Origin of the sequence: Malikia sp., from assembly GCF_028687635.1 — a bacterium.
Lineage (GTDB): Bacteria > Pseudomonadota > Gammaproteobacteria > Burkholderiales > Burkholderiaceae_C > Malikia.
In genome coordinates, this window is record NZ_JAQTZS010000005.1 from 1 (window position 1) to 57,213 (window position 57,213).

Consider the following 57,213-nt stretch of genomic DNA (forward strand, 5'->3'; position numbering starts at 1 on the left):
GAGTCGCTTGCCCATCCGTTTCCCTCGTACTCATGACGCGGCACCTGCCGCACTGGGCAGGATTAGAACCGATGGCGGGCCAAAACAGGGACATGGATCGAAAAATTTCTCAGGACTAACTTATGTGCCGTCCGGATCTGGTGGCGCGGTTCAATCGGGGCAAGCCAAATCACCGAGCGGGATCAACATGGGCGTGGTTCTGTCGCTGCTTGTGACGGCATTGGATTACACGCTGTTTGTCGAGAGTGGCAATTAGAGGAAAATTTGGAGGGAGTATGGGGAAACTGGCAGAAGCCGCCAAGGCCGCACCACCGATTGGCGTCTCGGGCCTCGATCTGGTGGGGATTCCATTGTCGGAGTGGGTGCTGATTCTGACGTCGGCTTACACGGCGTTGCTGATCGTGCACAAGGGCATCGAGGTGCTGCGCTCGATCCGTCGGCCGCCGGGGTGCTCGCCCCACTGTCAGCGCCGGCGGGTGGGGGATGTGCCATGAACGCGCGACTGCTGATTCTGTGGCCGTTGATCTGGTGGCGGCTGCTGTGGCCGCTATGAACCGAGTCAGGCCAGCAGGCGCTGCTGGGTCGGCGGTGTGAGAACGGACGGCAGCAGTTTCGGGCCGCTGGACTTGTCGCGAGGGCGGCCACGCGAGGTCTTGCGCTCGGGGTTGAAAGGGTCGACGCCATGGCGGCGCGCGCGCAGACCATCGATCACGGCCCGGGCTACCGCCTCGGCAAAACCCATTTCCTCGCCAGCGCCACGGTTGCTCCATTGAGTGCTGCCGCTGGTCGGAAGCTGCCATTCGTCGCCAAAGGCAAAGCGAATCGCGTTGTAGGCCTCGTGCTCATCGTGCGCGGCCAGCTCGGCTACTTCTCGGAAGAAGGCCTCGCCGCGCTCCAGGCCTTCGTGCCACAGGCGGCAGCGCGGCTCGACCGACCAGTTGACCCGTCGGCCCTGTGCGTCGCGGCGGGTGAAGCTGAGGTCGTCGCAGCTGAGTTTGGGCGGGCGGGCCAGGGCGGGCGCTGGTGCGCTCGCGGCCGGCTGCGGCATGAAGTGCCGGAACAGCACGCCGAAGCATTCCTTCTGGTACTGGATCAGGCGGGGCTTGATTTCCTCGCGCACCCGGTTGACATCGACGCCGAACAGCCAGCCGTTGAGCATGTCGAGCGGGAGGCAGACGGTTTCCTGATCGCCGCCCTTGGAAGGTGTTCGTGTGACACGAATACCTTCTTTCATGACAGGGTTGCGGTTGATGCGCTCGAACTGGCCGTTCCACTGCAGGCCGATGTTCTCGCAGATCGGCTTCATGGCGACGTAGGGCTGACCGTCGATCAGGACGGCGACGAGGGATTGGCCGTGGAATTCCACGTTGACGAGGGTGTGCGACATGGCGCGTGCTCCAGTTTCGGATTGCAACGCTGCCTTCCCGCTCTCACACAGGAGGCAGCCCGAACGGGGTTGAGAGACCGATGGAGCACCGGCGAGCCTTGCGGCTCCCCCGCCCGGACCGCCAAACTGCCGGCACGCGCCGTGCATGGGCGTGCGGATGTCTCGGGTTCGGACGAAAAAAAACCGCTGTCACTCGTTGCAAGTGTGCGGCTCGTCGCCGCTCCATTCGGGCTCTCACCCCCGGTCAGCCTCTTGCGGGGGCTGACGGAGCGGAGTGTACCCCAGAAGCTTGGCGCTCATCAACCAGAAAGTCCGAAGAAGTGTGTTGCCTGGCCTGGTCAAGCGCCGGCAGGCCGAGGTTCAGTTGTGCCTGGGGGCGGATGAGGGCGAGCGCTAGGCTGGCTGGACCAGGCCGAGTCGGGCGAGCCAGGGCCAGCCGGCGTATTTGTCGCCGTCCTGGTGCAGGTGGCTGTAGCGCTTGAGGGAGGTCCAGGTGCGGTGGCCGCTGACGCTGGCGGCCTGGGGGATGGTCCAGCCCAGCTCGAACAGGCGGCTGATGGCTTCGTGGCGCAGGTCGTGGAAGTGCAGGTCGTCGATGCCGAGCAGGTCGCAGGCGCGGGTGAAGGAGGCGCTGACGCTGCGGGGGTTGACGGGGAAGATGCGGCCTTGGGCGCCGGGCTGGAAGCGCCGGCGGACCAGTGCCAGGGCGTGATCGGGCAGGACGACGCGCGCGTCGTTGCCGATTTTCTCGCCGGGGTGTTTCATGTCGCGCACGATGATCTGGCCCAATTTATCGTTGAAGTCTTCCCAGGTGAGGCTGGCAATTTCTTCCTGGCGGCGGGAGGAGAAGAGGGCGAACACGACCAGGTCGACCATGGGCAGCGGGCGCTTGCCGGGGGAGCGGGCGCGGCGGTATTCGTAGTCGGTGAAGTAGGTGAGCAGGCGGTCGAGTTCGTCGAGGGTGGGGCGGCGTTCGCGCTGGCGGGATTTGCCGATCAGGCCCAGGCGTTCGGCGGCGACGCGGGCTTCCTGCATGACGCTGGAGCTGATGGGGTAGCGCCAGACGGGCTGGGCCAGTGCGACGACGGCGGACAGGTGGGACAGGTAGTTTTGCCGGGTGGCGGGTTGGCAGTTGAGGGTCTGCAGCCACTGGACGACGGCGGCGCTGTCGACCTGGGAGCATTGGTGCTGGGCGAAGTCGCTGTTCTGGATGGTCTGCAGGACTTGGGTCTTGGTGCGGCCGATGTCGCGTTGGGATTCGGCGATGTACTGGCCGATGAGGTGGGCGACGCTGGGGTCGTCGGCCTTGAGGCGGTCGAGCGCGCCGGGGACGGCGAGTTCGGTCTCGCGCTTCTGGATCCAGGCCTTGGCGGCTTGCTGGCGGTCGAAGGTCTGGGTTTCGGCGTGGATGACGGCGCCGGCCTGCTTGAGGCGCACGCGCGCCAGGTAGCCGGTCGAGCCGTCCTTGCGCTTGCGTGGTGTAATTGTGCCCATGGCGGGTTTCCTGGTGGTACACGGTGGATTTGTGGCTCGAAATGTACCACCGAGGGGTACAAAACCCACAAGAATCCACAACCAACCACAACAATCCACAAGGAAAAAGGTACACGCAAGCCAATGAATTTAGAAGAGAAACTAGAGTTTTCAAGAGGTTGGCGCATGTCCGTCGCGCCGATGCTCGATTGGACGGATAAACATTGCCGCTACCTGCATCGCCTGATCACGCGGCACACGCGGCTCTACACCGAGATGGTGACGACGGGCGCGCTGATGCATGGCGAAGCGCGCCGGCATCTGCGCTTTGACGAGACCGAGCACCCGATCGCGCTGCAGCTCGGCGGTAGCGACTCGGCGGACCTGGCCCACTGCGCCAAGCTCGGTCAGGACTGGGGCTATGACGAGATCAACCTCAACTGCGGCTGTCCGAGCGACCGCGTGCAGCGCGGCGCCTTCGGTGCCTGCCTGATGAACGAGCCCGCTCTGGTGGCCGATGGCGTCAAGGCCATGCGCGACAGGGTGGACATTCCCGTCACGGTCAAGCACCGCATCGGCATCGACAAGATAGAGAGCTACGACTTCGTCGCCGACTTTGTCGGTCGGGTCAGCGAAGCCGGCTGCGGGGTCTTCATCGTGCATGCGCGCAATGCCTGGCTGCAGGGCCTGAGCCCGAAGGAAAACCGCGAGATCCCGCCCTTGCGCTATGACCTGGCCTGGCGCCTCAAGCGGGACTTTCCGCAGCTCACCATCGCGGTCAACGGCGGCATCAAGACGAATGAGCAGATCGCCGAGCAGCTGCAGCAGGTCGACGGCGTGATGGTCGGGCGCGAGGCCTACTACAACCCCTGGATCATGCAGGACTGGGATCAGCGCTACTACGGTGGCGAGGCTTGCGCGCTGAGTCAGGACGAGATCGAACTGGCGATGGTGGCCTACATGGAGCGCGAGGCGGCCGAGGACGGCACTCCCTGGTACCCGATCGCGCGCCACATGCTGGGCATGCGCCACGGCCAGCGCGGCGCCCGGCGCTGGCGCCAGGTCTGGAGCAACCACAAGCTCAAGCCCTTGTCCGCGCGCGAGGTCTGGGCCATGGCGCAGGCGGTGCTGCTGGAGGATCAGCTCAAGGCGGGCGAAGCGCAGTCCTCGTGAAACATCCAGCGGTTCTTGCCGCTGCGCTTGGCCAGGTACATCGCCTGGTCGGCGCGTTCGATCAGCTTTTCGCCACTGTCGGCATGGTCGGGGTAGAGCGCGATGCCGATGCTCATGCCGACTTGCAACCGCTCGGATCCGTACGCCACGGGCTGGCTCACCGCCTGCAGCAGGCGGTCCAGTATTTCCTCGATCTGGGTCACATGGTCGAAGTCGGGCAGCAGCAGCACGAATTCGTCGCCGCCGAGCCGGGCCACCGTGTCGACCTGGCGCACGCCGTTCGATAACAGGCGGGCGATTTCGATCAACAGATGGTCGCCCGCCTCGTGGCCATGCTGGTCGTTGACCGGCTTGAAGCCGTCGAGATCGATGAAGCACAGCGCCAGTCGGTGGCCGTGGCGTTGGGCCGATGCCAGCGACTGGCGCAGCCTGTCCATCAGCAGATGGCGATTGGGCAGCCGGGTCAGGCCGTCATGGTAGGCGACTCTCTCCAGCACCTGCTGGGTCTTGAGCAGACCGGCCTCGCGCTGCTGGAACAGGTCGTGGGTCTTGCGCAGCACCAGGACCAGCACGGTGATCAGCACCAGGCCCGAGACCAGCGACAGCATCAGCAACTGATGCTGCAACTGGCGCAAGGCGGCATCACTCTGGGTGGCCTTGAGTTCGATGCGCAACCAGCCCATGGGCATGACGCTGCCTACCCGTATCCACAATCTGAGCTGTTCGCCCTCCAGCTCGAACAGTGGCGTGCGCGGCGGCGGGCTGACCGACATCGGACGGAACTGGGGCTCGGCCGGCTCGCCGGCCGAGCGGCGCCTGACATGGGACAGCAGCTGTCCCTGGTTGTCGGCCAGCAGCACCGAGACCACCTGCTCGTCGGACGTGGTCTGGATCAGCCGTGCTTCCAGGGCGGCGAAGTCGCGCGTGATCAGGTCGTTTTCAACCGCATGGGCCAGGCCCTCGGCCAGCAACGAGGCGGCACGCTGTTGCCCCTCGCGCCGCAGCACGTGTGACTGACGCTCGAACCAGAACGCGCCCAGCAGCGTGAACAGCACGATCACGACCCCGGTCGATAGCAGACCCGTATAGAACAATTGGGGCGAGTCGAAGCCGCTGCGGCGCGGGGGCCGGCACTCAGGGTTTTTCACTTTGGGCCAAGAATTTCTCGATCTGCAGTGATTCCAGCGGCGCATAGTCGCGCGCGTAGTGGGCGCGCACCGGACTGGGGATCTGGATGCCGTCGAGCAGCTTGCGTCCTGACTCCATCTCGCCGAGCTTGAGGAAGGCGGCGATCACGGCCTCGCGCAGGTCCGATGCCACACGGGGGTGGGCGACAAAGGGGTGCGGTGCGTAGCCTGGCGTCTCATGCAGGATGCGCAGCTGCTCGCGCACGCTGGGGCTTTCCCGTTCCAGGGTGTTGTTGACGCCGCCGCCAGCCAGCACGTCGCCGATGATCACGGCCCGGTAGACGTTGGCATGGGTCTTGACATACTTGGGCTGGATCCGGATGCCCTGCTGCGCCAGCCGCGAGCGTATCAGCAGCGAGGCCGCGAAGGCGTTGGGGGCCGGAAAGGCGATCGGTTGGCCATCGAGCTCCTTGAGCGACTGGATCGGACTGTCGGCCCGCACCAGCAGGATGCCACTGAGCTTTTCCTTGCTATCGACCACCAGCGGCAGGTAGCCCTGCGCTTTCCTGGCCATGACTTCGTGATAGGGATTGACGAAGGCAAAGTCGGGTTGTCCCGCGAGCAAGGCTGTTTCGAAATCCGGAATGCTCGGCGCGATGTGCAACTCGAAGCAGAGTCCGGTCTGACGGCCCAGCTGTTCGAGCAGCGGCGCCCATTTGCCTAGCAACACGCTCGGAGTCAGCTGCGGCACCACATGCACCTGCTGCACCTGGTCGGCCTTGGGGTCCCCCAGGCAGTTTGCTCGTGCCATGCCGACCGTCAGCCAGCCGAGCAGGAGCGCGAACAGGCATTTCGCGGTCGAAAGTTTCATGGTGGAATAGACAGGACGATGAACAACATTGTCGCCGTTCAAAGCGTGAAATTTCCGATCTGGCAAACTTTTCGCGCGTGATATTTCTGCTGGCGGCTCAGCCCGCGGCTGCCTGCAGTCCCGAGGCGAAATGATCGCGCACGCGCCGCGCCGCCAAGGCTTCGTCGCGCGCCAGCAGCGCATCCAGGATGGCCCGGTGCTCGGCCAGCGATTCCTCGATCCGTCCCGCCTTGAACAGCGAGCCCTGGCGATTGAGCTTCATCACCTTGCGCAGGTCGGCCACGATCTGGACCCGCCAGCGGTTCTGCGCCAGTTCGAGCATGTGGCGGTGGAACTGCTCGTTGAGTTCGAAGAACCGGTCGCGCGAGCCCGTTACGGGCCTGGCGGCCTGTTCGAGCTGGCCATGCAAGGCTTCGAGCTCGGCCAGATCGGCGTCGTCGGCCAAGCGGCACAGGGCGGCGGCGGCATCGGATTCGAGCAGCGACAGCAGTTCGTAAACTTCACGCAAGTCTTGTTCGGATACTTCGGTCACGTAGGCGCCGCGCCTGACCTTCATCGTGACCAGGCCTTCGGTCGCCAGCACCTTGAGCGCCTCGCGCAGCGGGGTGCGGCTGATGCCGAGCTCCTCGGCGATGCGTAGCTCGTCGATCCAGCTGCCCGGCGCCAGCTCGCGGTTGTAGATGCGCTGGCGCAGCAGCTCGGCCACTTCTACATACAGTGCGCGGGGAGACAGGGAGAGGGCGGCCATGGTGTGCATTCCTTACTGGGCTCGACATTTTACCGGATCAAAAATTTTGTATCAATAATTATGAATGACGTAGAATAAGGCAGTCTTGCTCACTAAGGTGTCCTTTTTATGTCGTCCGAATTCAAACCCGCCACCCTGGCTGATTGGGAAAAAGCCGCTCAGAAGTCCGTCAAGGACGGCTCGCTCGACAAGCTGAACTGGCTCACGCCCGACGGCATCACGGTCAAGCCGCTCTATACCGCAGAGGACGTGAAGGCGCTGCCCTTCACCAACACGCTGCCCGGCTTCGAGCCCTTCATCCGTGGCCCGCAGGCCACGATGTACGCCGTGCGCCCCTGGACCATCCGCCAGTACGCGGGTTTCTCGACCGCCGAGGAATCGAACGCCTTCTACCGCAAGGCGCTGGCCGCCGGCGGCCAGGGCGTCTCGGTCGCGTTCGACCTCGCAACGCACCGCGGCTATGACTCGGACCATCCGCGCGTGACCGGTGACGTCGGCAAGGCCGGCGTGGCGATCGACTCGGTCGAGGACATGAAGATCCTGTTCGACGGCATTCCGCTCGACAAGGTGTCGGTCTCGATGACCATGAACGGCGCGGTGCTGCCGGTGCTGGCTGGCTATGTGGTGGCCGCCGAGGAGCAGGGCGTCAGCCAGGACCAGCTGGCCGGAACGATTCAGAACGACATTCTGAAGGAGTTCATGGTCCGCAACACCTACATCTACCCGCCCGAGCCGTCGATGAAGATCATCGGCGACATCATCGAGTACACGGCGCAGAAGATGCCCAAGTTCAACTCGATCTCGATCTCGGGCTACCACATGCAGGAAGCCGGTGCCAACCAGGTGCTCGAGATGGCCTTCACGCTGGCCGACGGCAAGGAATACGTCAAGACCGCGATCGCCAAGGGCATGGATGTGGACGCGTTCGCGGGCCGGCTGTCCTTCTTCTGGGCGGTCGGCATGAACTTCTACCTCGAGATCGCCAAGATGCGCGCGGCCCGCCTGCTGTGGGCCCGCATCATGAAGGGTTTCGACGCCAAGAACCCCAAGAGCCTGATGCTGCGCACGCACAGCCAGACCTCGGGCTGGTCGCTGACCGAGCAGGACCCGTACAACAACGTGGTGCGCACCACCATCGAGGCCATGGCGGCGGTGTTCGGTGGCACCCAGTCGCTGCACACCAACTCGCTCGACGAGGCGATCGCGCTGCCGACCGAGTTCAGCTCGCGCATCGCGCGCAACACCCAGCTCATCATCCAGGAAGAGACCCATATCACCAACGTGGTCGATCCCTGGGCCGGCTCCTACCTGATGGAGTCGCTGACGCAGGAGATGGCCGACAAGGCCTGGGCCATCATCGAGGAGGTCGATGCCATGGGCGGCATGACCAAGGCGGTCGGTTCGGGCTGGGCCAAGCTCAAGATCGAGGCGGCAGCCGCCGAGAAGCAGGCCCGCATCGATTCGGGCAAGGACGTGATCGTCGGCGTCAACAAGTACAAGCTGGCCAAGGAAGACCCGATCGACACCCTCGATGTCGACAACGTCCGGGTGCGCGACGGCCAGATCGCCCGCCTGCAGGCGATCAAGGCCAGCCGCGACAGCGCGGCCGTGGCCGCCGCGCTCGATGCGCTGACCGCCGCCGCCGAATCCGGATCGGGCAACCTGCTGGACTTGGCGATCCAGGCGGTCCGCCTGCGCGCCACCGTCGGCGAGGTCTCCGACGCGCTGGAAAAGGTCTACGGCCGCCACCGCGCCGACACGCAGAAGGTGACCGGCGTCTACGCCGCCGCCTACGACTCGGCCGAGGGCTGGGACAAGCTCAAGGCCGAGATCGCCGATTTCGCCACCGCGCAGGGCCGTCGCCCGCGCGTGATGATCGCCAAGCTGGGCCAGGACGGCCACGACCGGGGCGCCAAGGTGGTGGCCACGGCCTTCGCCGACCTCGGCTTCGACGTCGACATGGGCCCGCTGTTCCAGACCCCCGAGGAATGCGCGCGCCAGGCGATCGAGAACGACGTGCACGCGGTCGGCGTCTCGACCCTGGCCGCCGGCCACAAGACCCTGGTGCCGGCCATCATCGCCGAGCTCAAGAAGCAGGGCGCCGATGACATCATCGTCTTCGTCGGCGGCGTGATTCCGCGCCAGGACTACGAGATGCTGTACGAGGCCGGCGTCAAGGGCGTCTACGGCCCGGGCACCCCGATCCCGGCCAGCGCCAAGGACGTGCTGGAGCAGATCAAGAAGGCGATCGCCTGATCCGCCATGCCCGCCATGCTGTTGCCAGGCATCACCGAGGGTAATCCGACCGTGCAGCGGCGTGCCATGGCCAAGGCCATCACGCTGCTGGAGTCGACTCGCGCCGACCACCGGCTGCAGGCCGACGAATTGCTGACCGCCTTGCTGCCGCACACCGGACGCGCGCTGCGGCTCGGCATCAGCGGCGTGCCGGGAGTCGGCAAGTCGACCTTCATCGAGGCGCTCGGACTGTATCTGATCGAGCAGGGGCATCGCGTCGCGGTGCTGGCGATCGACCCGTCGTCGAGCGTCTCGGGCGGCTCCATCCTGGGTGACAAGACCCGCATGGAGCGGCTCTCGGTGCACCAGCGCGCCTACATCCGGCCCAGCCCGAGCAGCGGCACGCTGGGCGGCGTGGCCGAGAAGACGCGCGAGGCGATGCTGGTCTGCGAGGCCGCCGGCTACGACATCGTGATCGTCGAGACGGTCGGCGTCGGCCAGTCCGAGACCGCGGTCGCCAACATGACCGACATCTTCTGCCTGCTGCAGCTGCCCAACGCGGGCGACGAGCTGCAGGCGATCAAGAAGGGCGTGATGGAGCTGGCCGACCTGGTCGTGATCAACAAGGCCGACCTCGACCCGCTCGCCGCCACGCGCGCCCAGCTCCAGATCCAGTCCTCGCTGCGCCTGTTGGGCCACCACGGCAACCCCGAGCATGACCCCCATGACGACAGCCAGTGGCAGCCGACCGTGGTCCAGCTCAGCGCCTTGCAGGGCCAGGGCGTGGCCGAGTTCTGGCAGCAGGTCAGCCGCTTTGGGCAATTGCAGCGCGACAACGGCCGCTTCGCCGCCAAGCGCCAGCGCCAGGCCCAGTCCTGGATGTGGGAACGCATCGAGGCCGGCCTGCGCCAGCGTTTCCGCGACCACCCCGCCGTGAAGGCGCAACTCGACAACACCACCAGCCAGGTCCTGCAGGGCCAGCTGCCCGCCTCGACGGCAGCACGCCAGCTGCTGGAACTGTTCAACTGATTCATCCCCCCGGAGACCACCACCATGCAAGAAATCCTGCAACAACTGGAGCAGAAACGCGAGGCCGCGCGCCTCGGCGGCGGGCAAAAGCGCATCGATGCGCAGCACGCCAAGGGCAAGTTGAGCGCGCGCGAGCGCCTTGAAGTCCTGCTCGACGAGGGCACCTTCGAGGAATGGGACATGTTCGTCGAGCACCGCTGCACCGACTTCGGCATGGAGGGCAACAAGATCCCGGGTGACGGCGTCGTGACCGGCTACGGCATGATCAACGGCCGCCTGGTCTTCGTCTTCAGCCAGGACTTCACGGTCTTTGGCGGCGCCCTGTCCGAGGCCCATGCCGAGAAGATCTGCAAGGTGATGGACCAGGCGATGAAGGTCGGCGCGCCGGTGATCGGCCTGAACGATTCGGGCGGTGCCCGCATCCAGGAAGGCGTCGCCTCGCTGGGCGGTTACGCCGACGTGTTCCTGCGCAACGTGATGGCTTCGGGCGTGGTGCCGCAGATCTCGATGATCATGGGGCCGTCGGCTGGCGGCGCGGTGTATTCGCCCGCCATGACCGACTTCATCTTCATGGTCAAGGACAGCTCCTACATGTTCGTGACCGGCCCCGAGGTGGTCAAGACCGTCACCCACGAGGAAGTGACCGCCGAGGAGCTCGGCGGCGCCGTGACCCATTCGACCAAGTCCGGCGTGGCCGACCTGGCGTTCGAGAACGACGTCGAGGCGCTGCTGATGCTGCGTCGCCTCTACAACTACCTGCCGCTGAACAACCGCGAAAAGGCCCCGGTGCGTCCGAGCGGCGATCCGATCGACCGCATGGACCTGAGTCTGGACACGCTGGTGCCGGACAACCCGAACAAGGCCTACGACATGAAGGAGCTGATCGTCAAGACGGTCGATGACGGCGACTTCTTCGAGATCCAGCCCCATTACGCGGCCAACATCATCATCGGCTTCGCGCGCATGGATGGCCAGACGGTGGGCATCGTGGCCAACCAGCCGCTGGTGCTGGCCGGCTGCCTCGACATCAAGAGCTCGATCAAGGCCGCGCGCTTCGTGCGCTTCTGCGACGCCTTCAACATCCCGGTGGTGACCTTCGTCGACGTGCCCGGCTTCATGCCCGGCACCACGCAGGAGTTCGGCGGCATCATCAAGCATGGCGCCAAGCTGCTCTATGCCTACGCCGAATGCACGGTCCCGAAGATCACCGTGATCACCCGCAAGGCCTATGGCGGCGCCTACGACGTGATGGCGTCCAAGCACCTGCGCGGCGACGTCAACCTGGCCTGGCCGAACGCCGAGATCGCCGTGATGGGCGCCAAGGGCGCGGTCGAGATCATCTTCCGCGAGGAGAAGAAGAATCCGGCCAAGCTCGCCGAGCGCGAGGCCGAGTACAAGGCCCGCTTCGCCAACCCCTTCGTCGCGGCCGAGCGCGGCTACATCGATGACGTGATCCTGCCGCACGAGACGCGCAAGCGCATCTGCCGCAGCCTGGTCATGCTCAAGGACAAGAAGATCGAAAACCCGTGGCGCAAGCACGGCAACATCCCGCTCTAAGCGCCCGAGGAGATACACAACATGTTCAAGAAGATCCTGATCGCCAACCGCGGCGAAATCGCCTGCCGCGTCATCGCCACCGCCCGCAAGATGGGCATCGCCACCGTGGCGGTCTATTCCGAGGCCGACAATGAGGCGCGCCATGTGCGCCTGGCCGACGAGGCCGTGCTGCTGGGCCCGGCCCCGAGCCGCGAGTCCTACCTGGTCGCCGACAAGATCATCGCGGCCGCCAAGGCCACCGGCGCCGAGGCCATCCACCCCGGCTATGGTTTCCTGTCCGAGAACGAGGCCTTCGCCCAGCGCTGCGAGGAGGAGGGCATCGCCTTCATCGGCCCGAAGGCCCATTCGATCGCGGCCATGGGCGACAAGATCGCCTCCAAGAAGCTGGCCAACGCGGCCCAGGTCAACACCATTCCGGGCTACAACGACCCGATCGCCAATGCCGAGGCGGCGGTCGGCATCGCCCAGGGCATCGGCTATCCGGTCATGATCAAGGCGTCGGCCGGTGGCGGCGGCAAGGGCCTGCGCGTGGCCTTCAACGACAAGGAAGCGTTCGAGGGCTTCACCGCCTGCCAGAACGAGGCGCGCAACAGCTTCGGCGACGACCGCATCTTCATCGAGAAGTTCGTCGAGCAGCCGCGCCATATCGAGATCCAGATCCTGGGCGACAGTCACGGCAACGTGGTCTATCTCAACGAGCGTGAATGCTCGATCCAGCGCCGGCACCAGAAGGTGATCGAGGAGGCGCCCAGCCCCTTCATCTCCGACGCCACCCGCCAGGCCATGGGCGAGCAGGCGGTCGCGCTGGCCAAGGCCGTGCAGTACCAGTCGGCCGGCACGGTCGAGTTCGTGGTCGGCAAGGACCAGGACTTCTATTTCCTGGAGATGAACACCCGCCTGCAGGTCGAGCACCCGGTCACTGAGTGCATCACCGGGCTGGACCTGGTCGAGCAGATGATCCGCGTCGCCGCCGGCGAAAAGCTGACCTTCACGCAGGCCGAGGTCAAGCGCGAGGGCTGGGCGATCGAGTGCCGCATCAACGCCGAGGACCCGTTCCGCAACTTCCTGCCCTCGACCGGCCGCCTGGTGCGCTTCACGCCCCCGAAGGAAAGCATGTGGCAGGCCGACACCGACCACAGGTACGGCGTGCGGGTCGACACCGGCGTGTTCGAGGGCGGCGAGATCCCGATGTTCTACGACTCGATGATCGCCAAGCTGATCGTGCACGGCAAGGACCGCGATGAGGCGATCGCCAAGATGCGCGAGGCGCTCAACGGCTTCGTGATCCGCGGCATCAATTCCAACATCCCATTCCAGGCCGCGCTGCTGGCGCACCCGGAGTTCGTCAGCGGCAACTTCAACACCGGCTTCATCGCACACCACTACGCGGGTGGTTTCCGCGCCGAGGACGTGCCGCATGACGATCAGGACTTCCTGGTCGCGCTGGCCGCCTTCGTGCGCCGCAAGTCGCGCGAGCGCGCCTCGGGCATCTCGGGTCAGCTGCCGGGCTATGGCGTCCAGGTCGGCAAGGACTACACCGTCATCAGCCTCGACATGGAAGGCAATCACAGCTACACCAGGGTCCATGTGGACGAGTTCACCGGCGAGCCGGGCTCGGCCCTGGTCCAGGTCGGCGACAAGCGCTACAAGATGAGCTCGCCCTCGCGCCTCAACGACGTCGTGGTCACCGGCGAGGTCGACGGTCAGCCCTTCACGGCCCAGCTTGAGCGCGGCTCGGTCAAGAACCCGCTGGCGCTGGTGGTGCAGCACAACGGCACCAAGCTCGAGTGCATGGTGGTCTCGCCGCGCATGGCCGAGCTCTATCGCCAGATGCCCTACAAGGCCGCTCCCGACCTGAGCCAGTTCGTGCTGTCGCCGATGCCGGGCCTGCTGGTCGAGGTCGCGGTCAAGCCGGGCCAGAAGGTCCAGGCCGGCGAGCGCGTCGCGGTGATCGAGGCGATGAAGATGGAAAACGTGCTGTTCGCCGCCGCCGATGGCGTGGTCGCCAAGGTGCTCGCCACCAAGGGCGAGTCGCTGGTGGTCGACCAGGCCATCGTGGAGTTCGAGCAATGAGCGCGGTCCAGCGTCCGTTCAAGGTGCTGGGCATCCAGCAGATCGCCATCGGCGGCCCCGACAAGACCCGGCTGCAGAAGCTCTGGGTCGAGATGCTCGGCCTGGAAGTCACCGGCCAGTTCCGCAGCGAGCGCGAGAACGTCGACGAGGACATCTGCGCCATGGGTCAAGGCCCCTACAAGGTCGAGGTCGACCTGATGCAGCCGCTCGACCCCGAGAAGAAGCCGGCGGTGCACCAGACGCCGCTCAACCATGTCGGCCTGTGGATCGACGACCTGACCAAGGCGGTCGAATGGCTGAGCGCGAATGGCGTGCGCTTCGCGCCGGGCGGCATCCGCAAGGGGGCGGCTGGCTATGACATCACCTTCCTGCACCCGAAATCGAACGACGAGTTTCCGATCGCGGGCGAGGGGGTGCTGATCGAGCTGGTGCAGGCGCCGGCCGAGGTGATCGCGGCGCTGGGATAATCCGACCGACATGAACACCGTCGCCTCCATCCCCGTATCCGCCATCCGCCGTCCCGAGGCGGGTGTCCCCGCCACCCGCTGGTCGGTCGCTGCCGTCGCCGAACTGTTCGAGCTGCCCTTCATGGACCTGTTGTTTCAGGCCCAGCAGGTGCATCGCGCGCATTTCGATCCCAACGAGGTCCAGCTCTCGACGCTGCTGTCGATCAAGACCGGCGGCTGCTCGGAGGACTGCGGCTACTGTCCGCAATCGGCACAGCACGAAGGGGGGGTCGAGGCCAGCAAGCTGATGCCGCTCGACGAGGTGCTGGCGGCGGCGCAGGCCGCCCGCGAGCAGGGCGCGTCGCGCTTCTGCATGGGCGCGGCCTGGCGCAGCCCCAAGGAGCGCGACATGGAGCAGGTCGCCGAGATGGTGCAGGGCGTGCGCGCGCTGGGGCTGGAGACCTGCATGACGCTGGGCATGCTCGACCAGCAGCAGGCGCTCCAGCTCAAGGACGCCGGCCTCGACTACTACAACCACAACCTCGACAGCGCGCCCGATTTCTACGGCGAGATCATCAGCACCCGGACCTACCAGGACCGGCTCGACACGCTGCGGCATGTGCGCGACGCCGGCATCAACGTCTGCTGCGGCGGCATCGTGGGCCTGGGCGAGACGCGCGAGCAACGCGCCGGCCTGATCGCGCAGCTGGCCAACCTCGACCCCTACCCGGAGTCGGTGCCGATCAACAACCTGGTCGCGGTGCCCGGCACGCCGCTGGAGGGCACCGAGCCGATCGACCCGTTCGAGTTCGTGCGCACGATCGCGGTGGCCCGCATCACCATGCCGACCACCATGGTGCGCCTGTCGGCCGGGCGCGAGCAGATGGACGACGCGCTGCAGGCGCTGTGCTTCGCGGCTGGCGCCAACTCGATCTTCTATGGCGACCGGCTGCTGACGACCTGCAACCCACAGGCCGAACACGACCGCGCCTTGTTCGCGCGTCTGGGGCTGAACGGGCAGGGCGCGCGTCCCGCCGCGCGCCAGGACTGATCAGGCGCTGATCAGGCTTTTGCCTGCCTGGCCGCGCGCGAGCGCGCCAGCGCGGCCTCGATCATGGCGCGCCTCTTGTCGAGCACCGCCGGATCGGTCAGCTTGGAATGTTCGGCCAGGTGCTCCAGCTTGTGCTGGGCCTTGTGCTGCTGGCGCTCCTGGTGTTCCGTTTCTTCGCGCTGCTGGCGCTGCTGGCGCCATTGGTAGCGCTCGCGTGCCTGTCCGGCCTGCTCGGGCGACCAGGCAGACCATCCGGTCAGCTCGCCGCTGGCGCTGACCAGCGAGATGCAGTCGACCGGGCAGACCGGGATGCACAGTTCGCAGCCAGTGCACCAGGGCTCGATCACGGTGTGCATGCGCTTGTTGCCGCCCACGATGGCGTCGGTCGGGCAGGCCTTGATGCACAGCGTGCAGCCTATGCACCAGTCCTCGTCAATGATGGCCAGCGTGCGTACCGATTCCAGCCCATGGCCGGGGTCCAGCGCCTTGACCGGCCGGCCGCTGATCGCGGCCAGCCTGACCACGCCTTCGGCGCCGCCAGGCGGACACTGGTTGATGTCGGCCTGACCCCGTGCGATCGCCTGCGCATAGGCCGCGCAATCGGGAAAACCGCAGCGCGTGCACTGGGTCTGCGGCAGGGCCGCGTCGAGGCGAGCGACGAGCTCGCGCTCGGCGTGCGCAACCCTCATCACGTCAGCGCTCAAGCCTGGATCACCTTTTCTTGCCGACGGCGGTGTTGCGGCGGTAGCCTGGGCGCGGCTGTGCGGCGGGTTTCGCCGCGTCAGCAGCCGCAGCCGGTGCTGGCACTTCTTCCTGCGATTCCTGCACGGGTGCCGGCTCGGCGGCGACGGCTTGCTGCTCGACCACCTCGACGACGCTGACCGCCGGGGCCTCGATCAAGACCGTTTCGACCTCTACTGCTGCTGGTGCGTCCAGCGCCAGTGCCGGGGCGACGGCATCGATGACCATTTCGATCTGTTTCGGCGCCACGGCCTTGAGCAGGCCCGCCTGGTGTTCGAGGATGAACTTCTTCACCACCGGATAGACCTGGTTGCGCCAGCGGCTGCCGCTGAAGATGCCGTAATGGCCCGCGCCCTTGACCTCGTAGTGGCGCTGCTCGTCGGTCACGATGCCGGTGCACAGGCCATGCGCGGCGCTGGTCTGGCCGCTGCCCGAGATGTCGTCGAGCTCGCCTTCGACCGTCAGCAGGCCCGTGTGGCGGATGTCCTGCGGCTTGACCAGCTCCTTGACGCCCTGCGGGTTGCGCACTTCCCAGCTGCCGTTGACCAGCTTGAAGTCCTGGAACACGGTTTGGATGGTTTCGAGGTAGTAGTCCGCGTCCATGTCGAGCACGGCGTTGTACTCGTCGTAGAACTGGCGGTGCGCCTCGGCGCTGTCGTTGTCACCCTTGATCAGGTGATTGAAGTAATCGTAATGGCTGTTGGCGTGGCGGTTCGGGTTCATCGCGACAAACCCGGTGTGCTGCAAAAAGCCCGGGTAGACGCGGCGGCCCGCGCCCGGGAAGTTGTTCGGCACCCGGTAGATCACGTTGTTCTCGAACCACTCGAAGGGGCGGTGCACCGCGAGGTTGTTGACCTCGGTCGGCGACTTGCGCGCATCGATCGGGCCACCCATCATGGTCATCGACAGCGGGGTCTTCTCGCCACGGCTGGCCATCAAGGAGACAGCGGCCAGGGTCGGCACGGTCGGCTGGCACACGCTGATGATGTGGCAGTTGTCGTAGCGGCCTTGCAGGTAGCGGATGAACTCCTGCAGGTAGTTGACATAGTCGTCGAGGTGGAATTCACCCTCGGACAGCGGCACCAGGCGCGCGTTCTTCCACTCGGTGATGTAGACCTTGTGGTCTTTCAGCATGGTGCGCACCGTCTCGCGCAGCAGCGTGGCGTAGTGGCCCGACAGCGGCGCGACGATCAGCACCACTGGCTGGCCCTTGAGGCGTCCCAGCGTCTCGGGGTCGTCGCTGAAGCGCTTGAAGCGCAGCAGGTCGCAGAAGGGCTTGCGCATCTCGACGCGCTCCTGGATCGCGATCTGCACCTCGCCGATGTCGACGGTGCGGATGCCGAACTCGGGCTTCTCGTAATCCTTGCCGAGGCGGTGCACCAGATCGAAGCCCGCCGCCATGCGCTGCGACAGCGGCGTCATGCCGACCGGCAGCATGGGGTTGGTGAACATCTTGGCCGTCACCTTGGCCAGGTCGGAGAACGGCTCGATCAGGGAGCGTTGGGTTTCGTAGATCTGGTAAAGCATGGCGGGACTCCAATGGGTTGTTGCACTGCAACATTATCGCAGGCTGTGTTGCGCCGCAACAATTTTTGTTTCGCGATCAGGACTTTTCAGTACCACCAAGAATAACAAAAAACGCCGCATATGCGGCGTTTTTATCGCTTGCAGCATTTATTACGGCAAACTTACATCACCTTGGCGATGGCCTGGCAGACGTAGTCGATGTTCTTGCTGTTGAGCGCGGCCACGCACATGCGGCCGGTGTCGGTGCCGTAGACGCCGAACTCGTTGCGCAGGCGCACCATCTGGTCCTTGCTCAGACCCGAGTAGCTGAACATGCCGATCTGGGTGGTGATGAAGCTCATGTCCTGCCGCACGCCGGCGGCTTTCAGGCCATCGACCAGCTTCTGGCGCATGGCCTTGATGCGCACGCGCATCTCGCCGAGTTCCTTTTCCCACAGAGCGCGCAGCTCGGGGTTGCTCAGCACCGCGGCGACCACCGCGCCGCCGTGGATCGGCGGGTTGGAGTAGTTGGTGCGGATCGCGATCTTGAGCTGGGACAGCACGCGGTCGGCCTCGGCCTTGTCCTGGCACAGCACCGACAGGCCGCCGACGCGCTCGCCGTAGAGGCTGAAGCTCTTGGAGAAGCTGGTCGAGACGAAGAAGTTCAGGCCGGATGCCACGAACTTGCCGATCACGGCGCCATCCTCGGCGATGCCGTAGCCGAAACCCTGGTAGGCCATGTCGAGGAAGGGGGTCAGGCCCTGGGCCTTGATGACGGCGATCACCTGGTCCCACTGCTCGGGGGTGATGTCGTAGCCGGTCGGGTTGTGGCAGCAGGCGTGCAGCACGACGATGGTGCCCGGCTCGGCGGCGTTCAGGCTGGCCAGCATGCCGTCGAAGTTCACGCCGCGCTTGTCGGCGTCGTAGTAGGCGTAGCTGCCGACCTCGAAGCCGGCGTTGCTGAACAGCGCGCGGTGGTTTTCCCAGGACGGGTCGGAGATCAGCACCTTGGCGCCGGGGCTGAGCTTCTTGAGGAAGTCGGCGCCGACCTTCAGGCCGCCGGTGCCGCCGATGGCCTGCACGGTGGCGACGCGGCCGCTCTGGACCGGCTCGCTGTCGGCGCCGAACACCAGGCCCTTGACGGCGGCGTCATAGGCGGCGATGCCGTCGATCGGCAGGTAGCCGCGCGCGGTCGGCTTTTCCATCATGGCCTTCTCGGCCGCCTGCACGCACTGCAACAGCGGCAGCTTGCCGTTGTCGTCGAAGTACACGCCCACGCCCAGGTTGACCTTGTTGGGGTTGGTGTCGGCGTTGTATTGCTCGTTCAGACCCAGGATCGGGTCGCGGGGGGCCATTTCGACGGCGGAAAACAGAGACATGTCGAAGTCCTGAAAGAGGGTGGGGAAGGGGGATGGGCGCCAGAGGCGGCGCCCATATTCTAGCCCTAGCGCTCGTCGTTCGAGAGCCGGAAGGAGGCGGCGAGCCTGGCCAGCTGCTGGGCCTGCTCCTGCAGCGAGCTGGAGGCCGCCGAGGTCTGTTCGACCATGGCGGCGTTCTGCTGGGTCGACTCGTCGAGCTGGGAGACCGCGCCGTTGATGACGCCGATCCCGTTGGATTGCTCGCGGCTGGCCGCGGCGATGTCGCCCACTATGCCCGCCACGCGCTGGATGCTCGCGACGATTTCCTGCATGGTGTCGCCAGCCTCGGTGACCTGCTGCGAGCCGATACCGACCTTGTCGACCGAGTCGGAAATCAGGCCCTTGATCTCCCGGGCGGCCTCGGCGCTGCGTTGCGCCAGCGAGCGCACCTCGCCCGCCACCACGGCGAAGCCGCGTCCCTGTTCGCCGGCCCTGGCCGCTTCCACGGCGGCGTTGAGCGCCAGGATGTTGGTCTGGAAGGCGATGCCATCGATCACGCCGATGATGTCCGCGATCTTGTGCGACGACTGGTTGATGGTCGCCATGGTATGCACGACATGCGACATGACTTCGCCGCCCCGGCTGGCCACCCGCGAGGCCGAGCCCGCCAGCTGATTGGCCTGGTTCGCGCTGTCGGCGTTGTGGTCCACGGTGCTGGCCAGTTCCTCCGAGGCCGAGGCCGTCTGCTGCACCGAGTGGGCTTGCTGGTCGGTCCGGCGCGACAGGTCCAGGGTGCCGGCCGCCACCTGCGTGGCCGCGCTCGCGATGGCGTCCGAGCCGTGTTGCACTTCCCTGATCAGGCGGTGCAGGCTCGACCGCATGGCCTCCATCCGTTCCAGCATCTGGCCGATTTCGTCCTCGCCCGAGTGCGGCACCGGGCGCGACAAATCGCCGCTCGCGATCGCGTTGCTGGTTTCGTCGGCCAGGGAAAAGCCCGAGCGCAGGCGTTTCATCAGCACCAGCGTGAGCCAGGTCGCCGGCAGGCAGCAGGCGATCAGGCAGAAGGCGAACACGCTCAACGCCAGCTGGTAGCGCGCTTGCGCGGCGCGCGCCGCCTCGTCGGCGAACCGGACCTGGTAATCGCGGAAAGCCACCAAGGCCTGGATGGCGGCCTCGCCTTCCTCCCGGCCCGCCTTCAGGAAGCCCGCCATGTTGGCGGCACTGAAATCATCGTTCTTGATATTATTGACGACGGCATCCAGTTTCTTGCGCCAGGGTTCGCGCGCGGCCCGGGCGACCGCCAGCAGGCGTCGGCTCTCCTCGTCGGCGGCACTGGCTTCCATCTGCTTGAAGCCTTCATTGGCCTTCACGCGCGTGGCGCTCATGGTTTCAAGGTGCAGGGTGGTCGGGTGATCATGGATGTTGGCCAGCACCGAGTCCGGCTGATGCTGGAAGGCCAGCAGCACCTGAAGGCGGTTCTGCACGATCGCATCGATGGACGCGTTGGCCAGCAGGGCCGGTTTCATGGCGCCTTCGTGCACGACTTGCAGGCTTTGCTTGGCCGCGTGCAGCCCCCACAGACCGATGGCGAGCACCAGCGACAAGGCCAGCCAGTACATGGCGACGACGATGGTGAAGCGTTGCGTGATGCGAAATTTGTCCAGCATTGATTGTTTTTTTAGAGTTCAGGGCTAGCATTTGATTATGACTAGCATATGGCATTATTTCATAGGCTAGATCTCACAGATGCAGCAGACCCAGGTATCCGATGTCGCCGCCAGCCAGGGGGCTCCCGTCGGGCAGTTCGTGACCTTTGCCGGCTCCCCGTTCGAGCTGTTCCAGCCTTTCCCGCCCGCGGGTGACCAGCCGACCGCGATCGCGCAGCTGGTCGACGGCATCCAGGATGGCGAGGTGTTCCAGACCCTGCTGGGCGTGACCGGCTCGGGCAAGACCTTCACCATGGCCAATGTGATCGCGCGCCTGGGTCGGCCAGCGATCGTGTTCGCGCCCAACAAGACGCTGGCCGCGCAGCTCTACTCGGAGTTCCGCGAGTTCTTCCCCAACAACGCGGTCGAGTATTTCGTCAGCTACTACGACTACTACCAGCCCGAGGCCTATGTGCCGCAGCGCGACCTGTTCATCGAGAAGGACAGCGCGATCAACGAGCATATCGAGCAGATGCGGCTGTCCTGCACCAAGAGCCTGCTGGAGCGACGCGACGTGGTGATCGTGGCCACCGTATCGGCCATCTACGGCATCGGCAAGCCCGAGAGCTACCACCAGATGATCATGACGCTGCGCGCGGGTGACCGCTACGGCCAGCGCGACCTGATCGCCCAGCTGGTGCGCATGCAGTACCAGCGCAACGAGCAGGATTTCTCGCGCGGCAAGTTCCGCGTGCGCGGCGACACCATCGACGTGTTCCCGGCCGAGCATTCCGAACTCGCGGTCCGCATCGAGCTGTTCGACGACGAGGTCGAGACGCTGCAGCTGTTCGACCCGCTGACCGGCCGCATCCGCCAGAAGATCCCGCGCTTCACGGTCTATCCGTCCAGCCACTACGTGACGCCGCGCGAGCAGGTGCTGGCGGCGGTCGAGGGCATCAAGCTGGAGTTGGCCGACCGCCTCAAGGAGCTGGTCGGCCTGGGCAAGCTGGTCGAGGCGCAACGGCTGGAGCAGCGCACCCGCTTCGACCTCGAGATGCTGACCGAGGTCGGCCACTGCAAGGGGATCGAGAACTACAGCCGCCACCTGAGCGGATCGGCCGCCGGCGAGGCGCCCAGCACGCTGACCGACTACCTGCCGAAAGACGCGCTGATGTTCCTCGACGAAAGCCATGTCATGATCGGCCAGCTCGGCGGCATGTACAACGGCGACCGCGCGCGCAAGAGCACGCTGGTCGACTATGGCTTTCGGCTGCCCTCGGCGCTGGACAACCGGCCGCTCAAGTTCGAGGAGTTCGAGACCAAGATGCGCCAGTGCGTGTTCGTCTCGGCGACACCGGCGGCCTACGAGCAGCAGCACAGCGGCCAGGTGGTCGAGCAGGTGGTGCGCCCGACTGGCCTGGTCGATCCGCAAGTCGAGGTGCGACCGGCCACCCATCAGGTCGACGACGTGCTGGGCGAGATCCGGCTGCGCGTCTTGCGCCAAGAGCGGGTGCTGATCACGACCCTGACCAAGCGCATGGCCGAGCAGCTGACCGACTATCTTGACGAGAACGGCGTCAAGGTGCGCTACCTGCACAGCGACATCGATACGGTCGAGCGGGTCGAGATCCTGCGCGATCTGCGCCTGGGCGTGTTCGACGTGCTGGTCGGCATCAACCTGCTGCGCGAGGGAATCGATATTCCCGAGGTCTCGCTGGTGGCGATCCTCGACGCGGACAAGGAAGGCTTCCTGCGCAGCGAGCGCAGCCTGATCCAGACCATAGGCCGGGCCGCGCGCAACCTCAACGGTCGGGCCATCCTGTATGCCGACCGCATCACCGACTCGATGAAGAAGGCCATCGGCGAGACCGAGCGCCGGCGCGCCAAGCAGGTGGCATTCAATGAAGCCAACGGCATCACGCCGCGTGGCGTGGTCAAGCGCATCAAGGACCTGATCGACGGGGTCTACAGCGAGAAGGCCGGCGAGGAGGCCAGGAAGCTCGAACAGGCGCAGCAGCAGATGGCCGAGGTCGCCGACATGGACGAAAAGGCGCTGGCGCGCGAGATCAAGCGGCTGGAAAAGCAGATGCTCGAACATGCGCGCAATCTCGAGTTCGAGCAGGCGGCTCGGGTGCGTGACCAGCTGGCGCGCCTCAAGGACCGGGTGCTGGGCGCGCATGGCGGCGACCACCTCGTGCCGCTGCGTCCCGCCGCCTGAGGACACATTTGGCGGACAATCCCGCCCATGCCTCATGACCTCACCCGCATCTATCTGATCGAGGACGATCCGACCGTGCTGCGCTTCGTCGAGCAGACCCTGGTCGGTCGCCCGCCATGGCGGCTGGTCGGGCATTCCGACAGCCTCTCGCATGCTCGGCTGGTGGCGCCGAACAGCCTGGCCGATGTCTTCCTGGTCGACCTCGGCCTGCCCGACGGCCGTGGCGAGGAGATGCTGCGCACGCTCTCGATCGCGCGGCCCGATGCCGAGCTGCTGGTGTTCACCGTCTTCGGCGACGAGAGCCGGCTGCTGGAAGCCTTGCAGTGTGGCGCGACCGGCTATGTGCTCAAGGGCTGCAGCAGCGAGGAACTGATCGCCGCGATCGGGCAGGTGCGGGAGGGCGGGGCGCCGATTTCGCCGCTGCTCGCGCGCATGCTGCTCAAGCAGTTCCGCCGACCCGAGGCCAGTCCGCCGACGGGCGACGACAGCCGTCCTTCGCTGTCCGAACGCGAGACCGACGTGCTCAAGCTGGTCGCGCAGGGTTACGTCAACAAGGAGATCGCCGCCAAGCTCGGGATTGGCGCTGCCACGGTCAGCACCCACATCAAGAACCTCTACCGCAAGCTGGCGGTCCACACCCGGGTGCAGGTGGTCAAGGTGGCGCAGGAGCGCGGACTGCTCTGATGGCCTGGTGCATCGGTGCCAACTGGATCATGCTGATGGCAGCCGGTTTGCTGGCGCTGCTGGCCGCATTCATCTGGCTGTTGCGGCGCTCGAACCGGTCGATCCAGGAAGTGCGCCGGCTCAACGCGACCCAAGCCGACCGCATCGCGGCGCGCGAGGCCGAACTGCTGTCGGCGTTCGAGAAGCTGAAAGCCGCCGAGCAGCAGCGCCTGCTCGAAGGCGAGCGCCGCCGCATGATGCGCGACATGCACGACGGCCTCGGCAGCCAGCTGGTGCAGACGCTCAACCTGGTGCGCAACGCCAAGGGGGAGCTCAAGCCCGAGCGCGTCGCCGCCATGGTGCAGCAGGCGCTCGAAGAGCTGCGCCTGATGCTGGACTCGCTCGAACCGATGGAGGGCGACCTGCCCGCCATCCTCGGCACCCTGCGCCTGCGCGTGGGTCCCTCGCTGCAAGCCGCCGGGATCGAACTGGACTGGCGGGTCGAGGAAACCGCGCCGATCGCCGACCTCGACGCGCGCGGCGTGATGCACCTGTTCCGCTGCGTGCAGGAGGTGCTGGCCAACGTGGTCAAGCATGCCCGCGCCAGCCGGGTCAGGGTGCGGACCTGGGACGGCGTCGACGCTGGCATCTACCTCGCGATCGAGGACGACGGCCAGGGCGCGAGCGTCGCCGTGGCGCCGGGCCAGGCGGTGCGCGTCGTCGGCCGCGGCCTGAGCAACATCCGCAACCGCGCCGAGCAGATCGGCGCCCGCGTGCGCTTCTACGATGCCGCGCCGGGACTCGGCGTGGAGTTCCGCTTCGCTGCCCGGGTTTCCTAGCGCCGCTGGCGCTGGGGCAGGCTGTTTCAGTTGGCAGCCGGTCCTAATGTTGACTAAATAAGTCGGGATTGGTGTATACTCGACCGAAACGCTCGGGATTCGATGCGATCCTCGTTGCAGGTGCGACGAGATCAGGTTTCCCCGGTCATTTCCAGGAGTTTGCCATGCGTCTCACCACCAAGGGCCGTTTCGCCGTCACCGCCATGATCGACCTGGCCCTGCGCCAGAACGGCGGTCCGGTGACGCTGGCCGCGATCAGTCAGCGCCAGCAGATTTCCCTGTCCTACCTGGAGCAGTTGTTCGGCAAGCTGCGCCGCAACCAGCTGGTCGAGTCCACCCGCGGTCCTGGCGGCGGCTACACGCTGGGCCGCAAGGCCGACGAGATCACGGTGGCCGACATTATCGTCTCGGTCGACGAGCCGATCGACGCGACCGGCTGCAGTGGCAAGCACAATTGCCTGGGCGACGGCGTGCCTTGCATCACGCACGACCTCTGGGACCAGCTCAACGCCAAGATGGTCGAGTTCCTGAGCTCGATCACGCTGCAAAAGCTGATCGACGAGCAACTCGCCAAGGGCGTTGTGATCGAGCCGGCGCCCCAGATCCGGCGCGCGATCTCCTCCGCGCCGGTGGTCAAGCCGATCCGCGTCAACGCCCCCAATTCTGTCTTCGCGCTCGGGCTCGTCGCGGCCAAGTGAGCCGCCCCTCCAGCCCCCCAGTGCATCACCCTCACAGGACGACACCATGAGCATCACCCCGCATCTGCCGATCTACCTTGACTACAGCGCCACCACGCCCTGCGATCCGCGCGTGGTTGACAAGATGATTCCCTGGCTGCATGACCATTTTGGCAACCCCGCTTCCCGCAGCCACGCCTGGGGCTGGGAAGCCGAACAGGCGGTCGAGACCGCGCGCGAGCAGGTCGCCGCCCTGATCGGCGCCGACCCGCGCGAGATCGTCTGGACCAGCGGCGCGACCGAGTCCAACAACCTGGCGCTCAAGGGCGCGGCCCATTTCTATAAGGCCAAGGGCAAGCACCTGATCACGGTCAAGACCGAGCACAAGGCCGTGCTCGACACCTGCCGCCACCTCGAGCGCGAAGGCTTCGAGGTCACCTACCTCGACGTCCAGCCCGACGGCTTGCTCGATCTCGACGCCTTCAAGGCCGCGATCCGCCCCGACACCATCCTGGCCAGCGTGATGTTCGTCAACAACGAGATCGGCGTGATCCAGGACATCCCCGCCATCGGCGCGATCTGCCGCGAGAAGGGCGTGATCTTCCACGTCGATGCCGCGCAGGCCACCGGCCGCGTCCATGTCGACCTGGCCCAACTGCCGGTCGACCTGATGAGCCTGACCTCGCACAAGACCTACGGCCCCAAGGGCATCGGCGCGCTGTATGTGCGTCGCAAGCCGCGCATCCGCCTGGAAGCGCAGATGCATGGCGGCGGTCACGAGCGCGGCATGCGCTCGGGCACCCTGCCGACGCACCAGATCGTCGGCATGGGCGAGGCCTACCGCATCGCCAAGGCCGAGATGGACACCGAACTGCCGCGCATCCAGGCCCTGCATGACCGCATGTTCAAGGCCCTGGCCGGCATCGAGCAGGTGTTCCTCAACGGCCACGAGACCCGCCGCATTCCGCACAACCTCAACATGAGCTTCAACTATGTCGAGGGCGAGTCGCTGATCATGGGCATCAAGGGCCTGGCGGTATCTTCCGGCTCGGCCTGCACCTCGGCCAGCCTGGAGCCCAGCTATGTGTTGCGCGCCCTGGGCCGCAGCGACGAGCTCGCCCACAGCAGCCTGCGCATGACCATCGGCCGCTGGACCACCGAGGAAGAAATCGACACCGCGGTCGAGGCCATCCGGACCAACGTCGCCAAGCTGCGCGAACTCTCGCCGCTGTGGGACATGTACCAGGACGGCATCGACATCTCGACCATCCAGTGGGCCGCCCACTGATCCCGCACTGAACAGGAGAACGAACATGGCTTACTCTGACAAGGTCGTCGACCACTACGAAAACCCCCGCAACGTCGGCAGCTTCGACAAGGGCGACGAGGACGTGGGCACCGGCATGGTCGGCGCACCGGCTTGCGGCGACGTCATGAAGCTGCAGATCAAGGTCAACCCGGCCACCGGCGTGATCGAGGATGCGCGCTTCAAGACCTACGGCTGCGGCTCGGCGATCGCATCAAGCTCGCTGGTGACCGAATGGGTCAAGGGCAAGACCCTGGATCAGGCGGCCCAGATCAAGAACAGCGAGATCGCCGAGGAGCTGGCGCTGCCGCCGGTCAAGATCCACTGCTCGATCCTGGCCGAGGACGCCATCAAGGCCGCCGTCGACGACTACAAGAAGAAGCACGTCGCCGCCTGATCCACTGACCCCGACCGACCCCTTATCCTGCGCTCACCATGTCCGTCACCCTCACCGAAGCCGCCGCCAAGCATGTCACCAAATACCTGAGCCGTCGTGGCAAGGGCGTCGGGGTGCGGCTGGGCGTCAAGACCACCGGCTGCTCGGGTCTGGCCTACAAGCTCGAGTACGCCGATGAAGTCGCGCCCGAGGACGTGGCGTTCGAGGACAAGGGCATCCAGATCCTGGTCGACCCCAAGTCGCTGGCCTACCTCGACGGCATGACGCTGGACTTCGTGCGCGAGGGCCTCAACGAAGGCTTTCGCTTCAACAACCCCAACGAGCGCGATCGCTGCGGCTGCGGAGAGTCCTTCCGTGTCTGAGTCCAAGGCCCAGGCACCCAGCCTGCAGGACGACGACTTCAAGCTGTTCGGCCTGCCCATGGGCTTTACACTGGAGCGCGCCGCGCTCGATGAACGCTGGAAGGCGCTGCAGCGCCAGGCCCACCCCGACCGTTTCGCGGCCCAGGGTGCTGCCGCCCAGCGCGTAGCCATGCAATGGTCGGTACGCATCAACGAGGCCTACCAGCGCCTGAAGGACCCCTTGAAACGCGCGGCCTACTGGTGCGAGCTGAGCGGCGCCCCGATCAAGGCCGAGAGCAATACCGCGATGCCGGCCGCCTTCCTGATGCAGCAGATGGAGTGGCGCGAGGCGCTTGAAGAGGCTGATGGCTCCGAAGCGATCGAGGCCTTGCTGGATCAGACCCAGGCCTTCCGGCGCGACATGCTGGAGCAGCTCGGCCGCACCATTGACCAGCAGCGCGACGCGGCCGCGGCCGCCCAGCAGGTCAGGGCGCTGATGTTCGTCGAGCGTTTCGCCGACGATCTGCACGGCCGGCTTGATCGCTGCTGATTCGGTTCAGCCTGCGACAATAGTGGGCTGTTGCGAGATTTTTCGAGACTGAGTTTTTACCGCGGGCCTCGAAGCCCGCCATGCCCCATGGCCCTGCTGCAAATCTCCGAACCCGGCCAGACGCCCGATCCGCACCAGCGGCGCGTGGCTGTCGGCATCGACCTCGGCACCACCCATTCGCTGGTCGCCTCGGTGCGCCACGGCTTGCCCGAATGCCTGCCCGACGAGCTGGGCCGGGTGATCCTGCCCAGCGTGGTGCGCTATCTGGCGCCTGGCCAAGGCTCCGGCCGCCAGATCGGCTGGGACGCGCTTGCCGCCCAGATCGAGGACCCGCACAACACCATCAGCTCGGTCAAGCGCCTGATGGGGCGCAAGCAGGCCGACCTGCAAGCCCAGGGCGTGGCCGCCAAGCTGCCCTATACCGTGGTCGATGGCCCCGGCATGGCGGCGGTCCAAACGGTGGCGGGCGACAAGTCCCCGGTCGAGGTCAGCGCCGAGATCCTGGCCACGCTGCGTTTTCGCGCCGAGGACAGCTTCGACAATGACCTGTTCGGCGCCGTCATCACGGTGCCGGCCTATTTCGACGACGCCCAACGCCAGGCGACCAAGGACGCCGCGCAGATGGCCGGCCTCGAAGTGCTGCGCCTGATCAACGAGCCGACCGCGGCGGCGATCGCCTACGGCCTGGACCAGGGCTCGGAAGGCGTCTACGCGGTCTATGACCTCGGCGGCGGCACCTTCGACGTCTCGATCCTGCGGCTGACCCAGGGCGTGTTCGAAGTGCTGGCCACCGGCGGCGACTCCGCGCTGGGAGGCGACGACTACGACCGCGCGCTGGCCGACTGGCTGCTGCTGCAATGCGGTCACAGCCTCAAGGCCGGCGAACTGCCGGCCGGCGAGCGTGCCCGCCTGCAGGCCGAGGCGCGCCGCGTCAAGGAAGCGCTGTCCGCCCATGCCGACGACGGCGTGGCGGTGCGCTTCGAGGTCTTGCTCGACGGCAAGACCCTGGCGCGCGACATCACGCACGCGGAATTTGCCCAGGCCTGCGCCGAACTGACTCAGCGCACCATGGTCGCCGTCAAGCGCGTGCTGCGCGATGCCAGGCTGGATAAATCCGAAATCAAGGGTGTCGTCATGGTGGGCGGCTCGACCCGCATGCCCGTGGTGCGGAAGGCGGTGGGCGAGTTCTTCGGCCAGCAGCCGCTGACCAACCTGAATCCGGACGAGGTTGTCGCGCTTGGCGCAGCGATCCAGGCCAACCAGCTCGCTGGCAACAATCCGGACGGCGACCTGCTGCTGCTCGACGTCATTCCGCTCTCGCTCGGTATCGAGACCATGGGTGGACTGGTCGAGCGCATCGTGCCGCGCAACACCACCATCCCGACCGCGCTGGCGCAGGACTTCACGACCTTCAAGGACGGTCAGACCGCGCTGGCGCTGCATGTGCTGCAGGGCGAACGCGACCTGGTGGCCGACTGCCGCAGCCTGGCACGCTTCGAGCTGCGCGGCATCCCGCCGATGCCCGCTGGCGCCGCGCGCATCCGCGTCACCTTCACCATCGACGCCGACGGCCTGCTGACCGTGGGCGCGAAAGAGCAGGGCAGTGGGGTCGAGGCCCAGACCGTGGTCAAGCCCAGCTACGGCCTGTCGGACGAGCAGATCGCCGCCATGCTGCAAGACAGCTTCGCCACCGCGCAGCAGGACATGGCCGCGCGCGCGCTGGTCGAGGCCCGGGTCGAGGCCGAGCGCATGCTCGATGCCACCCGCAGCGCGCTGGCAGCCGATGCCGACCTGCTCGAACCCGAGCAGCGGGCCGAGATCGACCGCCTGCTCGCCGAGACCGATGCCATCCGCGCCAGCTCGGCTGACGCCGCCGCCATCGAGGCCGCGACCGAAGCCCTGGCCAAGGGCACCGAGCCCTTTGCCGCGCTGCGCATGAACCGCGGCATCGCCCGCGCCCTGTCCGGCCAAAACGTGGAGAATTTCTGACATGCCGATCATCAAGATCCTGCCCCATCCCGAATACTGCCCGCAAGGCACCGAGATCCAGGCCCTGCCGGGCACGACCATTTGCGAGGCGCTGCTCGACCACGAGATCGAGATCGAGCATGCCTGCGACATGAGCTGTGCCTGCACCACCTGCCACGTGATCGTGCGCTCTGGGCTGGAGAGCCTGAACGAGGCGACCGAGGAAGAGGAAGACCTGCTCGACAAGGCCTGGGGCCTGGAGCCGCAGTCCCGTCTGAGCTGCCAGGCGCGACTGGCCAAGCAGGACCTCACCATCGAGATCCCGCGCTACACCATCAACCACGCGCGCGAGCACCACTGAAAGCAGCCATCCCATGCGCCAGATCGTCCTCGATACCGAGACCACCGGCCTGTCGGCCATCGACGGCGACCGCATCATCGAGATCGGCTGCGTCGAGCTGCTCCATCGCAAGCTGACCGGCAACAACCGCCATTTCTACCTGCACCCCGAGGACCGCGCCATCCACGAGGACGCGCAGCGGGTGCACGGGATCTCGATCGAGTTCCTGGCCGACAAGCCCAAGTTCCGGTCCATCGCGGACGACCTGCTGGAGTACCTGCAGGGCGCCGAGCTGGTCATCCACAACGCGCCGTTCGACATCGGCTTCCTGAACGAGGAACTGCGCCGCCTCAACCGGGGCCGGATCACCGATCTGATCGACGGTGTGATCGACACCCTGGCCATGGCCAAGGAGATGTACCCGGGCAAGCGCAACGGCCTCGATGCGCTGTGCGACCGGCTCGGGGTCGACAACTCAAGCCGCAATTTCCACGGTGCCTTGCTCGATGCCGAACTGCTGGCCGATGTCTACATCAACCTGACGCGTGGCCAGAACGCGCTCTCGATGGAGGTGGAGTCGGGCGAGGCAGGCGCGGACGGCCAGCTGGTGGCGGTTGACCTGAGCCGCTTCGAGCTGCCGGTACTGGGCCTGAGCGAAGCCGAACTGCAGGCGCATGAGTCGCTGCTGGCCGAGCTCGACAAGGCCAGCAAGGGCAAGACCGTCTGGCGCCGACTGGAGCCACAAGCCGAGGCCGCATGACGGCATCAGTCCGGCACGAAGCGTGATGCTTGCACCCGGGCCTGGCCCGGGTTTATCATGGATGATATACGTAACTTACGCAAAATTGAATAATCATCTGAATCAAATGTCAAAAAACAAGAAAGTCCCGTCTTCGATCACGCCACTGGACTGGTTCGAGTCCTGGCTACTGCAGCGCTCGAACGAGCGAGAAAACCCGCTAACACCCGAAGCGGCCGAACCGTACCGCTATATCTGGTCATCCTGGTGCCAGTGGCTGCTCGGCAAACCTGGGCCGGCCGGACAGGCTGAAGAAGAACAGAGCAGCTGGACCAATCTGGTGCTGCAAGCCAGCCCGAACGATGCGATGGAATTCCTGCTGGACCGCGTCAAACCTGCCACCCAGCGCAGCGGCAGCGCGCGCGAGATCTCGATCGTCACGCGCGAGCGCTACTGCATGGTGCTGCGCGGCGTCTACGGTCACCTGCTGCAGCTGGGCCTGCTGATCGAGAATCCCATGAAGCGGCTGTACGAGCTGGCCGGCGAGGACAGGCCTGACGCCGAGGTGCTGCCCGATCCGGTCTGGAATCATCTTGAACACATGGCGCGTCAGGCTGATGACCGCTCGCCGTTTGCGCTGCGCGATCGCGCGCTGATCTGGCTCATGCTGGATGTGGCGCTGACGCCAGCGGAACTGTCCGCCTTGAACCTGGGCCAGCTCGACGAAGCGCCCGCAATCGCGATTGCGGGCGAGGGCGGTTCAGTCGGGCAGATCGCGATCAGACTGCAGGGGAACAGGGCGGCACAACGCCGCGACCTGCAGCTGAACGAGCTGGCCTCGGACGCCTTGCGCGACTGGCTGGCTGTCAGGACCGACACGCTGGAAAAAGGCCAGCCCGAGGCACTGGTCGTGTCCGAACTGGTGTTCTTCACCGAGCGACGCAAACCACTATCGCGCCGCGTGCTGTTTCACCTGACCTCCAAGCTGATAACCGCCGCCTGCCAGGAGCTGGGGCAGGAACTGCCGCGTCACCTGGGGCCGCTGGTGTTGCGCAATACCGCCATCCTGCATTGGCTCAAGGCTGGCATGCCACAGGACGAGGTGCTGCGGCGCGCGGGCTATCAGGGCCGGATTGCGCTGGAGCACCTGCGCGCGCATTTGCCGCGCGAAAACAGCACAACGCAACCGATTGCATGAACATGGAACACAGCATCCCCCTGATCACCACGCTGGTGGCCGGCTTCAGCGTCGCGCTCATCCTGGGCTTCCTCGCCGAGCGCATCCAGGTTCCGGCCCTGGTCGGATACCTGGTGGCTGGCATCATCATTGGCCCGGGCACGCCGGGATTCGTCGCCGACGTCAACCTAGCTGCCCAGCTGTCCGAAATCGGCGTCATGTTGCTGATGTTTGGCGTCGGCCTGCATTTCTCGCTCAATGACCTGCTGTCGGTCAAGCGCATCGCGGTGCCCGGTGCCGTCGTGCAGATGGGCCTGGCCACCGTGCTCGGCATGGCCGTGGCCTGGTGGTGGGGCTGGAGCTGGGGTGCCGGGCTGATTTTCGGACTTTCACTGTCCTGCGCCAGCACTGTCGTGCTGCTCAAGGCACTGGAAGCCCGTGGCGTGCTCGACAGCATGAACGGCCGCATAGCGGTCGGCTGGCTGGTGGTCGAGGACCTGGCGACCGTGCTGGTACTGGTCCTGCTGCCGCCGCTGGCGGGCGTGCTCGGCGGCTCGGTCGCCGAAGTGGCGAACCCGCAACCCCTGTGGCTCACGATCGGGAAAACCTTGCTCCAGGTGGCGGCCTTCATCGCCATCATGCTGGTGGCGGGCCGCCGCGTGCTGCCTTGGCTGTTGTGGCAGGTGGCGCGCACCGGTTCGCGCGAGCTTTTCACGCTGGCCGTGATCGTGGCGGCGATCGGCATCGCCTACGGCGCGGCCCAATTGTTCAGCGTCTCGTTCGCCCTGGGCGCCTTCTTCGCTGGCATGGTGATGCGGGAATCCAAGTTCAGCCACCGGGCCGCGGAAGAATCCTTGCCACTGCGAGATGCTTTTTCGGTGCTGTTCTTCGTCTCGGTGGGCATGCTGTTCGAGCCGAGCATCCTGCTGGAGCAGCCGCTGCATGTGCTGGGCGTGGTGCTCATCATCATCTTCGGCAAATCGATTGCGGCCTTCGGCCTGGTGCTGGCTTTCCGCTATCCGCTCAACACGGCGCTGACGGTCTCGGCCAGCCTGGCGCAGATCGGCGAGTTCTCCTTCATCCTGGCCGGCCTGGGCCAGTCGCTGGGTCTGCTGCCAGCCGAAGGCATGAGCCTGGTGCTGGCCGGCGCGCTGATCTCGATCGCGTTGAATCCGCTGCTGTTTGCCGCCATCGAGCCGCTGCGGCGCTGGATTCTCCAACGCTCGGCGCTGGCCCGCCAGCTGGAGCAGAGAACCGATCCCTATGCCGAGCTGCCGATCAGCACCGAGCGCAAGTACCTGCAGGGGCAGGTCGTCCTGGTGGGTTACGGCCGAGTCGGCAAACGGATTGCCAGCGCGCTGGAGGCGAACGGTATTCCTTACGTGGTCGCGGAACAGAACCGCGAGCTGGTCGAGGACCTGCGCCAGCAGGGCAGGGTGGCCGTATCAGGCAATGCCAGCGATCCGGTGGTGCTGATCCAGGCCCATATCGCCGAGGCCGCCATGCTGGTGGTGGCGACGCCCGATCCGCTCAACCTGCGTCAGATGGTCGAGACGGCCAGAACGCTCAACCCCGGCATCGAGATCGTCTTGCGCACGCACAGCGAGGAGGAGTCGGTGCTGCTGCGCAAGGAAGGCATTGACAAGGTCTTCTTCGGCGAGGAAGAACTGGCCAAGGGCATGACCGGGCATGTGCTGGAGCGCCTGGGGGCAAAGACAGGTGGCCAAGCCCCAGCCTCATCCCATACCTGAGGTTGACTGGCAATGAAAAAAGCACTCAGGCCGTACGCGCTGAGTGCTTTTGTCTGGTGGGCGATACATGGATCGAACATGTGACCCCTGCAGTGTGAATGCAGTGCTCTACCGCTGAGCTAATCGCCCTTGGCTATCTTCCCCAGGGAAGGCAGTCAGGTATGGTTTGGTGGGCGATACATGGATCGAACATGTGACCCCTGCAGTGTGAATGCAGTGCTCTACCGCTGAGCTAATCGCCCTTGGCTGCCTTCCCCAGGGAGGACAGTCAGGAATTTTTTGGTGGGTAATACATGGATCGAACATGTGACCCCTGCAGTGTGAATGCAGTGCTCTACCGCTGAGCTAATCACCCGAAGCCGCTATTCTATGCCGAAAAAAACCTGGTCTCAGGGGCGTGCGTGGATTTTTTTGAACCGGGACGGGCAGGGCGCTTGCAGCTGGATTCAGTCCTCGCCCCGGGCCTGTTCCAGCGCCTGCAGCGCGCCCACGCGCCGCTTGGCGTCGCCGTGGTAGTACATGCGCACGGTGATGGCGGGGTCCTTGTGGCCCAGGCGCTCGGCGGCGTCGGCGATCGGAAAATGGCCGTTGATCGCCTCGGACGCGCCCGAATGCCGGAACCAGTGCGGCGAGATCTGGCGCAGGCGTTCGGCCAGCGACTGGACTTCGAGGTCCTCAGGCGAGGCGTGAGAAGCCAGCAGCCTGTCGGCTGAAACGGCGCCCAGCTCCTTGATCTCGCCGAACAGGGCGCGCGGCGTCATCGAGGGGTAATGACTGCCGTTGCGGCGCAGCGACACCACGGCCGAGATGTCGGTTTCCTGGCGCTGCGGCAACGCGGGCAGGCCCAGCGCCTCGCGATAGGCCATCAGCTCCTTCATGACGGCGGGCGTGATCTCGACCGCGCGCACCTTGCGCCCCTTGCCGTGCACCGAGGCGAACCAGACGCCACCGCGCTGGCGAAAGTCGCTCATGCGCAAGCCCGACAGTTCCGAGATCCGTATCCAGAGGTTGAACAGCGCGACCGTGATCCAGCGCAGGCGGATGGCGCGCTGCTGCTGGGTGATCGTTTCCGCCTGCTGGAGCATCTGGTCGGTGGTCGCCAGCAGGCGCAAATAAGCCGTGGGCTCGAACACGCGGTCGGTCTTGGCGTCGTGCTTGATGATGAAGCGCCCGAGATCCGCGAACGGGTTGAAGTCGAGCAGCGCGTCATCGCTGGCCGAGCGCTTGGTGTTGTTGAACTTGTAGAGCGAGGACAGCCCCGCGATGGTCTGCGCCACCGAACGATGCGACTTGGCTCGCGCGAAGGGGTTGCTGACGACGCCGAAATGGTTGGGCAGGGCCTTGGGTGTACGTTCCTGCCAGAACGGCGCTGGACCAGTGCGCGTCAGCTCGAAGTGACTGGTACCAGAGGCCCTGATCGCCGTGCTGCGGGGGGCGCCGTCATCCATCGCTTCATGGGTCAGCGCGCGCAGGAAGTCATGCGCGTCCGCCGGGCCGGCGCGCCGCAGCAGGTCGGCGTGGTGGCCATGGGCCTGTTCGAGGAAATACAGCCAGTAGGCCGCGACGCGCTGGTAGGCGCGGTGCGTGTGCGGACTCTTGCGTCGGAAGGGTTCGAGCCAGTTGCCGACCGCGGTCAGGTCGAACAACAGGCCGGGCTGGTGACTGGCATCGGCCGCAAGCACTAAGCCGTTCAGGATCTCGCCGTCATGTTCGTGGTGGTCAGGCATTTTTTATGGCTGCTGGTGATGGCTTGGATCGAGTTCCGGATTGTGCCGCGTTTGCGGGCGGGCACCACCCCACCGGATAATGCTGTAGTTCCGATAATTCACATTAACGGAAATGAAAAAGACAGAAAAGTATTTTTCTTACGTATTACGTCATAAAAATACGTAAAATCTCTGCTGATCGGATCGCAAGGAAAAACCATGAACACAGAGCCAAAAACGATGCTGGAAAACGAGAACACCGCCACAGATGTCGAAACCCGGCTGCAACAGGCCTTGCAGGGCTTGCTGGCCCCCATGGCCGCGCAACAGGTCACGGCGCGCGAGGCCTACGCCGCCATGACGCGCGTCGTGGCGCGCATCGAAGGCGATGTCCCGAGTGGCGCCAAGTTGGTCGGGCTGCTGCAGTTTTTCAACGCCCAGCGGCCTGCCGGCTCGCCGGCCATCCCGGCCGGAACCGCTGGCGTGGCGCAGGATTGCGTGGCGGCCTATCGCCGCTCGCTGGTGCGGACCAGTGCCCAGGGCGTGGCGCACCCGTCGCTGCCGGTAGACATGATCGAGGGGCTGAACCACTGGCTAGAACGCTTGCTGGAGCTGATGAAGGATGAGATCCGCCGCCCTTACGAGGCCGAGGCCATCAGCCTGCGCGCGCGCCTGGACGAGGAACTGGCGGCCATGCGGCTAGCAGCCGAGGTCGAGCAGAAAACGGCGCGCGCCGCCCTGCGGGAAGTTGAATCCCGGCTGCAGCAAAGCCAGCAGCAGGCGCAAGAGCTGCAGCGTCAGTGCGAGGCGCTCGACCAGCGGGTTGCAGATCTGAACCAGGGCCTGCGTGCCGCTGCCACTGAAAACCGGGAGCTGTCGGCCAGCGCGGCCGTATTGCAGTCCAAGGCACAGGAATCGGAAAAGCGCCAGGGTGAGCTCGACGCAGCTTTGCGCGCGGCTCAGTCGGCCAGCGACGAGGAACGGCGCCAGCGACTGCTGGCGATAGACAGCGCGCGGGTGGTCGAACAGGAGCTCGCGCGCGAAAAGGAAAAGCGCCGTGCCGCCGATTCGCTGGCCCGCACGCTGGAGAAATACCTGGAAGAAGAAAAGGCGCGCGCTGCAACACTGCAAGTCGCCTTGTCGGAGGCCCAGCTCAGGAGCTTGCAGACCGCCAAGGACGAAGAAGCATCCGCCAAGACCGGATCGAACCGGCTCAAGCCGGCAAGACGCGCCATCGCGACGCCAGTCCCAGTGCGCAGGAAAACACTGCGCTGAGCCGTCCGGAGCGCGGCATGCATCGCGGCCCGGCGCCCTTCCCTTACCAGGTCGCCGGGCCGGTTTTGGCGCGCAATGCGCGACGGATCGGGTCGGCGATGTCCTGGCGCCCAGCGCCAGCGGCAAATTCCAGCGCGGTCAGACCCTGCTGGTTCTGCAGCGTGACATCGGCACCCGATTCGAGCAGCAGGCGCACGGAATCCGGATGGCCGTAGCGCGCGGCCATCATCAACGGTGTCGACTCATTGGGAGAAGCCGCGTCGATGTAGGCGTGGGCATCGAGCAGCAGTTGAACCATCGCGGGGCTGTCGGCGCTGGCGTTTGTCGCCGCGTAATGCAGTGGCGTCCAGCCGGGCTTGTTGACTTCGGCGCCTTGCCGGACCAACTGGCGCATCAGGCCGACATGGCCGCGCAACGCCGCCAGCATCAGCGCGTTCTCCCCGCTGGCGTTGACTGCGTCGAGGTCGATCCCGGCTTGCTGGATCAGGAATTCGGCTGCCCGCAGCGAATCCAGCTTCAGCGCCAGCAGCAACGGCGCCAGCCCGTTTTCGTCCAGCGTGTTGAAGTCGAAGCCGCGCTGCTGGAGCCGGCGCAGGGTGGCGACATCATCCAGGCGCAAGGCGCGCAGGAAATCCTCGTAGGCTCCTGCCGCAGCATTCAGACTGAATCCCGTCACACCCGCCGCAACCAGGAGGACACGCGCGATCGCGCACCGGCGGCTGGAACCAAGCGCGGTCTTTGGTTCAGCGACTTCGGTGATGCTTGGGCTGTAGCAGGGATTTCTCATGCCATGCCTCGGAACAACGCCAATGTGTTGGCACTGGTCGCTTGCCCCACAGCCTCGACCGACAGGCCCTTGAGATCGGCCAGCTTCTGCGCGACATAAGGCACGAAGGCGGGCGTGTTGGTCTTGCCACGATAAGGTACCGGCGCCAGGTAGGGGCTGTCGGTCTCGATCAGGCAGCGCTCCAGCGGCACGAAGCGCGCGACCTCGTGCAGATCGGTTGCATTCTTGAAGGTCAGGATGCCGGAAAACGAGATGTAGAACCCCAGATCGAGCGCGGCACGGGCGGCCTCGACCGATTCGGTGAAGCAGTGGAAGACGCCGCGCGCCCGTGGCATCTGCCCTGCCCCCGTCGGGCCGAAGCCACCCTCTTCCTTCAGTATCGCCAGCGTGTCGTCGGAGGCGCTGCGGGTGTGGATCACCAGCGGCAGGTCGGTCTGGCGCGCCGCGCGGACATGGACGCGAAAACGATCGCGCTGCCATTCCATGTCGGCCAGGCTGCGCTCGCCCAGGCGGTAGTAGTCCAGACCGGTCTCGCCGATGCCGACCACGCGCGGGCGCTGCGAGAGTTCCACCAGCTCCTCGACGCTGGGTTCGCGCACGCCCTCGTTGTCGGGATGCACGCCGACGGTGGACCAGAGCATCTCCTGGCTGCAGGCCAGCTCATGCACGCGATCGAACTCCTCCAGCGTGGTGCAAATGCACAGCGCGCGCTCGACCTGCGCTTGCCGCATGGATTGCAGGATCGCTGGCAGTTGCGCGCGCAGTTCGGGGAAGCTCAGATGGCAATGGGAATCGATGAACATATGAAGACGGTTTCAGACGGTCTGGTTGCTGCGGTCGGATGCGAGGTGCGCGCCCAGGATGGCCTCGATGCGCGACTTGAGTTGCCGTGCCTTTTCATCGGCGGGAAAGCTGATGCCGATGCCCTGGGTACGTCCGCCGGAGGCACCGGCCGGGGTGATCCAGGCCACCTTGCCCGCCACCGGGTAGCGCTGCGAGTCGTCCGGCAGCGTCAGCAGCAGGTAGACATCCATGCCCAGCTGGTATTCGCGCGCGGTCGGCACGAAGATGCCTCCCTCGGCGAACAAGGGGATGTAGGCGGCGTGGAGCGCGGCTTTTTCCTGGATCGCCAGCTGAATCACGGAGGGGCGTGGGGGCGAGCTTGAAGCTTCGGGCGTGCTCATCGGAGAATCAGTTTAACGCCAGCGCCGAGCGGGCCATGCCGGCCCAGGCCTCCTGGAGCAAGCCGGCGTTGTAGGGGTGCTCGACCGTGCGGGCCGCCTGTTGCAGCGCCTTGTGCCATGCCAGCAGCTTGTTCAGCCCGGGCGTGCGCGGCAGGTCGGCCTTTGCGAAGAAGCGCGGTTCGCCATGGCTGGCAACGACCATCAGGTCGTGACAGAGCTTTTGCAGCAGATCGAGTTGGCGTGGCGGTGCCCAATCGGCGATGGCTGACCAGTCACCGCGCGCGACGGACTGCGGCAACTGCCCCCAGCCCGAAGCTGGCAGCCCGAGCCGTGACAGCTCCAGGGCCTCGTCGGGACGACCGCCCGCGGCTTGCAACCAGGTGGCGAGCGCTTCGCGCGTGGGCGGCTTGCCGGCGAAGGTCTCGTCGCGCTGCACTGCCGTTTCCAGCCAGGCCAGTGCCTCTTGCTGCGCTGGCCATTCGAGCGCGTGCGCCTGGCAGCGACTGCGCAGGGTCGGCAACAGCGCATGCGCGGCTTCGGTCGCGAGCACGAAGCGCAAGGCACCCGGCGGTTCTTCCAGCGTCTTGAGCAGGGTGTTGGCCGATTCCATGTTGAGCCGGTCGGCAGGATAAACCAGTACCACCTTGGTGTCGCCACGCGAGCGGGTGAACTGGGTGAAGGCCACCGCCTCCCGGGCGGCGTCGACGCGGATGAACTTGCCGGGCTTGATTTCCTTCTTGTCGATCTTGTCCTGAGTGCGCTCGTCCAGTGGCCAGCCGAGCTCGATCGCCAAGGTTTCGGGCATTAGCACGAACAGGTCGGGATGAGTCCGCACATCGACCGCGTGACAGCTGTCGCAGCGACCACAAGCGCCCTGCTCCGGACTCGGCGACTCGCACAGCCAGGCACGCGCCAGCGCCAGCGCCAGCGCGTACTGGCCCAGCCCGGGCGGGCCGCTCAAGAGGACGGCATGGCCGCGCTGCTGCCGCAGTGCGACCAACTGGCGCTGCAGCCAGGGCGACAGACGCAAGCCGTCGCTGGATTCGTTCATGCCTGACCCCAACTGCGTTCACAATGCTGCAACACCTGTTCACGCACGGCGTCCAGGCTCAGGCTGGCATCGATACGGGCGAAACGCTGTGGCGCCTGCACCATGCGCGCGGCGTAGCCACCAGCCACCCGACTGAAGAAGGGTTCGGCCTCGGATTCGAACTTGTCTGGCGTGCGAGCGCCCGCCAGACGGATCGCAGCGAGCGCTGGCGGCAGATCGAACCAGAAACAGAGCTCGGGCTCCAGCAGGCTATCCCGTCCAGGCAGCTGCTGCACCCATTGTTCCAGCTGCTGCAAGACCTGCAGATCGAAACCGCGGCCGTGGCCCTGGTAGGCGAAAGTCGCGTCGGTGAAGCGGTCGGAGATCACGACCTCGCCACGCGCGAGCCCCGGCATGATCACCTGCTGGATATGGTCGCGCCGGGCCGCGAACATCAGCAGCGCCTCGCTCAGCGGGTCCATGGCGTCATGCAGCAGCAGTTGGCGCAGCTTCTCCGCCAGCGGCGTGCCGCCAGGCTCGCGTGTCAGCGTGACCTGCCGGCCACGCGCGCGGAACCAGTCGGCCACCGCCGCAATATGGGTGGACTTGCCGGCACCGTCTATGCCTTCGAAACTGATGAACAAACCGGTTTTCTTCATGTGGGAGCCTTGGGAATCAACGTGCCAGAATATAGCGGCGCACCGCGTGGTTGTGCTCGTCGAGCGTGGCGCTGAACTGGCTGCTGCCGTCACCGCGCGCAACGAAATAGAGTGCCTGGCTGGCGGCCGGGCGCAGCGCGGCGCGGATCGAGGCCAGACCGGGCATCGCGATCGGGGTGGGCGGCAGACCCGCGCGGGTATAGCTGTTGTACGGCGTATCGGTCAGCAAGTCGCGCTTGCGCAAATTGCCGTCGAACCCCGCCCCCAGGCCGTAGATCACGGTCGGGTCGGTCTGCAGCCTCATGCCCAGACGCAGGCGGTTGATGAAGACTGCCGCGATCAGGCCACGGTCCGCACTTGAACCCGTCTCCTTCTCGATCACGCTGGCCAGGATCAGCGCCTCCTCGGCTGACTTCAGTGGCAGGCCGGGTGCGCGCTCGTCCCAGGCCTGCTTGAGCTGGCGCTGCATCGCGGCCGCGGCCTGACGCAGCACGGCCGAAGCCTTGTCGTGCTTGGGATAGCGGTAGGTGTCGGGAAAGAAGCGGCCCTCGGGATGCGAGCGCGGCAGGCCCAGCGCGCGCATGAGATCGGCGGGCTGCTGCAACGCTGATTCAGGCAGGTCCCAGCGCAGCTGATCGGCGCTCTTGAGCGCTTGCAGTACCTGGCGGTAGTTCCAGCCCTCGACCAGGGTGACGCGGCGCAGCGCCTGCTCGCCCCGCACCAGCCGGTCGAGCAACTGCAGCGGCGTCATGCCCATCGGGATTTCGTAACCGCCGGCCTGGACCTGGCGCGACTGCCCAGACAGGCGCAGCCAGCCATAGAGCAGCCAGGATGGGGTACGTACCCCCGCATCATGCATCTGCTGGGCGACCTGACGCGCCGAAGAGCCGGTGGGAATAGTGAGATCCAGCGGTGCCGATCCGGCGCCAGCCAGATCCAGCGGCTGGTGCAGCCACCAGGCGGCACCAACCACTGCCAGCACGGCGGCGGCCAGCAGCCTGGTCATGACCGGAATCCACCTATTTTTCACTCGATGCTGCACAACCATCCGGCCTTTGGGAAAATCGAAGCCCGCAATGATATTCGACCGCCATGCAGGCGGCCCACGGACACTGCCACCATGAGCGCCATCCCTACTTCCAACCCAATGCCCGCAGCCACCACGACGGCCCCTTTGTTTGACGGCACCAGCGTGCACGGTCTCGCCCGTCTGGAGCACTGGGGCGTGATCCGTGCCCAGGGCGCCGATGCGGCATCCTTCCTGCATGGTCAGCTGACGCAGGACTTCGCGCTGCTGGATCAGTCCGAGGCGCGGCTGGCGGGCTACTGCTCGGCCAAGGGCCGCATGCTGGCCAGTTTCATTGGCTGGAAAACCGGTCCCGAGGAGGTACTGCTGGTCTGCAACCGCGACCTGCTCGCGCCCACGCTCAAGCGCCTGTCGATGTTCGTCATGCGCGCCAAGGTCAAGCTCAGCGACGCCTCGGCCGAGTTCACCCTCTACGGCGCGGCCGGTGCAGCCTTGCCTGCCGAATTGCCCGTTACGCATTGGAGCCGGCTGGAAGTTGCATCCGGCAGCTGGGTCCGCCTGCCGGCGGCCGAAGGCGTGGCGCGCGCCCTGCTCTGCCTGCCAGCCCAACAGACCCAGTCCGATGCGCTGCCTGGCGCCGATCTGGCGCCTGCACTCTGGCAATGGCTGGAGGTGCGCAGCGGCATCGCCATGGTCAGCGCGCCCGTGATCGAGGAATTCGTGCCGCAGATGCTCAACTACGAGTCGGTCGGTGGCGTCAACTTCAAGAAGGGTTGCTACCCGGGCCAGGAGGTGGTCGCGCGCAGCCAGTACCGGGGCGCGCTCAAGCGCCGCGCGCAGGTTTTCCATGCCGAGGCCGAGCTGGTCGTGGGACAGGAAGTTTTCCATGCGGCCGATGCCGAACAGCCCTGTGGTACCGTCGCAGCGGTGGCACCGCACCCGGTGCGAGGTTGGGATGCGATCGTCTCGCTGCAGACCAGCGCGCTCGATGGCCAGGCCTTGACCGTCGGTGGTCCGGACGGCAGCGCGCTGCAGCTGTTGCCCCTGCCCTACGAGCTGCTGCAAGACATCTGAAGTCAGCCCGCTGGCCAGCTGAGCCTGAAACTGAGAAAATATCCGGTTCGCTACCCGATCCGGCAGCTCTGCCGCTTATTTCCTCCTTATGCTACCTCACCAGCTGGAACTCCTGTCCCCCGCGCGCGACGCCGATATCGGCATCGAGGCCGTCAACCACGGCGCCGACGCCATCTACATCGGCGGACCGTCGTTCGGCGCCCGCGCCAGCGCCGAGAACTCGTCGCAGGACATCGCAAGGCTGGTCAAGCATGCGCACCGCTACCAGAGCCGGGTCTTTGTCACGCTAAACACCATCTTGCGCGATGATGAGCTCGAACCCGCGCGCCGGCTGATTCACCAGCTGTATGACGCCGGCGCCGACGCGCTGATCATCCAGGACATGGGGCTGCTTGAGCTCGACTTGCCGCCGATCCAGCTGCACGCGAGCACCCAGACCGACATCCGCACACCGGAAAAAGCCCGCTTCCTGCAGGACGCGGGTCTGAGCCAGATCGTGCTGGCGCGCGAACTCACGCTGGCGCAGATCGCCGCCATCCGCGCCGCGACCGATCCCGAGCGCTGCAACATCGAGTTCTTCGTCCATGGCGCCCTTTGCGTGGCCTACAGCGGCCAGTGCTACATCAGCCACGCGCACACCGGGCGCAGCGCCAACCGCGGTGACTGCTCGCAGGCCTGCCGCCTGCCCTACGAGGTCAAGGACGCCCAGGGCCGCATCATCGCGCACGACAAGCATGTGCTGTCGATGAAGGACAACAACCAGAGCGAGAACCTGGCCGCGCTGATCGACGCCGGCGTGCGCAGCTTCAAGATCGAGGGCCGCTACAAGGACATGGGCTATGTGAAGAACATCACGGCCCACTACCGGCTGTTGCTCGACGGGATCCTGGAGCAGCGCCCGGAGCTCGCGCGTGCCTCCAGCGGCGAATGCACCTTCTTCTTCCAACCCGACCCGGACCAGAACTTCAACCGCGAGTTCACCGACTACTTCGTGCAGGGTCGCAAGGAGGACATCGGCGCCTTCGACAGCCCGAAGAACCCGGGTCAGGCGATCGGTTGGGTCAGCAAGGTCAATGCCGACAGCGTCGAGATCGAGCTCAGCGACCCCGGCCTGGAGCTGGCCAATGGCGACGGCCTGTGCTACTACGACCTGCAAAAGGAGCTGGTGGGCCTGCAGACCAACCGGGTCGAGAAGCTCGGCAAGGGCGCGGAAGGCGGCCGGATCTGGCGCATTTTCCCGAAGGATCCGATGGACGGCTTCAAGGACCTGCGCAAGGGCGTCGAGGTCAATCGCAACCGCAGCATGGACTGGGTGCGCGGGCTGGAAAAGAAGTCGTCCGAGCGCAGGATCGGCGCCTGGATCAGGCTGCAGGAGACCGATGGCGGCCTCAAGCTGAGCCTGACCGACGAGGATGGCCATTGCGGCGAGGCCAACATCGCGCTGGAGCGGCAAAGCCCCAGGGACCCGTCACAGGCCGAGGCCAAGCTGCGCGAACAGCTGGCGCGCCTGGGCGACACCCTCTTTACGCCGTTGGACATTGCGATCGAGCTGTCGGCTCCGAGGTTCGTGCCGGCGTCCACGCTCAACGCGCTGCGCCGCGACGCGGTGGCGCGGCTCGAAGTGGCGCGTGAACAGAGCCTGCAGCGCCTGCCGCGCGCCCAGCCGGTCGAGCCGCCCGTGCCCTACCCCGAGGACCATCTGACCTACCTGGCCAACGTCTACAACCACAAGGCACGCGATTTCTACGCCCGCCACGGCGTGAAGGTGATCGCCGCCGCCTACGAGAGCCAGCAGGAGGAAGGCGAGGTCAGCCTGATGATCACCAAGCACTGCGTGCGCTTCAGCTTGAGCCTGTGCCCGAAACAGGCCAAGGGCGTGACCGGCGTGCAGGGTCAGGTCCGGGCCGAGCCGCTGCAGCTGATCAACGGCAAGGAAAAGCTCACGCTGCGCTTCGACTGCAAGCCCTGCGAGATGCATGTGGTCGGCAAGATCAAGCGCAGCGTGATCAACCAGGCGGCGGCCGTGCCGATGCAGTTTTACCGCAACCGGCCCAAGACCCAGCAGCCGGCCTGATCAGATGTAGAACTGGAACGCAGTCGGGTTCTGGTGGCGCATGTGCATCGACATGCCGAGCGCGGCCATGTGGTCGCCATTGCGGCCCAGGATCAGCTGCGCCAGCGGCAGGTATTCCCGCTCCTCGAACTGCGCGTGGGCGCGGTACTGGGTGACCAGGCGTTGGATCTGAACGACATCGACATCAGTGAACTGGCCCTTGACGACTTTCTTGAGGCCGGACTCCAGCCCCTTCCAGATCCTTTCCAGCTCGCGGTGCTCGTCGGTCAGTCGCTTGTTCATGGCCTGGACCTTGGCGCGCTCCGCATCGTCGAGTGCGCTCTCAAGCACGGCCGGGAACAGCTCGCGCTCCTCGTCGAGGTGGTGCTCGAAGATCGCTTCGCGGAAGAACTCCAGCGATTTCTCGGCCACTTCACGCGCACGCTGTGCCGGCTCGATCAGCATCGGCAGTTCGCCCAGCATGTCAAGTTTCTTGAAGATGCCGTCGTGGCATTGCGAGAAGTCGGCAATCGGTTCGCTCTGGCCGGTCGAATTCTGGGTCTGGGACATGGTGGCTCCTCTGTGGAAAAAAGATGCTTGCGCGATTCAGTTTACTAGTCTGGTCAAGCAATTGATCAGTGCACAAACCGTCCGTGCAACTTGCTTGATCCAGGTCAAGTCGTGAAAAAGCCGACACGCGGCCGGCTTTTTCCAGGTTGGCAAGAGAAGGATCAACCCACCCACTTGCGCGCGTTGCGCCAGATCTTCATCCAGGGGCTGAAGGCATCCTGGCCACCGCTCTTGGCGTAATCGGTCCAGCTCATCTGGATGTTGCGGAACACCCGCTCGGGGTGCGGCATCATCGCGGTGAAGCGGCCGTCGGCGGTGGTCACGCTGGTCAGGCCGCCAGCACTGCCGTTCGGGTTGAACGGGTACTGCTCGGTCGCGGCGCCGAAGTTGTCGACGTAGCGCATCGCGGCGATCGCCTTGGCTGCATTGCCACGGTGCTTGAAGTTGGCGTAGCCCTCGCCATGCGCGACGGCGATCGGCAGCCGGCTGCCGGCCATGCCCTGCAGGAACAGGCTGGGCGACTCCAGCACCTCGACCATCGACAGGCGGGCCTCGAAGCGCTCGCTCTGGTTGGTCGTGAAGCGCGGCCAGGCCTCGGCGCCCGGGATGATGTCGGCCAGCTCGGCGAACATCTGGCAGCCGTTGCACACGCCCAGGCCGAAGGTGTCGGCGCGGCCGAAGAAGCCTTGGAACTGCTCGGACAGCACCTTGTTGAAGGTGATCGAACGCGCCCAGCCGATGCCGGCACCCAGGGTGTCGCCATAGCTGAAACCGCCGCAGGCCACCACGCCCTTGAAGTCCGACAGCTTGGCGCGGCCGGTCTGCAAGTCGGTCATGTGCACGTCATAGGCCTCGAAACCGGCCTCGGTGAAGGCATAGGCCATCTCGACATGCGAGTTCACGCCCTGCTCGCGCAGGATCGCGACCTTGGGCCGGCTCAGGTTCAGGAACGGCGCGGCGACGTTTTCCGACGGATCGAAGGTCAGCGCGACATGCAGGCCCGGGTCGTTCGCTGCGCCAGCGGCAGCGTGCTCGGAGTCGGCGCAGGCCGGATTGTCGCGCTGCTGGTTGATCTTCCAGCTCACGCTGTCCCACACCTGATGCAGGTCGGACAGGCTGGCGCTGAAGATGGCCTTGGCATCGCGCCAGACCTGCAGCTGGCCCTTGCCGGCATCGATCTCGGACGACAACGGACGGGTCTTGCCGACATAGTGGCTGTGCTTGGACAGACCATGGGCGCGCAGCACCGCCATCACGGCGTCGCGCTCACTGGTACGGACCTGCAGCAGCACGCCCAGTTCCTCGTTGAACAACGCCTTCAGCGTGAGCTCGTTGCGGCGCTCGGCCACCTGGCTGGCCCAGTTCTTGGCGTCGCCGCTGTCCATGCGGCTGTCGCTGATGCCATCGCCCTCGGTGACCAGCAGATCGACATTGAGCGCGACGCCCACATGGCCGGCGAAAGCCATCTCGGCCGCCGCCGCCAGCAGGCCGCCATCGCTGCGGTCGTGGTAGGCCAGGATCTTGCCGTCGGCGCGCAAGGCGTTGACCGCGTTGACCAGATGCGACAGCGCGAAGTGGTCGTCGAGATCGGGCACCGCGCCGCCGGGCTGGTCCAGGGTCTGGGCCAGGATCGAGCCGCCCATGCGATTCTGGCCGCGACCCAGGTCGATCAGCACCAGCGTGGTGTCCTCCTCGGCGTCGAGCTGCGGCGTCAAGGTGCCACGCACATCGGGCAGGGTCGCGAAGGCCGAGATGATCAGGCTGACCGGGGAAGTCACCTTGCGGGTCTCCCGCTTGACCTCGTCCGGTTTTTCGCCAGCGACTTCGACCTGCCACTGGGTACGCATCGACAGGCTGTCCTTGCCGACCGGAATGCTGATGCCCAGGTCGGGACAGAGTTCCATGCCCACGGTCTTGACGGTCTCGTACAGCGCGGCATCCTCGCCGGACTCGCCGCAGGCGGCCATCCAGTTGGCCGACAGCTTGACGCGCGACAGCTCGATCGGTGCGGCCAGCAGGTTGGTGATGGCCTCGGCCACGGCCATGCGGCCCGAGGCCGGCGCGTCAATCGCGGCCAGCGGGGTGCGCTCGCCCATGGACATCGCTTCGCCGGCGAAGCCCTTGTAGTCGGCCAGCGTCACGGCGCAATCGGCCACCGGCACCTGCCAGGGACCGACCATCTGGTCGCGGTGACTCAGACCGCCCACGGCGCGGTCACCGATCGTGATCAGGAAGCGCTTGGAGGCCACGGTCGGATGACTCAGCACCTTGATCACGGTTTTTTGCAGGTCCACCCCGGTGAGGTCGATCGGCTTGAATTCGCGCTTGACGGTCTGAACGTCACGCTGCATCTTGGGCGGCTTGCCCAGCAGCACGTCCATCGGCATGTCGACCGGGCTCTCGGCGCCCTTGTCTTCCAGCACCAGCTGGCGCTCCTCTGTCGCGACGCCTACCACCGCGAACGGGCAGCGCTCGCGCTCGCAGAAGGCCTGGAACTGCGCCAGCGAATCGGGGGCGATCGCCAGCACGTAGCGTTCCTGGCTCTCGTTGGACCAGATCTCCTTGGGGGCCAGGCCAGACTCCTCCAGCGGCACGGCGCGCAGATCGAAACGGGCGCCGCGGCCGGCGTCGTTGGTCAGCTCGGGGAAGGCGTTCGAAATGCCGCCGGCACCGACGTCATGGATCGCCAGGATCGGGTTGGCCTCGCCTTGCTGCCAGCAATGGTTGATCACCTCCTGGGCGCGGCGCTCGATCTCGGGGTTGCCACGCTGTACCGAGTCGAAGTCGAGTTCGGCCGCGTTGGTGCCGGTCGCCATCGAGCTGGCGGCGCCGCCGCCCATGCCGATGCGCATGCCAGGGCCGCCGAGCTGGATCAGCAGCGTGCCGGCCGGGAACAGGATCTTCTGGGTCTGGCTGGCGTCGATGCCGCCCAGGCCACCGGCGATCATGATCGGCTTGTGGTAGCCGCGGTCGATGCTATCGACATCGGACTGGATGGTCTGCTCGTATTCGCGGAAATAGCCGACCAGGTTGGGGCGGCCGAACTCGTTGTTGAACGCGGCGCCACCCAGCGGCCCCTCGGTCATGATCTGCAGCGGGCTGGCGATATGCTCGGGCTTGCCATCGGCCCGGTCGGACCAGCCACCCCAGAGCTTGGAAACCGTGAAGCCCGTCATGCCAGCCTTGGGCTTGGAGCCGCGGCCCGTCGCGCCCTCGTCACGGATCTCGCCACCGGCGCCGGTCGAGGCGCCCGGGAAAGGCGAAATCGCGGTCGGGTGGTTGTGCGTCTCGACCTTCATCAGCACATGCTGCAGCGCCTCCTGCTTGCCATAGGCCGGGCTGGCGGCGCTGCCGTTGACCCTGGCGACGAAGCGCTCGATCCGGTTGCCTTCCATCACGGAGGCATTGTCCGAGTACGCGACCACCGTGTGCTGCGGCGCGAGCTGGTGCGTGTTGCGGATCATCGCGAACAGGCTCTTGTCCTGTGCCACGCCGTCGATGGTGAATTCGGCGTTGAAGATCTTGTGGCGGCAATGCTCGCTGTTGGCCTGCGCGAACATCATCAGCTCGACATCGGTCGGGTTGCGGCCGAGCTGCTGGAAGGCATTGACCAGATACTCGATCTCGTCATCGGCCAGTGCCAGGCCCCAGCCGCGGTTGGCCTGCTCCAGCGCGGCGCGACCACCACCCAGGATGTCGACATGCTCCATCGGCGCGGGTTCGAGCTCGCCGAACAGCGAGAAGGCCTCCTGGCGGCTGGCGACGGAGCTCTCGGTCATGCGGTCGTGCAGCAGGGCCGCGACCTGGCCCAGCTGCTCGGCGCTCAGCGAGCCCTTGGACAGCAGGCTGGACTTGAGCGTGATGCGGTACTCGGTGATGCGTTCGACCCGCTTGACCGCAAAGCCGCAGTTGCGCGCGATGTCGGTGGCCTTGGAGGCCCAGGGCGAGACGGTGCCGATACGCGGCGTCACCACGACCAGGGCGCCAGCCTTCTCACCCGCATAGGGCTCGCCATAGGTCAGCAAGGCTTGCCATTGCTGTCGTTGCGTGGCCGACAGCGGCGCCAGCGTGTCGACCAGGTGCACGAAACGGGCCGAGATGCCGGTGATCTTGTCGCTGACGGTTTGCAGACGGGGCAGGAGTTGCTGGGCGCGGAAATTGCCGAGGGCGTCGCCGCCCTCGATCGGGGTGATGTACTGGGTCACTTGGTGGCCTGGAGTGGGAGAAAGAGCCGGAATTTTACCGCCCCTAGAGAAGGGCTCGCAATTCGCGCGCCGCCTCCTGCAACAGGGGCAGCAGTTCGCGCTGGATTGCTCCCCTGGCCAGCCGCGCTGGCGTCAGCACGGCATTGAGCGCGCCCACGGTTTTTCCTTCCAGATTGCGCAGCGGAACCGCGACCGCGTGCACGCCGAGTTCATGCTCCTCGCTGGCGATGCAATAGTCCTGTCGCCTGACCTGGGCCAGGATCTCGCACAGCAGCCGGGGTTCGGTCACGGTATGGGGCGTCAAGCGCGCCAGGACCCTGCCCTCCAGCCAGGCTGACAGTTCGGGCTCGGGCAGCGAGGCCAGCAGCACGCGGCCGGTCGAGCTGGCGTGTGCCGGCAGCCGCGCCCCCAGATGCATGCCATAGGCCATCAGGCGGTTGCCCGAGGGCGACGACTGCCCGAGGGCGAGCGAGCTGCCATCCCAGTCTCCCATGAACTGGGCGGCGACGCTGCGCGCCACGATCACGACCGCATCGCCTTCCAGCACCGCGACCGAATAGGCATCGCGCGTCTGCGCCGCCAGCCGGTTCAACGTCGGCTGGGCCGTGCGCGGCAGCCTGGCGCTGGCCAGGTAGCTGCCGGAAAAGCGCAGCACCTTGGCCGACAGCCAGAAATGGCTGCCATCGCTCTCCAGATAGCCCAGGTGCGCGAGCGTGAGCAGGTGACGGCGCGCGGCCGCGCGGGTCAGGCCGGCCCGCTGAGCCGCCTGGGTCGCGTTGAGGCGCTGGCGCTCGGTGTCGAAGCTTTCCAGCACCGCCAGACCCTTGGCCATGCCCTCGATGAAGTCGGCACGTGCGATGTTCAAATCAGCCTCCGGTCCTTGATGATTGCGCGATGATCGCGCAATTATTTCACTGATCGCGCAAATCTCATCCAACTGGCTGGATTGACGGCGGGATCGTTGGCACACTGGGTTCACACAACAATTTCCACAGGAGAACGATCCATGCGTACCCAAGTCGCGATCATCGGTGCCGGCCCCTCGGGCCTGCTGCTCGGTCAACTGCTGGCCAAGGCTGGCATCGACGCCATCATCCTCGAACGCCAGACGCCCGACTATGTGCTGGGCCGCATCCGCGCCGGTGTGCTGGAGCAGGTCTGCATCGACCTGATGGAAGAAGCCGGCGTCAGCCAGCGCATGCATGCCGAAGGCCTGGTGCACGAAGGCTTCGACATGCTGTATCAGGGCCAGCGCAAGCGCGTTGACCTGTCCAAGTGGACCGGCGGCAAGAAGGTCATGGTCTACGGCCAGACCGAAGTCACCCGCGACCTGATGGACGCACGCGCCGCCGCCGGCCTGACCACCGTCTACGAGGCGGTCAATGTCCAGGTGCACGACTTCGACAGCAAGAATCCGCGCGTCACCTACGAAAAGGACGGTCAGAGCCACGAGATCCAGTGCGACTTCATCGCCGGCTGCGACGGCTTCCACGGCGTCTGCCGCGCCAGCGCACCGCGCAACGCGATCAAGGAGTTCGAGAAGGTCTACCCCTTCGGCTGGTTGGGCCTGCTGTCGGACACGCCGCCGGTGCATCATGAACTGATCTACGTCAACAGCCCGCGCGGCTTTGCCCTGTGCTCGCAACGCAGCCAGACCCGCAGCCGCTACTACCTGCAGGTGCCGCTGACCGACAAGATCGACGAGTGGACCGACGAGGCCTTCTGGCAGGAGCTCAAGCTGCGCCTGGACCCCGAGGCCGCCGCCAATCTGGTGACCGGACCCAGCATCGAGAAGAGCATCGCCCCGCTGCGCAGCTTCGTGACCGAGCCGCTGCGCTTTGGCCGCATGTTCCTGGCTGGCGACGCGGGGCACATCGTGCCGCCGACCGGCGCCAAGGGCCTGAACCTGGCCGCCACCGACGTCAAGTACCTGTTCGACGGCCTGGTCGAGTATTACAAGGACGGCTCGGAAGCTGGCATCGACCGCTACTCCGAGCTGGCGCTGGCCCGCATCTGGCGCGCCGAGCGCTTCAGCTGGTGGTTCACCCAGCTGATGCACCGCTTCCCCGAGGACAGCGAGATCAGCAGCAAGTTCCAGAACGCCGAGCTCGACTACCTGATGAACTCCGAGTCCGGCCTGCGCACCATCGCCGAGAACTACGTCGGCCTGCCGCTGGACTTCGGCCGCAACGGCCTGCTGAAGTGACGAACCAGCCATTTTCGGAACTCTTCCAGCACGAGCATCCCCCCCATGAAGGGGATCATGAACAACCAGACCGCTGACCCCAGGGGCGCCGTGCCGAGCAGCGCATGCCCCCAGGGGGTGTAATTCGTCAGCAACAGCATGGCGACCTCTGACAAGACACCGAGAACGATCAAGCGGTTGCTGAACAGTCCGGTAGCGAAGACCGATCGGGTGGTACTCCGGCACAGGAAGACGTTGACGATCTGCAGCAGGATGATGGTGCTCAGACAGGCCGTGGTCGACTGCAGGTACAAGGGATCGTCGGCCTCCAGCAGCTGACCGTAAGCCCAACCTGCGCCATGGAGAACGAAGAAAAATACCGCCAATGCGGCAGCGGCCTCGATCAGTCCCAGAAAGAGATAGGCCCGAGCCGCCAGCCGCCAGTTCATCAGTCGCTCACCTTGCGGGCGCGGCGGGCGACGCATGAGCTGCGGAGTCGGCCGCTCAACGCCCAGGCCCAGCGCGGCGAGCGTGTCAGAACCCATGTCGATGGCAAGCGCCTGGATGGGCGTCAAGGCCAGGGGTATCCTGAACAGCAGGAAGCCCAGGTAAGGAATCAGCTCTGCCACGTTGTGGACCAACACGTAGGTGAGGAACTTGCGGATGTTCTCGAAGACGGCTCGCCCTTCCTCGATGGCAACGACGATGCTGGCAAAGTTGTCGTCCAGCAGCACCATGTCTGCCGCTTCCTTGGCCACGTCGGTCCCTGCGATGCCCATCGCGATGCCGATATGGGCGCTCTTCAGTGCTGGCGCATCATTGACGCCATCCCCGGTGACTGCAACGATGTGCTTCTTTTGCTTGAGGGCTTCGACGATGCGCATTTTCTGATCGGCGACGACCCGCGCAAAAATGATTTCCGGATCATCCAGGGCGAGTTGAAGCCGGATATCGGACAGCGCCCGCAATTGCTCACCGGTAATGACCGTGGGTTGGTCGGACTGCACCAACCCGATTTGCCGGGCAACGGCGATGGCGGTTTGAGGATGGTCACCCGTCACCATGATGACCTGGATTCCAGCCTCCCGGCAGGTCTTCAAGGCTTGCGGGACTTCTGGTCTCGGAGGGTCCTCCAAGGCAGCCAGCCCCGCAAAGACCAGGTCGCGCTCAAGGCCCGCACGATCGGAAACATCCACCCGACTCTTGTAGGCCAAGGCCAATACCCGCAAACCCTGCTGAGCCATTTCAGCATGGGCGCGCGCAATAGCCGCTGTGGTTTCGGGATCAAGCGTTTGTGTCTGGCCGCCAACCAGGACGGAATCGCAGAGTGGAAGAACGGTTTCGAGCGCCCCCTTGCAGTAGAGGGCTCGATCGCCCGCCGCCTCGTGCAGGGTGGACAGACGCATCCGATCCGTGTCGAAAGGAATCTCGTCAAACCGTGGCAGGACCGGCAAGTCTCCACCCTGGGACAGGGCCATTTCCACCAGAGCGACTTCGGTGGAGTCCCCCGCGAAGGTGGGGCGGCCTTGCGTGTGGGTTTCCTTCAGGTCATGACAAGCTCGGGCCACCTGGAAAAAAGGGCGATACGCAGCAGCCAAGATCGGCATCATCCCCGTCGGTGACTGGAAATTGCCACCCAGAAATAGGCGCTTGACCACCATGCGGTTCTGGGTGAGTGTTCCCGTCTTGTCGGTGCAAATGACGGTGGTGGAATGAAGGCCTTCCAGAAGGGGATGCCGATGAACCAGCCAAACGAGAAGAACAGAACGCCGATCACCACAGCGATGAGCGCCGTGACTCGACTCAAATGCTCAAGTTCATGGCGCAGTGGAGAGGCCTCATCACCCGACATCTGGGTCAGATGGGCAATCTTACCAAATTCGGTACGTATTCCGGTCGCAAACACGACCGCCTTGGCTTGACCCGCGGCCATCAAGGTACCGGCAAGGACGACGTTGCTGCTGTCACGCAAATCCGGGGCACTGGCTGCTGCGGCATCGCGCGCCTGTGGCGATGATTCACCCGTGACAGCCGCGTTGTTGACGCGCACACCATAGGCCTCTATGAGCCGACAGTCTGCCGGTATCTTGTCGCCCTGCTCTAAGTGGACGATATCACCCGGCACCAAATGCACTGCCAGTTCATGACTGATGGTGCCATCTCGCAAGACGAGGCATTGCTGTGGCAGCAAATTGCGCAGAGCGGCCAGTGTTTGCTCGACCCGATGTTCCTGCCAGAAGGAAAACAGACCGCTGACCAGGATCACGGTCACTACGGCGTAGCCTATGCGGGCCATGCCTTGGCCGGGATCGCTCCACTCGGCAATGAACGCCAGCCCTGCAGCCATCCAGAGAATGATCGAAAAGAATGAGGTGAGTTCCTGGACGAGACCTACCCAAGGCGCTCGCCGCTTGGCCGGCTTGACTTCGTTCGGGCCAAACTCCTGCAGGCGCCGTTCCACCTCTGCATGCATTAACCCAGTCGGCGAACTCTTCAGGCTGACTATTGATTCGGCAGCAGATAACTGGTGGATTTTCATGTCCTGCGTTGGCCGGGGATGGCGCCAGAATATGCGCTTGCGCTGCGCTCAGGTCAAGCCAGAGCTGGTCTGCGCGCTTTCATGCCCCGGGCATGCTGGGCAGAGAAGGTCTGATCAGCGCCCGTTCTGCGGCTTGCGTGTCGGCTTGCCAGCCGCACCCGCGCCCTTGACACCCGCACGCGGCGGCAAGCCGGTGTGCTGGGTCAGGATCTGGCCGCGCACCGGCCGTGCCGTGGTTGCCGTGGTCTGGCCCTGCACCGCCCGGGCTGTGCCAGCTCTCTTGCCCGCTGGCGTGCTATTGCTGCGCCGCGCGCTCTGGTAGCCGTCATCGGTCAGCGGCTGGAAGGTCGGGATCAGGTGCTGCTTGCCGTTGCCGATCAGGTCGGCGCGGCCCATGGTCTTCAAGGCCTCGCGCAGCAGCGGCCAGTTCTTCGGGTCGTGGTAGCGCAGGAAGGCCTTGTGCAGGCGGCGGCGGCGATCGCCACGCACGACATCGACCTTCTCGCCGCGCTCGTCGCGGTGGATGCCCTTGAGCGTGTTGAGACCGCTGTGGTACATCGCGGTCGCGGTCGCCATCGGGCTCGGGTAGAAGGTCTGGACCTGGTCGGCCCGAAAACCGTTCTTCTTCAGCCAGAGCGCGAGGTTCATCATGTCCTCGTCGCTGGTGCCCGGGTGCGCGGCGATGAAGTAGGGAATCAGGAACTGTTTCTTGCCCGCCTCGGCGCTGAACTGGTCGAACAGCTGCTTGAAGTGGTCGTAGGTCCCGATGCCCGGCTTCATCATCTTCGACAGCGGGCCGCCCTCGGTGTGCTCGGGCGCGATCTTGAGATAGCCGCCCACATGGTGCTGGACCAGCTCCTTGACGTACTCGGGGCTCTTGACCGCCAGGTCGTAGCGCAGGCCCGAGCCGATCAGGATCTTCTTGATGCCGCGCAGGCTGCGCGCGCGGCGGTAGATCTGGATCAGCGGGTCGTGGTTGGTGGTCAGGTTCTGGCAGATGCCCGGATAGACGCAGCTGGGCTTGCGACACGCCGCCTCGATCTCGGGGCTCCTGCAGCCGAGCCGGTACATGTTCGCGGTCGGCCCGCCGAGGTCCGAGATCACGCCGGTGAAACCCTTGACCTTGTCGCGGATGTCCTCGACCTCCTGGATGATCGATTCCTCGGAGCGGCTCTGGATGATGCGGCCCTCGTGCTCGGTGATCGAGCAGAAGGTGCAGCCGCCGAAGCAGCCGCGCATGATGTTGATAGAGAAGCGGATCATCTCCCAGGCCGGGATCTTGGTCGCGCCGTCATGGCTGCCGTTCTCGTCGGCATAGGCCGGGTGCGGGCTGCGCGCGTACGGCAGATCGAACACGTAGTCCATCTCGTCCGTGGTCAGCGGGATCGGCGGCGGGTTGATCCAGACATCGCGCGCCGCCGTGCCGGCGCCGTGCGCCTGCACCAGCGCGCGCGCGTTGCCGGGGTTGGTCTCCAGGTGCAGCACGCGGTTGGCGTGCGCATAGAGTACCGGGTCGGCCTTGATCGCCTCGAAGCTGGGCAGCCGCACCACGGTGCGGTCGCGCGCCGGCTTGCCCTTGCTCGGCAGCGCCGGATTGGCCACGAAGGTCAGCGGCTGGATGAAGGCGCCCTGGCTGGCGCCGGTCGCGGCGCCAGCAACAATCCCGGTTGAGTCGACGGAACGGGCGGCATTCTGCGCCTCGGCGCTGGCCTGGGCCTCGTCGTCACGCGCGCAGCTCTGGCCCTGGGCCTTGGCCTGCTCCGACACCATCAGGTAAGGATTCAGGTGGGCGTCGACCCGGCCCGGCAGATCGACCTCGGTCGAATCGAGCTCGAACCAGCCGTCACCCGACTGCCTGCGCACGAAGGCGGTGCCGCGCACATCGGTGATCTGTTCCACCGGCTCCTTGCGCGCGATCCGGTGCGCGACCTCGACCAGCGCGCGCTCGGCGTTGCCGTAGAGCAGGATGTCGCATTTGCTGTCGACCACGATCGAGCGGCGCACCGTCTCGGTCCAGTAGTCGTAATGAGCGATGCGGCGCAGCGAGCCCTCGATGCCCCCGAGCACGATCGGCACGTCCTTGTATGCCTCGCGGCAGCGCTGGCTGTAGACGATGGCCGCCCGGTCCGGCCGCTTGCCGCCGACATCGCCGGGCGTGTAGGCGTCGTCGCTGCGGATCTTGCGGTCCGCCGTGTAGCGGTTGATCATCGAGTCCATGTTGCCCGCGGTCACGCCCCAGAACAGGTTGGGCTTGCCGAGCACCTTGAACGGCTCGGCGCTCTGCCAGTCGGGCTGCGCGATGATGCCGACCCGGAAGCCCTGCGCCTCCAGCACGCGCCCGATCACGGCCATGCCAAAGCTCGGGTGGTCGACATAGGCGTCGCCCGTCACCAGGATGATGTCGCAGCTGTCCCAGCCGAGTTGATCCATCTCGGCCCGGCTCATCGGCAGGAAGGGCGCGGTGCCGAAACGCTTGGCCCAGTAGGGCCGATAGCTGGTCAGCGGCTTGGCGGCGCGCGGAAAGAAGGAGACATCGATGGGGGCGTTCATGGCGGGCCTGGGTCCGGGACAACCCGCCATTGTAGGTTTTCAGGGGAAAACCTGTTTTCCTCGTGGTCTTGCGCGGTGCTTCAGGCCAGCGGCGCCAGCCCGAACGCCTGCCGCAGCGCGCGCGCCGCGTCCTGGTGCGCGGTCAGCGCTTCGGGAATGGCGCGGCCCATCTTGATGAAGTCGTGCACCACGCCGCGGTAGATCTCGAGCTCGACTGGCACCCCGCTCAGGCGCAGATGATCCGCCATCAGCACACCCTCGTCGACCAGCGGATCGCACTCGGCCAGGCCGAACCAGGCCGGCGCGACGCCCTCCAGCTCGGACGCCAGCAGCGGTGCGAAGCGCCAGTCCTCGTGTTCCTCGTCTCGGCCCAGGTAATGGCCGAAGAACCACTCGATGGCTTCGGACTCCAGCAGGAAACCGTGGGCAAAGGTCTTGTGCGAGGGCGTGTCGCTGCGGGCCGCGCAACCCGGGTAGAACAGCAGCTGCAGCGCCAGCTTCAGGCCGGCGTCGCGTGCCTGGAGCGCAGTCACCAGGCTCAGCGTGCCGCCCGCGCTGTCGCCACCGACGGCGATCCGCTTCGGGTCAAGTCCAAGTTCGGCCGCCTGAGCGTGCAACCAGACCAGGCTGTCCCAGCAGTCATCGACGGCGATCGGGAACTGGTGCTGCGGCGCCAGCCGGTAGTCGACCGACAGTACCGCGCAATGCGCCAGGTGGGACAGATGCCGGCACAGGCTGTCATGCGTGTTGAGGCTGCCGACCGTGAAGCCCCCGCCGTGCAGATAGAGCAACACCGGCAGATCAGGCGCTTCATCCTGCAGCGCAGGTGCATAGAGCCGCGCCGCGATCTGTTGGCCATCGCGCATCGGGATCAGGAGCTCCTCGACCCGTTTGAGCTTGTGCGGCGGGATGTCTAGCACGCCGGAGCCGGCCTCGTAGAAGGCCCTGGCCTGCTCCGGCGTGAGCAGGTGGATGGGCAGGC

General features: G+C 65.7%; 49 protein-coding genes and 3 tRNA genes (1 of these 52 only partly in view). 26 read left to right on the plus strand and 26 right to left on the minus strand.

Features of this window, described 5'->3' with window-relative positions:
- Together PHR85_RS04900 and PHR85_RS04905 are read left to right on the plus strand one after the other, a co-directional pair.
- Positions 1-256 (plus strand): hypothetical protein (locus tag PHR85_RS04900; RefSeq protein WP_300051214.1); only part of this gene is annotated, 256 nt, incomplete at its 5' end.
- 19 nt (positions 257-275) lie between these two features.
- Positions 276-494 (plus strand): hypothetical protein, encoded by a 219-nt coding sequence (locus PHR85_RS04905; protein ID WP_300051217.1) that lies wholly within the window; start codon positions 276-278, stop codon positions 492-494.
- 65 nt (positions 495-559) lie between these two features.
- On the opposite strand, the gene PHR85_RS04910 is transcribed toward PHR85_RS04905, so the two are convergent.
- Positions 560-1,387 carry a phage antirepressor N-terminal domain-containing protein gene (locus PHR85_RS04910; protein WP_300051220.1) on the minus strand — a complete coding sequence of 276 codons (828 nt, stop codon included), beginning with the start codon at positions 1,385-1,387 and terminating at the stop codon, positions 560-562.
- Between the two features lie 393 nt (positions 1,388-1,780).
- Entirely contained in the window at positions 1,781-2,881 is a 1,101-nt protein-coding gene (locus tag PHR85_RS04915; RefSeq protein ID WP_300051223.1) for a site-specific integrase, read from the minus strand.
- 123 nt (positions 2,882-3,004) lie between these two features.
- Between PHR85_RS04915 and dusA the strand changes: the two genes are divergently transcribed.
- Entirely contained in the window at positions 3,005-4,033 is a 1,029-nt protein-coding gene (gene dusA, locus PHR85_RS04920) for a tRNA dihydrouridine(20/20a) synthase DusA (RefSeq protein WP_300051225.1), read from the plus strand.
- Here dusA and PHR85_RS04925 read toward each other — a convergent pair.
- The 3 genes from PHR85_RS04925 to PHR85_RS04935 form a co-directional block, all read right to left on the minus strand.
- A complete protein-coding gene (locus PHR85_RS04925) occupies positions 4,000-5,181 on the minus strand; it encodes a GGDEF domain-containing protein (protein ID WP_300051227.1) in 1,182 nt (393 codons plus the stop codon). The two genes, dusA and PHR85_RS04925, sit on opposite strands and share 34 nt — an antisense overlap.
- Positions 5,168-6,031: a phosphate/phosphite/phosphonate ABC transporter substrate-binding protein gene (locus tag PHR85_RS04930; protein WP_300051229.1), complete on the minus strand. Its 864-nt coding sequence runs from the start codon at positions 6,029-6,031 to the stop codon at positions 5,168-5,170. Before PHR85_RS04930 ends, PHR85_RS04925 begins: the two co-directional genes overlap by 14 nt.
- Before the next feature lie 97 nt (positions 6,032-6,128).
- A complete protein-coding gene (locus PHR85_RS04935; RefSeq protein ID WP_300051231.1) occupies positions 6,129-6,779 on the minus strand; it encodes a GntR family transcriptional regulator in 651 nt (216 codons plus the stop codon).
- A gap of 108 nt (positions 6,780-6,887) precedes the next feature.
- Between PHR85_RS04935 and scpA the strand changes: the two genes are divergently transcribed.
- From scpA to bioB, 6 genes are read left to right on the plus strand one after another with little or no spacing between them, the layout of a single operon-like run.
- Entirely contained in the window at positions 6,888-9,035 is a 2,148-nt protein-coding gene (gene scpA / locus PHR85_RS04940; protein ID WP_300051233.1) for a methylmalonyl-CoA mutase, read from the plus strand.
- 6 nt (positions 9,036-9,041) lie between these two features.
- Positions 9,042-10,043, plus strand: a complete 1,002-nt coding sequence (meaB, locus tag PHR85_RS04945) for a methylmalonyl Co-A mutase-associated GTPase MeaB (RefSeq protein ID WP_300051236.1) — start codon at positions 9,042-9,044, stop codon at positions 10,041-10,043.
- Between the two features lie 24 nt (positions 10,044-10,067).
- Entirely contained in the window at positions 10,068-11,600 is a 1,533-nt protein-coding gene (locus PHR85_RS04950; RefSeq protein WP_300051239.1) for an acyl-CoA carboxylase subunit beta, read from the plus strand.
- A 21-nt stretch (positions 11,601-11,621) separates the two neighbouring features.
- The gene (locus PHR85_RS04955) at positions 11,622-13,673 is read left to right on the plus strand and encodes an acetyl/propionyl/methylcrotonyl-CoA carboxylase subunit alpha (protein ID WP_300051242.1); all 2,052 of its coding nucleotides are present in this window, start codon (positions 11,622-11,624) and stop codon (positions 13,671-13,673) included.
- Entirely contained in the window at positions 13,670-14,140 is a 471-nt protein-coding gene (locus PHR85_RS04960; RefSeq protein ID WP_300051245.1) for a VOC family protein, read from the plus strand. The genes PHR85_RS04955 and PHR85_RS04960 overlap by 4 nt, the downstream gene beginning before the upstream one ends.
- A gap of 10 nt (positions 14,141-14,150) precedes the next feature.
- A complete protein-coding gene (gene bioB, locus PHR85_RS04965; RefSeq protein WP_300051247.1) occupies positions 14,151-15,170 on the plus strand; it encodes a biotin synthase BioB in 1,020 nt (339 codons plus the stop codon).
- An 11-nt stretch (positions 15,171-15,181) separates the two neighbouring features.
- Here the strand turns inward: bioB and rsxB are convergent, their stop codons facing one another.
- From rsxB to PHR85_RS04985, 4 genes are all read right to left on the minus strand, one after another.
- A complete protein-coding gene (gene rsxB, locus PHR85_RS04970) occupies positions 15,182-15,862 on the minus strand; it encodes an electron transport complex subunit RsxB (RefSeq protein WP_300051249.1) in 681 nt (226 codons plus the stop codon).
- A gap of 19 nt (positions 15,863-15,881) precedes the next feature.
- Positions 15,882-17,438: a polyhydroxyalkanoate depolymerase gene (locus PHR85_RS04975; protein WP_300051251.1), complete on the minus strand. Its 1,557-nt coding sequence runs from the start codon at positions 17,436-17,438 to the stop codon at positions 15,882-15,884.
- Between the two features lie 161 nt (positions 17,439-17,599).
- Entirely contained in the window at positions 17,600-18,796 is a 1,197-nt protein-coding gene (locus PHR85_RS04980; protein ID WP_300051253.1) for an amino acid aminotransferase, read from the minus strand.
- A gap of 65 nt (positions 18,797-18,861) precedes the next feature.
- Positions 18,862-20,442 carry a methyl-accepting chemotaxis protein gene (locus tag PHR85_RS04985; protein ID WP_300051255.1) on the minus strand — a complete coding sequence of 527 codons (1,581 nt, stop codon included), beginning with the start codon at positions 20,440-20,442 and terminating at the stop codon, positions 18,862-18,864.
- A 79-nt stretch (positions 20,443-20,521) separates the two neighbouring features.
- Between PHR85_RS04985 and uvrB the strand changes: the two genes are divergently transcribed.
- From uvrB to ybaL, 13 genes are all read left to right on the plus strand, one after another.
- The gene (gene uvrB / locus PHR85_RS04990) at positions 20,522-22,639 is read left to right on the plus strand and encodes an excinuclease ABC subunit UvrB (protein ID WP_300051258.1); all 2,118 of its coding nucleotides are present in this window, start codon (positions 20,522-20,524) and stop codon (positions 22,637-22,639) included.
- 27 nt (positions 22,640-22,666) lie between these two features.
- Positions 22,667-23,323 carry a response regulator transcription factor gene (locus tag PHR85_RS04995; protein ID WP_300051260.1) on the plus strand — a complete coding sequence of 219 codons (657 nt, stop codon included), beginning with the start codon at positions 22,667-22,669 and terminating at the stop codon, positions 23,321-23,323.
- Positions 23,323-24,141 (plus strand): ATP-binding protein, encoded by an 819-nt coding sequence (locus tag PHR85_RS05000; RefSeq protein WP_300051263.1) that lies wholly within the window; start codon positions 23,323-23,325, stop codon positions 24,139-24,141. The genes PHR85_RS04995 and PHR85_RS05000 overlap by 1 nt, the downstream gene beginning before the upstream one ends.
- A gap of 164 nt (positions 24,142-24,305) precedes the next feature.
- The gene (locus PHR85_RS05005) at positions 24,306-24,839 is read left to right on the plus strand and encodes a Fe-S cluster assembly transcription factor (RefSeq protein WP_300051266.1); all 534 of its coding nucleotides are present in this window, start codon (positions 24,306-24,308) and stop codon (positions 24,837-24,839) included.
- 46 nt (positions 24,840-24,885) lie between these two features.
- On the plus strand, positions 24,886-26,106 hold the full coding sequence (locus PHR85_RS05010; protein WP_300051269.1) for an IscS subfamily cysteine desulfurase: 1,221 nt from the start codon (positions 24,886-24,888) through the stop codon (positions 26,104-26,106).
- Between the two features lie 25 nt (positions 26,107-26,131).
- Complete coding sequence (iscU, locus tag PHR85_RS05015; RefSeq protein ID WP_300051272.1) at positions 26,132-26,521, plus strand: Fe-S cluster assembly scaffold IscU; 390 nt, start codon at positions 26,132-26,134, stop codon at positions 26,519-26,521.
- Positions 26,522-26,559: 38 nt separating this feature from the next.
- On the plus strand, positions 26,560-26,883 hold the full coding sequence (iscA, locus tag PHR85_RS05020; RefSeq protein ID WP_300051276.1) for an iron-sulfur cluster assembly protein IscA: 324 nt from the start codon (positions 26,560-26,562) through the stop codon (positions 26,881-26,883).
- Complete coding sequence (hscB, locus tag PHR85_RS05025; RefSeq protein ID WP_300051279.1) at positions 26,876-27,412, plus strand: Fe-S protein assembly co-chaperone HscB; 537 nt, start codon at positions 26,876-26,878, stop codon at positions 27,410-27,412. The genes iscA and hscB overlap by 8 nt, the downstream gene beginning before the upstream one ends.
- 87 nt (positions 27,413-27,499) lie before the next feature.
- Complete coding sequence (hscA, locus tag PHR85_RS05030; RefSeq protein WP_300051282.1) at positions 27,500-29,401, plus strand: Fe-S protein assembly chaperone HscA; 1,902 nt, start codon at positions 27,500-27,502, stop codon at positions 29,399-29,401.
- 1 nt (position 29,402) lies between these two features.
- Positions 29,403-29,741 carry an ISC system 2Fe-2S type ferredoxin gene (gene fdx / locus PHR85_RS05035; RefSeq protein WP_300051284.1) on the plus strand — a complete coding sequence of 113 codons (339 nt, stop codon included), beginning with the start codon at positions 29,403-29,405 and terminating at the stop codon, positions 29,739-29,741.
- A gap of 13 nt (positions 29,742-29,754) precedes the next feature.
- Positions 29,755-30,480, plus strand: coding sequence for a DNA polymerase III subunit epsilon (gene dnaQ, locus PHR85_RS05040; protein ID WP_300051287.1), 726 nt, complete (start codon positions 29,755-29,757; stop codon positions 30,478-30,480).
- A 106-nt stretch (positions 30,481-30,586) separates the two neighbouring features.
- Complete coding sequence (locus PHR85_RS05045) at positions 30,587-31,657, plus strand: tyrosine-type recombinase/integrase (RefSeq protein ID WP_300051290.1); 1,071 nt, start codon at positions 30,587-30,589, stop codon at positions 31,655-31,657.
- A gap of 2 nt (positions 31,658-31,659) precedes the next feature.
- Positions 31,660-33,387 carry a YbaL family putative K(+) efflux transporter gene (gene ybaL, locus PHR85_RS05050; protein WP_300051292.1) on the plus strand — a complete coding sequence of 576 codons (1,728 nt, stop codon included), beginning with the start codon at positions 31,660-31,662 and terminating at the stop codon, positions 33,385-33,387.
- Positions 33,388-33,441: 54 nt separating this feature from the next.
- Here ybaL and PHR85_RS05055 read toward each other — a convergent pair.
- From PHR85_RS05055 to PHR85_RS05070, 4 genes are all read right to left on the minus strand, one after another.
- A tRNA-Val gene (locus tag PHR85_RS05055) sits at positions 33,442-33,516 on the minus strand.
- A gap of 38 nt (positions 33,517-33,554) precedes the next feature.
- Positions 33,555-33,629: transfer RNA gene (locus PHR85_RS05060), tRNA-Val, on the minus strand.
- Between the two features lie 38 nt (positions 33,630-33,667).
- A tRNA-Val gene (locus PHR85_RS05065) sits at positions 33,668-33,742 on the minus strand.
- A gap of 91 nt (positions 33,743-33,833) precedes the next feature.
- A complete protein-coding gene (locus PHR85_RS05070) occupies positions 33,834-35,114 on the minus strand; it encodes a site-specific integrase (protein WP_300051295.1) in 1,281 nt (426 codons plus the stop codon).
- 198 nt (positions 35,115-35,312) lie between these two features.
- Here PHR85_RS05070 and PHR85_RS05075 point away from each other — a divergent pair, with 198 nt between their 5' ends.
- Positions 35,313-36,368, plus strand: coding sequence for a hypothetical protein (locus PHR85_RS05075; RefSeq protein WP_300051298.1), 1,056 nt, complete (start codon positions 35,313-35,315; stop codon positions 36,366-36,368).
- Positions 36,369-36,411: 43 nt separating this feature from the next.
- Here the strand turns inward: PHR85_RS05075 and PHR85_RS05080 are convergent, their stop codons facing one another.
- From PHR85_RS05080 to mltG, 6 genes are all read right to left on the minus strand, one after another.
- Positions 36,412-37,044 (minus strand): ankyrin repeat domain-containing protein, encoded by a 633-nt coding sequence (locus PHR85_RS05080; protein WP_300051300.1) that lies wholly within the window; start codon positions 37,042-37,044, stop codon positions 36,412-36,414.
- Positions 37,045-37,151: 107 nt separating this feature from the next.
- The gene (locus tag PHR85_RS05085; RefSeq protein ID WP_300051302.1) at positions 37,152-37,958 is read right to left on the minus strand and encodes a TatD family hydrolase; all 807 of its coding nucleotides are present in this window, start codon (positions 37,956-37,958) and stop codon (positions 37,152-37,154) included.
- A gap of 12 nt (positions 37,959-37,970) precedes the next feature.
- Positions 37,971-38,339: a PilZ domain-containing protein gene (locus PHR85_RS05090; protein WP_300051305.1), complete on the minus strand. Its 369-nt coding sequence runs from the start codon at positions 38,337-38,339 to the stop codon at positions 37,971-37,973.
- A 7-nt stretch (positions 38,340-38,346) separates the two neighbouring features.
- A complete protein-coding gene (locus PHR85_RS05095; protein WP_300051308.1) occupies positions 38,347-39,390 on the minus strand; it encodes a DNA polymerase III subunit delta' in 1,044 nt (347 codons plus the stop codon).
- The gene (tmk, locus tag PHR85_RS05100; RefSeq protein ID WP_300051311.1) at positions 39,387-40,028 is read right to left on the minus strand and encodes a dTMP kinase; all 642 of its coding nucleotides are present in this window, start codon (positions 40,026-40,028) and stop codon (positions 39,387-39,389) included. Before tmk ends, PHR85_RS05095 begins: the two co-directional genes overlap by 4 nt.
- A 16-nt stretch (positions 40,029-40,044) precedes the next feature.
- Positions 40,045-41,034: an endolytic transglycosylase MltG gene (mltG, locus tag PHR85_RS05105; RefSeq protein WP_300051313.1), complete on the minus strand. Its 990-nt coding sequence runs from the start codon at positions 41,032-41,034 to the stop codon at positions 40,045-40,047.
- Positions 41,035-41,175: 141 nt separating this feature from the next.
- Here mltG and PHR85_RS05110 point away from each other — a divergent pair, with 141 nt between their 5' ends.
- The gene (locus PHR85_RS05110) at positions 41,176-42,129 is read left to right on the plus strand and encodes a folate-binding protein (RefSeq protein WP_300051605.1); all 954 of its coding nucleotides are present in this window, start codon (positions 41,176-41,178) and stop codon (positions 42,127-42,129) included.
- Between the two features lie 88 nt (positions 42,130-42,217).
- Entirely contained in the window at positions 42,218-44,203 is a 1,986-nt protein-coding gene (locus tag PHR85_RS05115) for a U32 family peptidase (RefSeq protein ID WP_300051315.1), read from the plus strand.
- Here the strand turns inward: PHR85_RS05115 and PHR85_RS05120 are convergent, their stop codons facing one another.
- The 3 genes from PHR85_RS05120 to PHR85_RS05130 form a co-directional block, all read right to left on the minus strand.
- Positions 44,204-44,752, minus strand: a complete 549-nt coding sequence (locus PHR85_RS05120) for a hemerythrin domain-containing protein (protein ID WP_300051317.1) — start codon at positions 44,750-44,752, stop codon at positions 44,204-44,206.
- Between the two features lie 161 nt (positions 44,753-44,913).
- Positions 44,914-48,957: a phosphoribosylformylglycinamidine synthase gene (gene purL / locus PHR85_RS05125; protein ID WP_300051320.1), complete on the minus strand. Its 4,044-nt coding sequence runs from the start codon at positions 48,955-48,957 to the stop codon at positions 44,914-44,916.
- Between the two features lie 43 nt (positions 48,958-49,000).
- The gene (locus PHR85_RS05130) at positions 49,001-49,789 is read right to left on the minus strand and encodes an IclR family transcriptional regulator C-terminal domain-containing protein (RefSeq protein ID WP_300051608.1); all 789 of its coding nucleotides are present in this window, start codon (positions 49,787-49,789) and stop codon (positions 49,001-49,003) included.
- 174 nt (positions 49,790-49,963) lie between these two features.
- Between PHR85_RS05130 and pobA the strand changes: the two genes are divergently transcribed.
- Complete coding sequence (gene pobA / locus PHR85_RS05135; protein ID WP_300051322.1) at positions 49,964-51,163, plus strand: 4-hydroxybenzoate 3-monooxygenase; 1,200 nt, start codon at positions 49,964-49,966, stop codon at positions 51,161-51,163.
- Here pobA and PHR85_RS05140 read toward each other — a convergent pair.
- From PHR85_RS05140 to PHR85_RS05155, 4 genes are all read right to left on the minus strand, one after another.
- Positions 51,115-52,803 (minus strand): cation-transporting P-type ATPase, encoded by a 1,689-nt coding sequence (locus tag PHR85_RS05140; protein ID WP_300051325.1) that lies wholly within the window; start codon positions 52,801-52,803, stop codon positions 51,115-51,117. The two genes, pobA and PHR85_RS05140, sit on opposite strands and share 49 nt — an antisense overlap.
- The gene (locus PHR85_RS05145; protein WP_300051328.1) at positions 52,749-53,681 is read right to left on the minus strand and encodes a cation-transporting P-type ATPase; all 933 of its coding nucleotides are present in this window, start codon (positions 53,679-53,681) and stop codon (positions 52,749-52,751) included. Before PHR85_RS05145 ends, PHR85_RS05140 begins: the two co-directional genes overlap by 55 nt.
- 114 nt (positions 53,682-53,795) lie before the next feature.
- Positions 53,796-56,231 carry a YgiQ family radical SAM protein gene (locus PHR85_RS05150; RefSeq protein ID WP_300051332.1) on the minus strand — a complete coding sequence of 812 codons (2,436 nt, stop codon included), beginning with the start codon at positions 56,229-56,231 and terminating at the stop codon, positions 53,796-53,798.
- A gap of 80 nt (positions 56,232-56,311) precedes the next feature.
- On the minus strand, positions 56,312-57,213 hold the 3' portion of the coding sequence (locus tag PHR85_RS05155; RefSeq protein ID WP_300051335.1) for an alpha/beta hydrolase. 76 nt of this gene lie beyond the right edge of the window; 902 of the gene's 978 nt are visible here — the last part of the coding sequence; its start codon lies off the right edge, out of view — the gene reads right to left on this strand; it ends in the stop codon at positions 56,312-56,314.

Bases quoted from the DNA above. Each gene is read 5' to 3' on its own strand.
- PHR85_RS04975 (WP_300051251.1), bottom strand. From the start codon at position 17,438: ATGCTTTACCAGATCTACGAAACCCAACGCTCCCTGATCGAGCCGTTC.
- uvrB (WP_300051258.1), top strand. From the start codon at position 20,522: ATGCAGCAGACCCAGGTATCCGATGTCGCCGCCAGCCAGGGGGCTCCC.
- PHR85_RS04950 (WP_300051239.1), top strand. From the start codon at position 10,068: ATGCAAGAAATCCTGCAACAACTGGAGCAGAAACGCGAGGCCGCGCGC.
- PHR85_RS05045 (WP_300051290.1), top strand. From the start codon at position 30,587: ATGTCAAAAAACAAGAAAGTCCCGTCTTCGATCACGCCACTGGACTGG.
- PHR85_RS04910 (WP_300051220.1), bottom strand. From the start codon at position 1,387: ATGTCGCACACCCTCGTCAACGTGGAATTCCACGGCCAATCCCTCGTC.
- PHR85_RS05075 (WP_300051298.1), top strand. From the start codon at position 35,313: ATGAACACAGAGCCAAAAACGATGCTGGAAAACGAGAACACCGCCACA.
- PHR85_RS05070 (WP_300051295.1), bottom strand. From the start codon at position 35,114: ATGCCTGACCACCACGAACATGACGGCGAGATCCTGAACGGCTTAGTG.
- PHR85_RS05120 (WP_300051317.1), bottom strand. From the start codon at position 44,752: ATGTCCCAGACCCAGAATTCGACCGGCCAGAGCGAACCGATTGCCGAC.
- PHR85_RS04980 (WP_300051253.1), bottom strand. From the start codon at position 18,796: ATGTCTCTGTTTTCCGCCGTCGAAATGGCCCCCCGCGACCCGATCCTG.
- bioB (WP_300051247.1), top strand. From the start codon at position 14,151: ATGAACACCGTCGCCTCCATCCCCGTATCCGCCATCCGCCGTCCCGAG.
- PHR85_RS04905 (WP_300051217.1), top strand. From the start codon at position 276: ATGGGGAAACTGGCAGAAGCCGCCAAGGCCGCACCACCGATTGGCGTC.
- PHR85_RS05110 (WP_300051605.1), top strand. From the start codon at position 41,176: ATGCCCGCAGCCACCACGACGGCCCCTTTGTTTGACGGCACCAGCGTG.
- PHR85_RS05005 (WP_300051266.1), top strand. From the start codon at position 24,306: ATGCGTCTCACCACCAAGGGCCGTTTCGCCGTCACCGCCATGATCGAC.
- fdx (WP_300051284.1), top strand. From the start codon at position 29,403: ATGCCGATCATCAAGATCCTGCCCCATCCCGAATACTGCCCGCAAGGC.
- hscA (WP_300051282.1), top strand. From the start codon at position 27,500: ATGGCCCTGCTGCAAATCTCCGAACCCGGCCAGACGCCCGATCCGCAC.
- meaB (WP_300051236.1), top strand. From the start codon at position 9,042: ATGCCCGCCATGCTGTTGCCAGGCATCACCGAGGGTAATCCGACCGTG.
- PHR85_RS05085 (WP_300051302.1), bottom strand. From the start codon at position 37,958: ATGTTCATCGATTCCCATTGCCATCTGAGCTTCCCCGAACTGCGCGCG.
- PHR85_RS04915 (WP_300051223.1), bottom strand. From the start codon at position 2,881: ATGGGCACAATTACACCACGCAAGCGCAAGGACGGCTCGACCGGCTAC.
- ybaL (WP_300051292.1), top strand. From the start codon at position 31,660: ATGGAACACAGCATCCCCCTGATCACCACGCTGGTGGCCGGCTTCAGC.
- iscU (WP_300051272.1), top strand. From the start codon at position 26,132: ATGGCTTACTCTGACAAGGTCGTCGACCACTACGAAAACCCCCGCAAC.
- PHR85_RS05090 (WP_300051305.1), bottom strand. From the start codon at position 38,339: ATGAGCACGCCCGAAGCTTCAAGCTCGCCCCCACGCCCCTCCGTGATT.
- PHR85_RS05130 (WP_300051608.1), bottom strand. From the start codon at position 49,789: ATGGCCAAGGGTCTGGCGGTGCTGGAAAGCTTCGACACCGAGCGCCAG.
- PHR85_RS05115 (WP_300051315.1), top strand. From the start codon at position 42,218: ATGCTACCTCACCAGCTGGAACTCCTGTCCCCCGCGCGCGACGCCGAT.
- dusA (WP_300051225.1), top strand. From the start codon at position 3,005: ATGAATTTAGAAGAGAAACTAGAGTTTTCAAGAGGTTGGCGCATGTCC.
- tmk (WP_300051311.1), bottom strand. From the start codon at position 40,028: ATGAAGAAAACCGGTTTGTTCATCAGTTTCGAAGGCATAGACGGTGCC.
- PHR85_RS05145 (WP_300051328.1), bottom strand. From the start codon at position 53,681: ATGAAAATCCACCAGTTATCTGCTGCCGAATCAATAGTCAGCCTGAAG.
- scpA (WP_300051233.1), top strand. From the start codon at position 6,888: ATGTCGTCCGAATTCAAACCCGCCACCCTGGCTGATTGGGAAAAAGCC.
- PHR85_RS04955 (WP_300051242.1), top strand. From the start codon at position 11,622: ATGTTCAAGAAGATCCTGATCGCCAACCGCGGCGAAATCGCCTGCCGC.
- dnaQ (WP_300051287.1), top strand. From the start codon at position 29,755: ATGCGCCAGATCGTCCTCGATACCGAGACCACCGGCCTGTCGGCCATC.
- PHR85_RS04960 (WP_300051245.1), top strand. From the start codon at position 13,670: ATGAGCGCGGTCCAGCGTCCGTTCAAGGTGCTGGGCATCCAGCAGATC.
- mltG (WP_300051313.1), bottom strand. From the start codon at position 41,034: ATGACCAGGCTGCTGGCCGCCGCCGTGCTGGCAGTGGTTGGTGCCGCC.
- PHR85_RS04935 (WP_300051231.1), bottom strand. From the start codon at position 6,779: ATGGCCGCCCTCTCCCTGTCTCCCCGCGCACTGTATGTAGAAGTGGCC.
- PHR85_RS05010 (WP_300051269.1), top strand. From the start codon at position 24,886: ATGAGCATCACCCCGCATCTGCCGATCTACCTTGACTACAGCGCCACC.
- PHR85_RS04995 (WP_300051260.1), top strand. From the start codon at position 22,667: ATGCCTCATGACCTCACCCGCATCTATCTGATCGAGGACGATCCGACC.
- PHR85_RS04985 (WP_300051255.1), bottom strand. From the start codon at position 20,442: ATGCTGGACAAATTTCGCATCACGCAACGCTTCACCATCGTCGTCGCC.
- PHR85_RS05150 (WP_300051332.1), bottom strand. From the start codon at position 56,231: ATGAACGCCCCCATCGATGTCTCCTTCTTTCCGCGCGCCGCCAAGCCG.
- PHR85_RS04930 (WP_300051229.1), bottom strand. From the start codon at position 6,031: ATGAAACTTTCGACCGCGAAATGCCTGTTCGCGCTCCTGCTCGGCTGG.
- PHR85_RS05000 (WP_300051263.1), top strand. From the start codon at position 23,323: ATGGCCTGGTGCATCGGTGCCAACTGGATCATGCTGATGGCAGCCGGT.
- iscA (WP_300051276.1), top strand. From the start codon at position 26,560: ATGTCCGTCACCCTCACCGAAGCCGCCGCCAAGCATGTCACCAAATAC.
- PHR85_RS05140 (WP_300051325.1), bottom strand. From the start codon at position 52,803: ATGGTGGTCAAGCGCCTATTTCTGGGTGGCAATTTCCAGTCACCGACG.
- PHR85_RS05095 (WP_300051308.1), bottom strand. From the start codon at position 39,390: ATGAACGAATCCAGCGACGGCTTGCGTCTGTCGCCCTGGCTGCAGCGC.
- pobA (WP_300051322.1), top strand. From the start codon at position 49,964: ATGCGTACCCAAGTCGCGATCATCGGTGCCGGCCCCTCGGGCCTGCTG.